Source organism: Clostridium sediminicola (genome assembly GCF_050402865.1).
Classification (GTDB): domain Bacteria; phylum Bacillota; class Clostridia; order Clostridiales; family Clostridiaceae; genus Clostridium_AF; species Clostridium_AF sediminicola.
In genome coordinates this window covers 57,672-115,342 of the sequence record NZ_BAABMF010000014.1, presented here as the reverse complement: position 1 = coordinate 115,342, position 57,671 = coordinate 57,672, and the positions used below count along the sequence as shown (strand labels likewise).

48 protein-coding genes (2 of these 48 cut by a window edge) are annotated in these 57,671 nt (G+C 30.2%); 13 read left to right on the top strand and 35 right to left on the bottom strand.

Going from position 1 to position 57,671, the window contains the following annotated elements; genetic code table 11:
• The 14 genes from ACQ3F0_RS19410 to ACQ3F0_RS19345 form a co-directional block, all read right to left on the bottom strand.
• Positions 1–952, bottom strand: partial view of an L-fucose/L-arabinose isomerase family protein gene (locus tag ACQ3F0_RS19410; protein WP_428867284.1) — the 5' portion only. 464 nt of this gene lie to the left of the window's left edge; the window shows 952 of its 1,416 coding nt (coding positions 1–952); it begins with the start codon at positions 950–952; its stop codon lies beyond the left edge, outside the window.
• A gap of 59 nt (positions 953–1,011) precedes the next feature.
• Positions 1,012–1,845: an SDR family NAD(P)-dependent oxidoreductase gene (locus tag ACQ3F0_RS19405; protein ID WP_428867282.1), complete on the bottom strand. Its 834-nt coding sequence runs from the start codon at positions 1,843–1,845 to the stop codon at positions 1,012–1,014.
• A gap of 311 nt (positions 1,846–2,156) precedes the next feature.
• A complete protein-coding gene (locus tag ACQ3F0_RS19400) occupies positions 2,157–3,071 on the bottom strand; it encodes a creatininase family protein (RefSeq protein ID WP_428867280.1) in 915 nt (304 codons plus the stop codon).
• A gap of 28 nt (positions 3,072–3,099) precedes the next feature.
• Entirely contained in the window at positions 3,100–4,164 is a 1,065-nt protein-coding gene (locus ACQ3F0_RS19395; protein WP_428867278.1) for an Ldh family oxidoreductase, read from the bottom strand.
• Positions 4,165–4,222: 58 nt separating this feature from the next.
• A complete protein-coding gene (locus tag ACQ3F0_RS19390; protein WP_428867277.1) occupies positions 4,223–5,269 on the bottom strand; it encodes a LacI family DNA-binding transcriptional regulator in 1,047 nt (348 codons plus the stop codon).
• 525 nt (positions 5,270–5,794) lie between these two features.
• Positions 5,795–6,829, bottom strand: a complete 1,035-nt coding sequence (locus tag ACQ3F0_RS19385; protein WP_428867275.1) for a LacI family DNA-binding transcriptional regulator — start codon at positions 6,827–6,829, stop codon at positions 5,795–5,797.
• A gap of 237 nt (positions 6,830–7,066) precedes the next feature.
• On the bottom strand, positions 7,067–8,113 hold the full coding sequence (locus tag ACQ3F0_RS19380) for a uroporphyrinogen decarboxylase family protein (RefSeq protein WP_428867273.1): 1,047 nt from the start codon (positions 8,111–8,113) through the stop codon (positions 7,067–7,069).
• Positions 8,114–8,236: 123 nt separating this feature from the next.
• A complete protein-coding gene (locus tag ACQ3F0_RS19375; protein ID WP_428867272.1) occupies positions 8,237–8,362 on the bottom strand; it encodes a hypothetical protein in 126 nt (41 codons plus the stop codon).
• A gap of 133 nt (positions 8,363–8,495) precedes the next feature.
• Positions 8,496–9,785: a TRAP transporter large permease gene (locus tag ACQ3F0_RS19370; RefSeq protein ID WP_428867270.1), complete on the bottom strand. Its 1,290-nt coding sequence runs from the start codon at positions 9,783–9,785 to the stop codon at positions 8,496–8,498.
• Between the two features lie 3 nt (positions 9,786–9,788).
• Positions 9,789–10,361, bottom strand: a complete 573-nt coding sequence (locus ACQ3F0_RS19365; protein WP_428867268.1) for a TRAP transporter small permease — start codon at positions 10,359–10,361, stop codon at positions 9,789–9,791.
• A 128-nt stretch (positions 10,362–10,489) separates the two neighbouring features.
• The gene (locus tag ACQ3F0_RS19360; RefSeq protein WP_428867267.1) at positions 10,490–11,542 is read right to left on the bottom strand and encodes a DctP family TRAP transporter solute-binding subunit; all 1,053 of its coding nucleotides are present in this window, start codon (positions 11,540–11,542) and stop codon (positions 10,490–10,492) included.
• 323 nt (positions 11,543–11,865) lie between these two features.
• A complete protein-coding gene (locus ACQ3F0_RS19355; protein ID WP_428867266.1) occupies positions 11,866–12,636 on the bottom strand; it encodes an HpcH/HpaI aldolase family protein in 771 nt (256 codons plus the stop codon).
• A gap of 64 nt (positions 12,637–12,700) precedes the next feature.
• A complete protein-coding gene (locus ACQ3F0_RS19350; protein ID WP_428867264.1) occupies positions 12,701–13,741 on the bottom strand; it encodes a zinc-dependent alcohol dehydrogenase in 1,041 nt (346 codons plus the stop codon).
• 449 nt (positions 13,742–14,190) lie between these two features.
• Positions 14,191–15,105: a creatininase family protein gene (locus tag ACQ3F0_RS19345; protein ID WP_428867262.1), complete on the bottom strand. Its 915-nt coding sequence runs from the start codon at positions 15,103–15,105 to the stop codon at positions 14,191–14,193.
• Between the two features lie 443 nt (positions 15,106–15,548).
• Here ACQ3F0_RS19345 and ACQ3F0_RS19340 point away from each other — a divergent pair, with 443 nt between their 5' ends.
• Both ACQ3F0_RS19340 and ACQ3F0_RS19335 read left to right on the top strand, forming a co-directional pair.
• Positions 15,549–16,322 carry an MBL fold metallo-hydrolase gene (locus tag ACQ3F0_RS19340; protein WP_428867260.1) on the top strand — a complete coding sequence of 258 codons (774 nt, stop codon included), beginning with the start codon at positions 15,549–15,551 and terminating at the stop codon, positions 16,320–16,322.
• 342 nt (positions 16,323–16,664) lie between these two features.
• The gene (locus ACQ3F0_RS19335) at positions 16,665–18,092 is read left to right on the top strand and encodes a sigma-54 interaction domain-containing protein (RefSeq protein WP_428867258.1); all 1,428 of its coding nucleotides are present in this window, start codon (positions 16,665–16,667) and stop codon (positions 18,090–18,092) included.
• A gap of 40 nt (positions 18,093–18,132) precedes the next feature.
• Here ACQ3F0_RS19335 and ACQ3F0_RS19330 read toward each other — a convergent pair whose 3' ends face one another.
• From ACQ3F0_RS19330 to ACQ3F0_RS19310, 5 genes are all read right to left on the bottom strand, one after another.
• Positions 18,133–19,320, bottom strand: coding sequence for a uroporphyrinogen decarboxylase family protein (locus ACQ3F0_RS19330; protein ID WP_428867256.1), 1,188 nt, complete (start codon positions 19,318–19,320; stop codon positions 18,133–18,135).
• A gap of 317 nt (positions 19,321–19,637) precedes the next feature.
• Positions 19,638–20,501 (bottom strand): 5-deoxy-glucuronate isomerase, encoded by an 864-nt coding sequence (locus ACQ3F0_RS19325; RefSeq protein WP_428867255.1) that lies wholly within the window; start codon positions 20,499–20,501, stop codon positions 19,638–19,640.
• Between the two features lie 54 nt (positions 20,502–20,555).
• Complete coding sequence (locus ACQ3F0_RS19320) at positions 20,556–21,500, bottom strand: hydroxyacid dehydrogenase (RefSeq protein WP_428867254.1); 945 nt, start codon at positions 21,498–21,500, stop codon at positions 20,556–20,558.
• A 490-nt stretch (positions 21,501–21,990) separates the two neighbouring features.
• Entirely contained in the window at positions 21,991–23,373 is a 1,383-nt protein-coding gene (gltA, locus tag ACQ3F0_RS19315) for an NADPH-dependent glutamate synthase (protein WP_428867252.1), read from the bottom strand.
• On the bottom strand, positions 23,373–24,263 hold the full coding sequence (locus ACQ3F0_RS19310) for a sulfide/dihydroorotate dehydrogenase-like FAD/NAD-binding protein (protein WP_428867250.1): 891 nt from the start codon (positions 24,261–24,263) through the stop codon (positions 23,373–23,375). The genes gltA and ACQ3F0_RS19310 overlap by 1 nt, the downstream gene beginning before the upstream one ends.
• A gap of 604 nt (positions 24,264–24,867) precedes the next feature.
• Here ACQ3F0_RS19310 and ACQ3F0_RS19305 point away from each other — a divergent pair.
• The 5 genes from ACQ3F0_RS19305 (at position 24,868) to pelG (ending at position 32,656) form a co-directional block, all read left to right on the top strand.
• Positions 24,868–27,060 carry an NAD-dependent epimerase/dehydratase family protein gene (locus ACQ3F0_RS19305; RefSeq protein ID WP_428867249.1) on the top strand — a complete coding sequence of 731 codons (2,193 nt, stop codon included), beginning with the start codon at positions 24,868–24,870 and terminating at the stop codon, positions 27,058–27,060.
• Positions 27,053–27,964, top strand: a complete 912-nt coding sequence (locus tag ACQ3F0_RS19300; RefSeq protein WP_428867247.1) for a hypothetical protein — start codon at positions 27,053–27,055, stop codon at positions 27,962–27,964. Before ACQ3F0_RS19305 ends, ACQ3F0_RS19300 begins: the two co-directional genes overlap by 8 nt.
• The gene (locus tag ACQ3F0_RS19295) at positions 27,964–29,769 is read left to right on the top strand and encodes a DUF2194 domain-containing protein (RefSeq protein ID WP_428867245.1); all 1,806 of its coding nucleotides are present in this window, start codon (positions 27,964–27,966) and stop codon (positions 29,767–29,769) included. The genes ACQ3F0_RS19300 and ACQ3F0_RS19295 overlap by 1 nt, the downstream gene beginning before the upstream one ends.
• A 69-nt stretch (positions 29,770–29,838) precedes the next feature.
• Complete coding sequence (pelF, locus tag ACQ3F0_RS19290) at positions 29,839–31,281, top strand: GT4 family glycosyltransferase PelF (protein WP_428867243.1); 1,443 nt, start codon at positions 29,839–29,841, stop codon at positions 31,279–31,281.
• On the top strand, positions 31,262–32,656 hold the full coding sequence (gene pelG / locus ACQ3F0_RS19285) for an exopolysaccharide Pel transporter PelG (protein WP_428867241.1): 1,395 nt from the start codon (positions 31,262–31,264) through the stop codon (positions 32,654–32,656). Before pelF ends, pelG begins: the two co-directional genes overlap by 20 nt.
• 33 nt (positions 32,657–32,689) lie before the next feature.
• On the opposite strand, the gene ACQ3F0_RS19280 is transcribed toward pelG, so the two are convergent.
• From ACQ3F0_RS19280 to ACQ3F0_RS19270, 3 genes are all read right to left on the bottom strand, one after another.
• The gene (locus tag ACQ3F0_RS19280; RefSeq protein WP_428867239.1) at positions 32,690–33,748 is read right to left on the bottom strand and encodes a Leu/Phe/Val dehydrogenase; all 1,059 of its coding nucleotides are present in this window, start codon (positions 33,746–33,748) and stop codon (positions 32,690–32,692) included.
• A gap of 293 nt (positions 33,749–34,041) precedes the next feature.
• A complete protein-coding gene (locus ACQ3F0_RS19275) occupies positions 34,042–35,748 on the bottom strand; it encodes a sigma 54-interacting transcriptional regulator (RefSeq protein WP_428867237.1) in 1,707 nt (568 codons plus the stop codon).
• Positions 35,749–36,079: 331 nt separating this feature from the next.
• Positions 36,080–36,772, bottom strand: a complete 693-nt coding sequence (locus tag ACQ3F0_RS19270) for a PrsW family intramembrane metalloprotease (RefSeq protein WP_428867235.1) — start codon at positions 36,770–36,772, stop codon at positions 36,080–36,082.
• Between the two features lie 603 nt (positions 36,773–37,375).
• Here ACQ3F0_RS19270 and adhE point away from each other — a divergent pair.
• From adhE to ACQ3F0_RS19255, 3 genes are all read left to right on the top strand, one after another.
• The gene (adhE, locus tag ACQ3F0_RS19265; protein ID WP_428867233.1) at positions 37,376–40,000 is read left to right on the top strand and encodes a bifunctional acetaldehyde-CoA/alcohol dehydrogenase; all 2,625 of its coding nucleotides are present in this window, start codon (positions 37,376–37,378) and stop codon (positions 39,998–40,000) included.
• 213 nt (positions 40,001–40,213) lie between these two features.
• Entirely contained in the window at positions 40,214–40,744 is a 531-nt protein-coding gene (locus ACQ3F0_RS19260; RefSeq protein ID WP_428867231.1) for a hypothetical protein, read from the top strand.
• Positions 40,745–40,774: 30 nt separating this feature from the next.
• On the top strand, positions 40,775–41,098 hold the full coding sequence (locus tag ACQ3F0_RS19255; RefSeq protein ID WP_428867230.1) for a DUF6440 family protein: 324 nt from the start codon (positions 40,775–40,777) through the stop codon (positions 41,096–41,098).
• Between the two features lie 50 nt (positions 41,099–41,148).
• On the opposite strand, the gene ACQ3F0_RS19250 is transcribed toward ACQ3F0_RS19255, so the two are convergent.
• The 13 genes from ACQ3F0_RS19250 to galU form a co-directional block, all read right to left on the bottom strand.
• Positions 41,149–42,183: a Gfo/Idh/MocA family protein gene (locus tag ACQ3F0_RS19250; RefSeq protein WP_428867228.1), complete on the bottom strand. Its 1,035-nt coding sequence runs from the start codon at positions 42,181–42,183 to the stop codon at positions 41,149–41,151.
• A 15-nt stretch (positions 42,184–42,198) separates the two neighbouring features.
• Positions 42,199–43,128, bottom strand: a complete 930-nt coding sequence (locus tag ACQ3F0_RS19245; protein WP_428867226.1) for a sugar phosphate isomerase/epimerase family protein — start codon at positions 43,126–43,128, stop codon at positions 42,199–42,201.
• A gap of 40 nt (positions 43,129–43,168) precedes the next feature.
• Positions 43,169–44,143 (bottom strand): ABC transporter permease, encoded by a 975-nt coding sequence (locus ACQ3F0_RS19240; RefSeq protein ID WP_428867224.1) that lies wholly within the window; start codon positions 44,141–44,143, stop codon positions 43,169–43,171.
• Positions 44,140–45,636: a sugar ABC transporter ATP-binding protein gene (locus tag ACQ3F0_RS19235; RefSeq protein ID WP_428867220.1), complete on the bottom strand. Its 1,497-nt coding sequence runs from the start codon at positions 45,634–45,636 to the stop codon at positions 44,140–44,142. Before ACQ3F0_RS19235 ends, ACQ3F0_RS19240 begins: the two co-directional genes overlap by 4 nt.
• 137 nt (positions 45,637–45,773) lie before the next feature.
• Positions 45,774–46,838 (bottom strand): substrate-binding domain-containing protein, encoded by a 1,065-nt coding sequence (locus ACQ3F0_RS19230; protein ID WP_428867218.1) that lies wholly within the window; start codon positions 46,836–46,838, stop codon positions 45,774–45,776.
• 63 nt (positions 46,839–46,901) lie between these two features.
• Positions 46,902–47,894 (bottom strand): LacI family DNA-binding transcriptional regulator, encoded by a 993-nt coding sequence (locus ACQ3F0_RS19225; protein ID WP_428867216.1) that lies wholly within the window; start codon positions 47,892–47,894, stop codon positions 46,902–46,904.
• 269 nt (positions 47,895–48,163) lie between these two features.
• The gene (locus ACQ3F0_RS19220; RefSeq protein ID WP_487250446.1) at positions 48,164–48,697 is read right to left on the bottom strand and encodes a permease; all 534 of its coding nucleotides are present in this window, start codon (positions 48,695–48,697) and stop codon (positions 48,164–48,166) included.
• Positions 48,698–48,700: 3 nt separating this feature from the next.
• Complete coding sequence (locus ACQ3F0_RS19215) at positions 48,701–49,177, bottom strand: permease (protein ID WP_428867213.1); 477 nt, start codon at positions 49,175–49,177, stop codon at positions 48,701–48,703.
• A 145-nt stretch (positions 49,178–49,322) separates the two neighbouring features.
• The gene (locus tag ACQ3F0_RS19210; protein WP_428867211.1) at positions 49,323–50,027 is read right to left on the bottom strand and encodes an MgtC/SapB family protein; all 705 of its coding nucleotides are present in this window, start codon (positions 50,025–50,027) and stop codon (positions 49,323–49,325) included.
• A gap of 28 nt (positions 50,028–50,055) precedes the next feature.
• The gene (locus ACQ3F0_RS19205) at positions 50,056–51,120 is read right to left on the bottom strand and encodes an ABC transporter ATP-binding protein (protein ID WP_428867209.1); all 1,065 of its coding nucleotides are present in this window, start codon (positions 51,118–51,120) and stop codon (positions 50,056–50,058) included.
• Between the two features lie 12 nt (positions 51,121–51,132).
• Positions 51,133–52,821, bottom strand: a complete 1,689-nt coding sequence (locus ACQ3F0_RS19200) for an ABC transporter permease (protein ID WP_428867208.1) — start codon at positions 52,819–52,821, stop codon at positions 51,133–51,135.
• A 123-nt stretch (positions 52,822–52,944) separates the two neighbouring features.
• Positions 52,945–54,045, bottom strand: a complete 1,101-nt coding sequence (locus tag ACQ3F0_RS19195; RefSeq protein ID WP_428867207.1) for an ABC transporter substrate-binding protein — start codon at positions 54,043–54,045, stop codon at positions 52,945–52,947.
• Between the two features lie 145 nt (positions 54,046–54,190).
• The gene (gene galU, locus ACQ3F0_RS19190; protein ID WP_428867205.1) at positions 54,191–55,054 is read right to left on the bottom strand and encodes a UTP--glucose-1-phosphate uridylyltransferase GalU; all 864 of its coding nucleotides are present in this window, start codon (positions 55,052–55,054) and stop codon (positions 54,191–54,193) included.
• A gap of 398 nt (positions 55,055–55,452) precedes the next feature.
• Here galU and ACQ3F0_RS19185 point away from each other — a divergent pair, with 398 nt between their 5' ends.
• From ACQ3F0_RS19185 to ACQ3F0_RS19175, 3 genes are all read left to right on the top strand, one after another.
• Positions 55,453–56,052 (top strand): acetate uptake transporter, encoded by a 600-nt coding sequence (locus ACQ3F0_RS19185; protein WP_428867204.1) that lies wholly within the window; start codon positions 55,453–55,455, stop codon positions 56,050–56,052.
• A 113-nt stretch (positions 56,053–56,165) separates the two neighbouring features.
• Positions 56,166–57,005, top strand: coding sequence for a mechanosensitive ion channel family protein (locus ACQ3F0_RS19180; protein ID WP_428867202.1), 840 nt, complete (start codon positions 56,166–56,168; stop codon positions 57,003–57,005).
• A gap of 130 nt (positions 57,006–57,135) precedes the next feature.
• Positions 57,136–57,671, top strand: partial view of an NAD(P)H-dependent oxidoreductase gene (locus ACQ3F0_RS19175; RefSeq protein WP_428867201.1) — the 5' portion only. The gene runs 22 nt beyond the window's last position; the window shows 536 of its 558 coding nt (coding positions 1–536); it begins with the start codon at positions 57,136–57,138; its stop codon lies off the right edge, out of view.

Here is a 57,671-nt window from a genome sequence, read left to right as displayed (position 1 = left end):
TTGTTGCTGCATCTCCAGAAATAATCTTTAACATTTCCATAGTTAATGCTGCATCTGCATCTGCTTCACAAGACATTGCTATTGGTTTCTTTGGACCTTCTCCATCATATGAATAAGGTAAGAATGCTGCTGATAAACATTGAGGAACATAATTATTTGTTAAATCAGGCATACATTTTACTGATAAGAAGCTTAAATTTCTTTGCTCAATAATATCTTTTGTTGCAAGATAACATCTAACTTGATATTTAAGTTTATCAGAAGTTAATTTTTCATTGTAAGAAACCTTACTTACACTCTCAACGAGCCACTTAGTCATTTTTTCAACTCTATCTTCATCTATCATATCAGCTTGTCTTATAATTTCTAATTGATCTATATGATCTGTATCTATTCCAAATTTAGCCTTCCACTGCATAGGATCATGAACTCCAGTATCTATACCAAGAGAACGGCCACCAAACATTCCAAAAATCTCGCCTTTAAGTTTACTAGCAACTTGTGCTGCTTGTAGATAAGGCATCATTTTTTCTTCAAATACTTTATCACCAAAGTCAGCTCTAATTCTAATATGTGGTTTACCGATTTGACTTAGAGTACCACCTATTCCTAATAATCCAACTGTACCATGAGTTCCTGGGTCACAATTAGTAACTAGAACAGTTGGTAAATCCAAAGCAATAACACTTCTAACTACCATATTTGGCCAAGACCAACAAGGATTGTAAGCTATATAAGATTCAACACCTGCTTTTTTAAGCATATCTACTTGCTCATCTATGTCTTGTATAGTACATGCAACCTTCTCCCCATAAACTAAATCTATTGGAAGACTACTAAAATACTCTATTCCATCAAAATACTTTGGTTCTGCATATCTCTTGAAAAAGTTATTATATTCATGATCTCTTGGATCTCCAAAAGTAATTAATCCTACTCTAGGTTTACTCATAATACTTTGCCTCCTAAAATTTTATATATTAAAATTAATAGTTATTAATCAGTATTTTCTTATTTTTTAGCTTCTAATAAAATTTCATAATCTTCCTCTGTTACAGTTTTATAACCTGGTACTGGGAATGCTTGGAACCCTCTTCCTCCATCATTATAAATTGACTGACCAAATATAAAATCACTATCTTCGCATGCAAGGAATACTGCTAGTCTTCCACATTCTTTAGTACTTCCAATTCTTCCAATTGGTGTTCTAGATATGATTGTATCCATTAGTTCTTTATTAGATCCTACCCTTCTCATCAAATCAGTTTCTATAGGACCTGGAGCCATAGCATTTACCTTTATACCATGTTGTGCTAATGCTACTGCTTGTACTTTTGTTAATTGTTGTATTCCACCTTTACTTGCCGTATAAACCATTTGTGAATCAAGAGCCAAATGAGCATTCACTGATGACATATTTATTATAGCTCCACCTTCCCCTTGCTTAACCATTTGTCTAGCAGCCTTTTGTCCACCAAAGAACATACCTCTTAAATTTACATCCATAATTCTGTCATATTGTTCTGGAGTGATATCTAAGTAGTGTGTTTTATTTGGATCATTAATTCCAGCATTAGCAACATATATATCTACTCTTCCATATTTTTCCACAGTTTTTGCAATAATATTATCAAGATCTTCTAATTTTGCTACATCACATTGAACAAACATAGCATCTCCACCTAAATCTTGCAGCGTCTTTAATCCTTCTTTGCCTGTTTCAGCATTACGACCTCCAATAACAACCTTAGCGCCTTCTTTTATATATTCTATTGCAATCCCAAGACCAATTCCTTTAGTACCGCCTGTTATTACTGCAACTTTTTCTTTCAATTTCATCTTCATCACTCCTCCGAGTTTATTTTGTATATTTTAAAATAGCGTTAATAGCAAAATAATTAATTCATAATTAAAATAAATTGTGAAACAAATCAGTGACAAGTGATAAATTACAAGTGACAAGATAATGATGATTTTCTTTCAGAAAATCTTTAACTAAGCCTATATAATCTTCGATGATGGAATAAAGATCTTTTGTTTAATTAAAAGCTTTCGTTTACGAAAGGTATCCACAACTCGTCACTTATCACTTGTAACTTGTCACTATAAATTGCGAACTTGTTCGCAATTTATAGTTATTCCATCCTAAAACAAATTTATTTTAATAATTGTCCTTTATCATCATGATCTTTATCATATACGATATTCTCACTACCAGCATAGCCCATTGGGTTTCTGAATCCTAATGGATTAATTCCACATGGGTACTTTGCTCTAATTTCTTTAATTAATTCACAGTAATGACCAACAGTAGCAGAAACTAATAATTCTCCTTTGTCAGCTGAAGCATTTGTAGGATCTCCGATAACACCAGTTTCCAAATCATCTTTCTCTGGTAAACCGAAAGTTCCTTCAAAGTGATACATAGTACCTGGAGTTGTTCCTTGTCCTGGAGCAAGTTTCCATTTAGCATCGATTAATGGAGTACCCCCACCTGCAACTGCTAAATCCATGTTAACCCACTCAGGGTATAAGCATAATGCTAATGAAGTTTCTGCTTCATCTGCATGCCACATATAATCTTTAAGAACTGTTTTGTCATCTCTTAAGAAATCATACCAAGTTGAAGAAATAGTGAATAATCCTTCAATTCCCAATTTATGTGTAGCAACAATCATTGAAGAAACTTGACCATGAGCTGAAATAATAAGGAACTTATTATATCCTGCTACAGCTGCACCTCTAATGATATCTTCAAGTAATGCTATATGAGTTTCATATTTTAGAGGAATTGTTCCTTGCATACCCCAGTGATGATGAGGATGTGAACCGTACATTGGGCAAGGCAAAAGCATTGCACCTGATTCTTTTGCTACTCTTTCTGCAATACCTATTGCATTGAAAGTATCTGACCCACATGGGCAATGTGGTCCGTGTTGCTCAATAGCTCCGATTGGTAAAATCGCTACGTCACATACATTTTTAGCATAAGCTACATTCACTGGTGCTGAATTCTGATGAAACCATATTGAATCTCTGTTTTCTAACTTGAAATTAGTTTGTACTTTCATTATTTAACTACCTCCTGAAATTTTTTTATTATATTAAAGTCAAAGGACTTTTTACATTCATTCTCTTAGCTAATTCTTTTAACTCTTCATATGTTTTCATTGGTACTGGAATACCTTTTTCCATTCTTTCTACAGTTTTTAAATATTCAATTTCTCCTGGAAGATACATTTCCATGCCTTCTTTCCACATTGGAGTACTCTTTAAGTTTTTATAGTATTCATTCATTCTTTCTTTCAATTCTTCTTTTCCCATAATAGCTTCAACATTTATTGCTATCATAAAGTGACCTGTTAAACTTGGATCATCTGGGGCAGCATACATACTCTTTAATTCATGTCCAAATGTTCCGCCTGTTATTAATCCAGATAAAATATCTACTGCATAAGCAAGTCCTAAACCTTTATATCCTCCCATTGGAAGTAAAAATCCTTCAAAAGCTTTTTTAGGATCATCTGTTGGTCTACCATCTTTATCAGTAGCCCAATCCGTTGGAATTTTTTCACCTTTCTTTATTGCAAGAGTTAGCTTTCCACCAGCAACAACAGAGTGTGAAAGATCTAGACAGAATGGAAAGTCTCCATAACTAGGAATTGCAATTGAGTATGGGTTGTTACCAATAACTGGTTTACTAGCACCTGGAGCAACTATTAAGGGTATTACATTTGTCATAGCTATACCTATCATGCCTTCTTCAGCAGCCATTCTTGTATATAATGAAGCTGCACCAAAATGGTTACTTCTAATAGCTCCAACAGCTCCTATATTATGAGTTTTGGCTAGTTCAATAGCTCTTTTCATTGCATCTCTTGCTACGATGAAACCTGCACCATCATCACCATCTAACACTTCTAAACCTAAACTTCCTTTTCTTGCTTTAATATCAGGTTTTGGATTAACAGCTTTTTTATAGAGTCTTTCAAAATAAGCAGGTACTCTAATTACTCCATGTGAATCTACACCCATTAAATTTGTCTTAACTAATGCTTGTGCATGAAATTTTGCATCTTCTTCACTCATATCTGCTTTCATAAATAATTCTGTTATAAAAGTTTCTAAAACCTCTGGTCTCATTGTTACAGTGTTTTCTGACATAAAATTCACTCCCTCTTTATATTTATTCTTGAATATATTTTAAAATAAATTTCATTTTTTAGACTGATTTTCTTTCTATCAACTTACCATGTATTAATTTTAAAGTTGGTTCTACATATATGTTTTCTAACCTCTTTTCCAGTAATTCTACAGTTGCATTTACCATTTTTTCAATAGGTTGACGATAAGTTGTTAACTTATAACTTGGATATTCAGCAGCAGGAATATCATCAAAACCAACTATTGCAACATCATGAGGTACATTGTAATCTAATTCATACCTAATCATGTCCATTGCTCCTATTGCCATATTGTCATTTGCACAAAATATACAATCTGGTATTGTTTCTGATTTCATAAGTCTCATTGCAGCTTCTCTTCCTGCTTTATATGAATAATCACCATACTCTAAAATCAAATTATTAATTCCTCTTTCATTGAGGCGATCTTTAAAGCCTTTAAGTCTATCAATATTTGTAGATGCATTCCCATTTCCTGAAATATAAGCGAATTTTTTGCGACCATTATCTAATAAATAATTTGCAATTTCTCTTCCCGCCTCTACATTGTCACAACAAACAGCTGAAGCAAATGCTCCTGGAACATATCTATTAAATAAAACAATAGGTATCTCATTTTGAAGACATTCATCAACTACGTCAGAAGTTACAGAAGCTGAAGTAACAATCAATCCATCAACTCTATATTGATATAAGCTAGTGAGAATATCATCTATTCCATTATTTATGCTTATATTAAATAAAAGTACTTGCTTGCCCATTTGTTGGAGCTTATTTGTAAAGTTTTTTAATATATTTGAATAAAAGGGACTACTTGAATTAGCCATAACAATTCCAATAATATTAGTTTTGCTAGAAATTAAACTTCTAGCGATGGCATTTGGCTTGTACCCAATTTCCTTTGCAACTTTCAAAATTTTCTCTCGCGTTTCTGGTGAAACTTTTGATGTTGAGCTAAACACTCTTGATACTGTAGATTGCGATACACCAGCTATTTTTGCAACGTCTAGTGCATTTATTTTTTTCATAGTTATTTTAGTGTTAATAATTTCGTTTTCTTTTTTTATTTTATCTATAATACCCATCCCCTTGCATACGTATTCATATAAATGTAAAAAAATATGTTTAAAGGCTGGAATACTCATCTTTATAGATATAATATATACTAGTAGTTTAAAATAATGATTATTTTTAATTCTACTAAAACATTAAGTTTTCTTGCATACGTATGCATGTTTTATATAATATACCCTTAGTCAATGATACATAATTATATTATTCCGTTTCTTCTAAAATTAACAGTTTATGTATACGTATCCATCTCATCTGTATTCTGAATTAATTTTATAAACATCTCATAAACAAATTAAAGTCAAATACTATTGCATACGTATTCATAAATTTCTTGTTTTTATTATAGTTCAATAATATAGTAATGTCAATAGCTATTGTAGTTTAATTTTCTGAATATTTGGATTAAAAATTATTTTCCTAAAGATGTAATTTTTAATAGATATACCATTAAAGAGGTGTCTCAAAATAATTTTAACATTATTTAAAACACCTCTTTCCCTTATCATTTCACTCATAATTTTAAATGCATTTATACTCTATTTCTTCTCACTAGAATTACGTATAACAAGTTCACCTTGAAAAAGCTTAGTAACTGATTCTAAATTTGAATCTGATAGTTTATTTTCTAATAATTGAATCAATGCATCCACCATTTTCTCTATTGGTTGACGTATCGTAGTTAAAGAATATGATGGCCAAGCCGCCATATAAATATCATCAAATCCAACAATTGAAACATATTCTGGTATTTTTACACCTTCATTAAATCTTAGATAGTCCATAACTCCTAAAGCCATTAAATCATTTGCACAAAAAATAGCATCCGGAATATCGCCTTTTTCTAATATACTTTTTATCGCTTCTTTTCCACTTTCATAAGTGTAGTCTCCAAATTCAATAATATAATTCTGGATCCCTAATTCCTTCAACCTATCAATGAATCCTTTTTTTCTATCTAAATTTGTAGAACTATTTTCTGTCCCTGTAATATATGCAATATTTTTAAATCCCTTGTCTTGAACAAGATAATTTACTACATCTCTTACAGCTGTCACATTATCACAACATACCGCACTTACTCTCGCCCCTGGAACAAGCCTATTAAATAAAACAACTGGTATATTATTTTTCGTACATTCAGTAGCTAATTCCGTAGAAATAGATGCATGAGTTATTATTATACCATCAACTTGATACTGAAGAACACTAGATAAAACGCTGTCAACTTCTTCATTATGTTTTACATTAAACACCAATATCTGCTTACCAATTTCTCGCAATCTCTGCGTAATACTCGTCAATATATATGCATAAAAAGGACTCTCAACATCACCCATAACTATGCCTATTATATTTGTTTTATTTGATATCAAGCTTCTCGCAATAGCATTTGGTTTGTAACCCAATTCTTTAGCTACTTCTAAAACTTTCTTCCGTGTTTCTTCTTTTAAATTACTGTCTTTATAAAATGCCCTTGATACTGTTGACTGTGATACACCTGCTGCCTTTGCTACATCAACTGAAGTGGTTCTTTTATTTATTAATACTTGTTCCTTATTAACTTTATCCATATTTTAACCTTCCACCTATGCTTAAACAATATATGAATATTATTTTCAATTTTCATCACTACTTTTTCTAAATATATTATAGAATGGCTAAACAACAAAAGCAAGATAAATTAAAAATATAAGGAGAATTCAAAGTTAGAAAAATAGCACTGAAAATGATTTTGTTAAGTATAAAAAGTCTTTAAACAAAAAAGCCCTCCATTTCGGAGAGCTTTAATTCAATTAAACTTTTATAAACTATTTGATTTTGTAATCATCAGCTGCTTTAAACATAGCTTTTAAGTTTGGAATAGGTACTTGGTTTATTGAACCACCGGCAGCTAGTACGCATTTGTTGTTTCCACCAAATGACTTAAGTACCTCAGTACATCTTTCATAAGTTTCTTCTGGAGTAATATCTTGTAATTCAAGTGGACTTAATCCACCTAAAAGCGTTACTTTATTCCCAGTCAATTCCAAAGCATCTTGTGGTTGTATCTCTGGTAAATATTGCCAAGCAGCAAATCCAGCATCAGCTATAGCACCTGCTACGTGACGAGCTGTTGAATCATTGTGTAACCACCATTGAGTGTTAGGAAATTCTTTAAATATTTGTTCATATCTAGGTAAAATGAACTCTCTATAAGTAGGTTCACTAAGGAATGCAGAAAGGTCATCTGCTATTAATATGTGATGTAAAGAACCTAGTATCTTTTCTTGAGCTCTAATAAATCTTATTGTAGTTTCTACAACTGCATCTAATATTTTATTAACTATTTCTGGCTCTACAAGTACATCTGCACAGAAATCACTAATTCCTCTAAGATTTGCACCTGTTGTGAAAGGTCCCATTATAGGATGTGGATTAACTCTGTATCCTTCCGGGCAGTTATCCACCATATATTGTAGCGTTTCAAGAGCTTGCTTCATATAGTTATCTCCATATGGATCTCCAGGTTCTAACCAATCTAATTCTTCTACCTCTTCTGCCTCTGCTATACGAGGATTAGGATGAACTGATATAAATCCATTGTCATCAAATTGAACTATTCCACCAAGTCCACTGGCTTCTGCAACAGAACCCATATCTGGAAGTACATTTCCGATTCCATCCACTTTTTCTAATGCTTCAATTTGGCATTGAAGTGTCACTTCTGGATTATGGAAATAATCATCTAAATTAACTCCTGTAACTGCTTGGAAGAACGGGAATGTGTAAAAGTTAAATACTGCATGTCCGTCGGATTTTTCTCCGGCGATACTTTGTTTTAAACGTCTAAAATTTCTTTCTCTTAAAGTTGACATAAATGTACCATCCTCTTTCTAATTTGCTAATACTAGCATTCTTATAGTTTTTTATTATAAAGTATACGATTTATCTATATATAAACTTTATAAATTATATATTTTTTGTCATGATATTGTTGATTATTTTTCAGTAATAACATCAGTAATAACAACAATAGTTGAATTTTTATAATCTTTAATACCAAAACATCTATGAATTAACAGTGTACAGCATTGGATAATTCTATTTAGAAAATCTAAAATCATGAATTCAACTCAATGGAAAATTAATCACTGATAACTTTCAATTTTATAGTTATACATACTTAAATTTAATTATACAAGTCCAAAACAGTATTTTTCAATACTATTTGGACTTGCATAAATTTTAGAATTTTAATTAAACTGGAATACCAAGTAATTTTGGAAGTGTTAATGATATAGCTGGTATATAAGTAACCATTAGTAGCACTATTATCATAACTGCAATCCACGGTAATATTGCTTTAGCAAGTACATCAAATTTTATACCACTAATTTGGCACGCCATAAACAAATTTGCTCCTAAAGGCGGAGTAATAAATCCTATGGCCAAGTTTAGAACCATTATAAGACCAAAGTGTACTGGATTTACGCCCAATGCCACAACTATTGGCAATAAAATTGGTACCAAAATAATAATTGCTGCATTTGTTTCCATAAAAGTACCAACTACAAGTAGTAATGCATTTATTAAAAGTAATACTATTATTTTATTTGAAGTTACTGCCAATATTGCATTTGCAATTTGAACAGGAACTTGCGTTATTGTAAGAATACGTCCAAAACCAGAAGATATTCCTATAATAACTATAACTGCTGCACATAATAAACAAGAGTTAAAACCTATAAACGGTAAATCCTTAAATTTAACTTCTTTGTATATAAATACGCTAACTATAATACCATAAACACAAGCAACTGCTGCGGCTTCAGTTGGAGTAAATACTCCTCCATAAATACCACCTAATATAATAACTGGAACCATAAGTGCTGGTATTGCATCCCTAAAAATTGCTACAACTTCTTTTGCAGTATATTTATGGTCATCACCTTTCCAACCATTTTTAACTGACATAATTACTGTATAAGTTATCAAACCTAAACCAACTAATAATCCTGGACCAATTCCTGCTGTAAACATACCTGTAACAGATACATTAGCTGCAATAGCATAAACAACCATACAAATACTTGGCGGAATAAGAGTTCCAACTGTTCCAGCCGTTGCACATAGTGCACCAGCAAATGGCTTGTCATAACCTTTTTTCACCATAGCAGGTATCATAACAACACCGATAGCTGCAACTGTAGCAGAGCCTGTTCCTGAAATAGCTGCAAAGAATAAACATGTTACTATAGAAACTACTCCTAAGCCACCAGTCATACGACCAAAAAATACTCCTGATACATCAATTAATCTCTTAGAAATTCCACCTCTACCCATAATGTCTCCTGCAAAAGCAAATAGAGGTACAGCCATTAATGGGAAAGAGTTAAGTCCTTGTATCATTGTTTGTGTAAAAGCTTCCACACTTATTGGATTTACACCGTAGATTGTAACTATAGATGCTAACCCTAAAGATACAGCTATAGGTACTGATAATAATAAAAATAATACGAAACTTCCAAATAGTAATGCAATAGTCATAATTTAGTCCTCCTCTTTATTTCCGGAGTCTTTTATCGCAAAGCATATATCATTTGCTCCAGTATAGACTCCAGTATGATTTTCAAAGCGTTCTAGTGATTCAGAAAAGTTTTTGATTTTCCACACTATTCCTTGAATAAGTCGAACTATCATTAAAACAAAACCTACTGCCGCTGCACCATACATAAAGTTCATTGAAATATCTAAAGTTGTTGCTCTATCATTAAATTCAACAACTGATTGACAAATTTTTACCGCAGATATAAATATTATTCCCGTAAATGCCAAGAACAAGAAATCTACTATGATCATTATGATTTTTTGAACTTTTTCTTGAAATTTGCCTACTATAAATGTAACTTTTATATGTCTATGATTTCTTGTAGTATAAGAAATACTAAAATACATTAACCAAACAAACATAAATCTAGAAACTTCTTCTGCCCATGAAAATCCAGCACTAAATCCAAATCTTAATATTACCTGTAAAGTAATTAAAATTGTCATGATATAAAATAATGTAGCCATCATAATTGGTTCAAAATTTATATCAAGCCAAGAAAATACTTTCTTCATCCCAATGTCAACCCCTTGTTTTTTTCTAAGTTAGATAAGCAAAATACTTAAATGGCAACATCTAAAAGTAAATTTTAGATGTTACCGATTTAATTATTTATTACTCTATCTCTACTTTAATATTGCTATTATTGTCTTTCGGCTTCTATTTCACTCATTACCATGTCAAATGTTTCTTGACCACATTTTCCAACGATTTCTTCTTTTACTGCTTCATTCATAGCTTTACCCATTTTTTGTCTTTCTTCAACAGGAACTTCGTTGATTTCAACACCAAATTCAGGAAGTTTAGCTAAAGTATCTTCTTCTTGCTTAGCCATTATTTCTCTTTCTAAATCAATAGCAACTTTTGCTTCACCTTCTACAAGTGCTCTATCTTCAGCAGATAAACTATCCATGAACTTTGTATTTCCATACCATAAGTAGTTAGTGTAGATGTGTCTAGTTAAAGACCAGTATTTTTGTGCTTCATAGAATTTTGCTGAAACAAAACTTGTAGTAGCACATTCTTGACCATCGATCAAGTTTTGTTGTAATGAAGTAAATACTTCTGCCCAAGATAAGTTTGTTAAAGAAACACCAACAGACTCCCAAGCTTTAATTTGTATAGGATTATATCCTCTAATTTTTAAACCTTTAACATCATCAGCAGTTAATATAGGTTTTTTACTGTTTGAGAAGTTTCTGAAACCAATTTCCATGTATCCTAAACCAGTAGCACCCATTGCTTCTAATGGTTTCATTAACTCTTTACCAGCTTTTCCATCTAATACTCTATGAGCATGAGCTGCATCATCGAACATATAGAAAGAATCCCAAACTGCAAATTCTGGAATAGTTGAAGTGAATAGAGTAGTTGCACCTAAACTCATTTCAATGTCTCCACGTCTTACTTGCTCAAGCATATCCATTGCTTTACCTAATTGAGATGATGGGAAAATTGTTACTTCAATTCTTCCTTCTGATTTTTCTTCAACCGCTTTTTCGAACTCTAACAATGCTTTGTGTGCTGGATGATCAGTACTACTTTCATGACCGATACGTATTTCAATTTTTTCTGCTTTCTTTTCACCATCACCGCTAGCTTTGTCGTTTCCTTTGCTACCACCACAAGCTGTCATAGATACTGCCATAGCACCTACAAGTAAAGTAGTAACTAACAATTTGATAGATTTTTTCATGATTAAAAACCCCCTTGTTTTTTATGTTAAATTTGAATTTAACCATTGTTGTGAAATTCTGTTACTTTTCAGCAATAAAATTTGAGTGTGTTTTGTAAATGATTACAAAAAGTTACTACAAATATCTTTCAAAAAATTACCTCTAATTACTGAATTCTATATCCTTTTTTTAAGAAATTTCGTATTATAAATATAGTATTAGCTCTTTTTGTTTTTTCAATCAGTTCTACTATATTTTAAATAGCTTGTCTTCCAATTTTTAATTAAATAACTCAAATTATTAATTTACTTATGGAAGACAAGTTATTGAAACTTTCTTTTACTTATTTATTACCTTTAATTGCGTTTAGTACTCCTCTTGCTCCTGCACCAATAAATCCAGTATCTGAACCTACAAGAAGATATTGTACTCCTCTGTCTATAAAACTTTGAGCATTAGCTGGTGATGAGACAGTACCAACAGCTTTACCAGCAGCTTTAACTTTTTTGATAATAGTATCAACAGCTTCTAGTACTTGTGGATGATTTCCTTGTCCAATAAGTCCCATTGATTGAGATAAATCCATAGGTCCTATGAAAATAACATCTATTTCTTCAATCTTAAGAATTTCATCAAGATTGTTCATACATTCAACAGTTTCACAATGAGAAACAACTAAAGTGTTTTCATTTGACTCTTTAATAAACTCCATTTTATCAAATAATCCAAATGAAGCTGCTCTAGTAGTTGGTGAAAAACCTCTTTTTCCTAATGGCGCATATTTTGTGCTATCTACTACAGCTGTAGCTTGTTCAAAAGTATCAACGTTAGGTACTTGTACTCCAAGAGCACCCGCATCTAGTGCTTGTAGTATTTCAACAGCTCTATTTTCTCTAACTCTTACTATTGGTACTATACCAGCAGCATCGGCTCCTCTAATTACACCTTGCATATGAGTTCTACTCATACCTACATGTTCATTGTCTAATACGAAGAAATCAAATCCAACTAATCCTAAAATTTCAACAGCTGCAGGATCATTTAATTTTGCAAATGTACCAATTGCACACTCACCATTTTTAATCATTTTTTTTAATTTATTTTCACGCATCATAATAGAATGCCTCCAATACTTTTGATTTTAATCTTTTTAAATTATAAATTTACTAATCTACATCTTATGGATGCAATAGCATTTTAAGTCTCATTTCTTTTCTTTCTTTAATGATTTTAAGAGCATCTCCAAAATCTTCTAATTTGTGATGGTGTGTTATCAATGGTTTAGCTTTAATTGTTCCATTACCCATCATAGCTAAAGTAGGTCTGAATGTATTTCTTGATGCTAATACACCAATAACATCACAATCCTTAAGGATAATGTCATTAATTCTTGTTTCAAAAGAATAATTCCAGTATAAGCTTAATAATACTATTCTTCCGCCTGGTTTTAATGAAAGAAGAGACTCATCAACTGTCGATGAACTACCTGAACTTTCGATTACAACGTCAACGCCTTTTCCATCAGTTACAGATTTAACCCACTCAGAAATACTTCCATCATGATAGTTAAATACATCATCTGCACCTAACTCTTTTGCTATCTCAAGTTTTTCATTCCAACTTCCAACTACTAATACTCTTGACGCACCTGCAGCTTTACTACATTGAGCTGCCATTAAACCTATTGGACCATCACCAATACATAAAACAGTTTCTCCAAATGTAACTCTACCTCTTTTTACTCCATAGTAAGAAGTGGCAGTTGGCTCTATTAAAGCAGCTTCATCATAACTTAAGTTTTCTGGAATTTTATATGCATGTCTAGATGGAATGTTTATGTATTCTGCATAAGCACCATCTTTATTTCTGTATGAACCAGTTACTACTCTGTTTGGACATAAGTTGAATTTACCTTCTCTACAGTAATCACATTTTCCACATCCAAGACTAACGTCCCCTACTACTCTGTCACCAACTTCAAATCCAATTACATCTTTACCAACTTTTACAACTTCTCCACTCCACTCATGTCCTGGAATAAGTGGGAAAGTAGTAAATCCATTCTTTTGGTGAGGCATTTCCCCTTCAAGTAATTCAAGGTCTGAACCACAAATACCCACTGCTTTAACTCTTGCAAGTATTTCATCATCTTTTATTTCTGGTGTTGGAACTTCGTCATAAGAGAACTTATTAGGTTCCAAAAATCTCATAGCTTTCATTATTGTTTCCTCCATAAATATATTGTTATTTTTATATATAGAACGAAGCTAGCTTCTTAACCCTCTATATACTAATTTCTTTTTACGATAAATATATTAGCAATAACTGTGCCAATTTTTGTTTTTCTAGACTTAATCCTTCCAAACTAAGATAGTTTAATATTTAACAATGTTTTACTTGCATTCTACTCTACTTTTATTTTAATTTTTCACACTTTTGCGATGTAAGTTTACATCGTTTTTATGTATCAATGCATATACTCCTGCTATAAATAGAATTTGCAACAAAATATTTCAAGTTAAACCTTATCATTTACTTCTTTAATTAAAAACATGAACTTAATAACCATTAAGTTCATGTTAGCATTGTATCTTTATATAAAAATATACCCACAACACATAGAGACATTGTAGGTATATTTAAGGTATATACTGAGTATATTATTATACTATTTTAATAACTGACCTTTTTGATCGTGATCTTTGTCATATACGATATTTTCAGAACCAGCATAACCCATTGGGTTTCTGAATCCTAATGGATTAATTCCACATGGATATTTTGCTCTAATTTCTTTAATCAATTCACAGTAATGACCAACAGTAGCAGAAACTAATAGTTCTCCTTTTTCAGCTGTAGCATTTGTAGGATCTCCGATAACACCAGTTGCTAAATCATCTTTTTCTGGTAATCCGAAAGTTCCTTCGAAGTGATACATAGTACCTGGAGCTGTTCCTTGACCTGGAGCAAGTTTCCATTTAGCATCTATTAATGGAGTACCGCCACCTGCAACTGCTAAATCAAAGTTAACCCACTCTGGGTATAAGCATAATGCTAATGAAGTTTCAGCTTCATCTGCATGCCACATATAATCTTTAAGAACAGTTTTGTTATCTCTTAAGAAGTCATACCAAGTTGAAGAAATAGTGAATAATCCTTCAATTCCTAATTTATGAGTAGCAACGATCATTGAAGAAACTTGACCATGAGCAGAAAGAATAAGGAATTTGTTATATCCAGCAACTGCAGCTCCTCTTATAATATCTTCAAGTAAAGCTATATGAGTCTCATATTTTAGAGGAATTGTTCCTTGCATACCCCAGTGATGATGAGGATGTGAACCATACATTGGGCAAGGTAAAAGCATAGCACCTGATTCTCTAGCTACTCTTTCAGCAATACCAATTGCATTAAAAGTATCTGATCCACATGGGCAATGTGGTCCATGTTGTTCAATAGCTCCAATTGGTAAGATTGCTACGTCACACACATTTTTAGCATATGCTACGTTTACAGGAGCTGAGTTTTCTTGAAACCATATAGAGTCTCTGTTTTCTAATTTAAATTCAGTTTGTACTTTCATTATTTAGTTACCTCCTAAAATTTTAAAAATCTATGTTGTGAGTCAATTGATTTTCACTCAAACATTATATCACTTAAATACATAAGCAATTACTATGCCAAAACTTCAAACCTTTAATATTGTTTTTTTATAGCATTTTCTCTTAAAAAAAACATTTGAACACCTTTTTTTTATGTTTCTTTGCATCAATTTTATGCACACTTGCATCAACTTCATAAACTAAATTGCATTCTTAACTGATTGAAGTTTAAATCCTTATTATTGTTCTCACATATAAATAATATCATACTATTAATGCTAGAATTAATATTTTTTTACTATCTATATATTTTTGTAATATTTATACCTTTTTTTTATTTTTAGTTGATATTAAAGTTTTCCACTTTTATAATAAAAAGAAACAACTTAGACTAAAGACTAATTTATAGAAGGGATATGATTAAATGAATTTAGCATTGGATATAGCAACTACTAATGTTAAGAATGGCGAAATCGCAATCTTTTGGTTGGGTCAAGCTGGTTTCTTACTAAAAGATAGCAATGATACTACTGTAGTTATCGATCCATATTTATCAGATTGTGGTGAAAGAATGAAAGGTTTTAAGTGTCTTTCTCCTAAACTTATCACTCCAAGCGAGTTAAAACCTGATATTTATATTACAACTCACAATCATTTTGATCACTTTGATTACGATACAATACCAATAGTATCTTCTAATCATCAAACTCGCTTTATGGGACCCAAAACATGTGTGGATTTATTTTTAGAAATGGGTATAAAAAAAGAAAAAGTAGTTTTATTAGAAAAAAGAAATCCAATTACATATAAAAACATAACAATACAAGCTGTTTTCGCTGATCACGGAACTTTAGCTCCAGATACAATTGGTGTCCTATTAACCGTAAATGGTGTGAAAATTTATATTGCCGGCGACACTGCTTATCGTCCCGATAAAATTCAAGATGCAATAGATTTTAAACCTGACATCGTAATTTTATCTATTAACGGCAAATTCGGTAATTTGAATTGTGAAGAGGGTGCAAAATATGCAAAACTAACTGGAGCAAAACTGGCCATTCCTTGTCACTTTTGGACATTCAAAGAGCACGGCGGAGATGTACTATCATTTACTGCTGAAATGGAAAAACACGCACCAGATTGCAAAGAAAACTTTATGTATCAAGGAGAAAAGTTAATATATTCTAATGTAAAATAATAACTTAATATTGTTTTACATTTACTAAATCAGAGTAAAACTATACCATCTATTTCTCGGTATAGTTTTCTTTCATGTTTCGCTTTTTTTAGACAAACTTTGCTTGTTTGTCTGTTGTAATAATGCCTTGATTAACTTGACTTTTCAATCATATAATTGCATAATATAGCTATATTAAAGTTTAATAGCTTTTATATAAATTACTGAGATTTCACAAATAACGACATAATTTTCAAATTTAAAATACATTATATGCTTTTAAAAACTTTAGAATCATAATATTTTGTTAATTTTTTTTGAAATTTGGTATGTTAAATATAAAATTTACAAGAAGAAAATGAGGTGATTTTTCTGAAGAATTCTTTAGAAAAAACTAATTTAAAGTTTAATTTACCAGCTGAAATTGTTCAATTTTTTGAATCATCTTATGATGGTGTATTTATTACCGACGGAGAAGGATTAGTTTTGTATACGAACTATGCTAACGAAAAAATCTCTGGTTATACTAAAGATGATGTAATAGGTAAAAATATTGAAAATTTAGCAAAAGAGCAATGGTTTTCACATTCTGTAACTTTAGAAGTTTTAATCTCAAAAAAACGCGAAACTGTTCTTTGCACTAATTACAAAACAAATAAACAAGTAATTGTAACAGGTAATCCTATTTTTTCTAATAACGGTGAAATAAAATATGTTTTCAATAACATAAGAGACGTAACCGATTTGATTACACAAAAGAAATTACTTGAAGAAAAAGAAAAATTTATAGATCATCAAAATCACGAATTAGAACATTTGAGATCACTTCAATTTAAGATGAAAAAGAAATTCGTTATAAATAGTGATAAAATGAAAAAAGCCTTCCAATTAGCTCAACACGTTGCAAAGTTTGATTCTACAGTTCTTATTCTCGGTGAATCAGGTGCTGGTAAAGAAGGTATCGCAGAAACAATTGTAAAATCCAGCAACCGTAGGAATAATCCTTTTATCAAAATTAATTGTGGTGCTATTCCTGAGAATCTTTTAGAATCAGAGTTATTCGGTTATGAAAAAGGAGCATTTACAGGAGCTAACCCAAAAGGTAAAATGGGGAAATTTGAAATTGCACAAACTGGAACCATATTTCTTGATGAAGTAGCAGAGCTTCCATTAAATCTTCAAGTTAAACTTTTACGCGCTCTTCAAGAAAGAGAAATAGTTCGTGTTGGTGGCTCAGACTCCATTAAACTTGATGTAAGAATAATCGCCGCTACAAATAAATCGATTACCGATATGATAGATTCTAACACTTTTAGAGAAGATTTATATTATCGCTTAAACGTAGTTTCAATAACCGTACCACCTTTAAGAGAACGTGTAGAAGACATAGAACCTTTAGTAAATCATTTTCTACAAAGGTTCAACAACAAATACGATTTAACTAAATCTATTTCAAATGAAGTTATCGAAATATTACGCAAATACGATTGGCCAGGTAACGTAAGGGAACTCGAAAATATTACAGAAAGTCTTATAATACTTTCACAAAATCAAATTATAACCAAAGAGGACCTTCCTGCAAAGTTGACAAATAATACAAAGAAAACAAATTCTATTGTTGAAATAAAGGAAATCATACCATTAAAAGAAGCAGAAAGCTCACTTGAAAAGAAATTAATAAAAAAGGCTATGGCGAAATACGGCAGCACAAGAAAAGCAGCTGAAGCTCTACAAGTTGATCAATCAACCATAGTTAGAAAGATAAAAAAATTCAATATTGATTTAACTTAAAAAGTGCATTGGGATCAATGCACTTTTATTTTAGTTTCATTTATTTTCTTTTTTGCTCATAAAATTTTACACCTTTTTCATAAAAAGCTTCATATAGAGCAATTATGTTTTCTAAAGGTATATTTTCTTGAAGGTTATGAATTGATGACATTATAAGGCCACCTCTGTGCGCCATATCGTTAATTCTTTTCTCAACCTCTTCTTTTATTTCTTCCGGAGTTGCTGTGGCAAGTATAGTTTGACTATCACAAGAACCTCCCCAAAAACAAATCTTTTCTCCATATTGCTCTGCCAACCACTTTGTATCATCAATACCATCAGCCGAAACTTGAATAGGATTCCAAGCATCAAATCCAACATCAATCATATCAGGTAAGAATGATCTAATAGCTCCATCACAATGAAACACAATTTTTATATGTGGCGCTTTAGATTTTATAAAGTCAACAACTTTCTTTTGTAAAGGTTTTATAAGTTCTCTATAAGTATCTAAATTCATAAGTGGTGCAAACTGAGTTCCTAAATGATCTCCCATCACAGCAACTTGAATACACTCCCCACATTGTTCGAGTATTTTTCCCCACTGTCCAATATGGTAATCAACAATTTTATTCATTACATAAGTACAAAATTCAGGTTCTATTAATAATTTAACAAAAAATTCTTCATAACCTATCATTTGTTGAGCAGGTACAAAAACCCCACCATATAAAGGACCACCGCACACGATAGCATATTCAGTATTCTCATAAATATCTCTAACTTTTTCCGATAACCCCTCAATATTCTTATCACTATCCGGGTCTGGCCAAGGATAATTTTGCAGTTCTTTCAAACTAAGCTCTTTTAATGGCGGATCTATCGGTTCATAATATAATCCATCTGCAGGACATTTCCATTTTATACCCCACTCATCAATAAACCATACAGAACCGTCTTCATCACTGTTCGGCTTTAATTCATTTTCATTTGGTCCCGTTATATAAACAGGATAACAATCAGCATGAAATTTTTTTCTTACCCATTCATCAACCTCAACGGATTGGGATAATGTTGAAGATAACTTTATCAGCTCACCTTCTCGCCCAAAATAATTTTGTAGTTTTTTGTAAGCATTTTTATGCATTGTAGTAAGATTAGATATTCCACCTATATCTATAGGCACTCTATCTGTCTCTTGGTGATTTAAAGCTCTTATAACTCTTTCTCGCGAAGTTAACTTTTCCATAATTTACTCTCCTACATTTCATCATTTCAAAACAAACTCTACATAGCCTTTCTTTATTCATTTATAAAATGGTGAATTTTAACTCTTTTAGCGATTTGTAAATCAACGGAAAAAGCCATTTATCTTTCATCAAGAAAATCTCTAAATAAATATTATATCTCCAATTGTTATTAGCAAACAATAATTTACAAACCATAAAAATACTTCAAAAGTGATAGGCTATTCTTTTAACATAGAAAATAACGATACTATATAAAATAAAAGAATATACAAAAGAAAATCAGCAATTGATTTTCTTTTGTATTCTTACATTTAATTTATTTAAATGGTCTTAAAGTTTCTACGTCTTCTAACCATTTGAATCTTTCATCATGATTTAATTTATAAACCTTATCGTCTCCAGCTAATCCCCATAATAAGTATTCAGTACATCCTGGAACAGCCATAGAAGTATGATATCCAAATGGTAAAGCTATTGCAGTTTCATCATCGCTGATTTTGTTGAACTCATCCCATGCTCCACCTTCATCTCCTTCTAAACCGTATGAATGTTGGATAGCATATTTACCATGTGGTCCTTTAACTCTCATTGAGAATATTTCATCTAATGGGTATTCTTTTGCATCATCTAAGTCATGCTTATGAGCAGGGAATCCAATCCAACCACCTGGAATTGATACTGATTCACCAACTAATAATTTTTTAGTGATGTGATCCATGTTTTTTCCATATGGTCCAAAGATCCATCTGTATTTTCTTCTCCAAGTAAAGTGACCTGGATCTCCTTCTTCAACATCTTTTGGTAAACTTTGGAACGGAGCATTTCCTTCTTCACATGCAGTAGTGAAAACTCTAGCTTCTAATTCAGTTCCAGCAGTCATTACTAATTTACTGTTTGGAGGAAGGTATAAAGTAGTTGGAAGCTCAGTGTAGATATCTTTACGCTTACCAGTAACTCCGTCTAATACTTTTTCACCATTCCAATATACGTCAGCTGTATATTCTCCAGCTTGTAAAATTATTGCGATTTCTTCGCCAACAACTTCATGCTCTAATGTTTGACCTGCATTAAGAAGAATTCTATCTAACCCTAAAAATTTACAATCAGAATTCTCTTTAGTTATAACTCTCTCATATCCATTTTCATTTTTAAATCTAAAAACTTCAGTGTACTTTCCCATTATTTTTCCTCCTAAAATTACCTTTAATTTTAAATTTTATCTTAAATATTTATTTTAATATTTAACTTCATACTTTGGCTCTTTACCATTTAATACATCTAGAATTCCTTGAGCAGAATGAGTTGCCATTGCAATTAATGCCTCAGCTGTTAAAGCAGCATTATGCGGAGATACTATCATGTTATCTAATTGGAATAAAGGATTATCACTAGTAGCAGGCTCTTGATCAAATACATCAAAAGCAGCCCCTTTGATTGAATTGTTCTTTAAAGCTTCATATAAAGCTTCCTCATTAACGATTCCACCTCTAGAAACATTAATTAAATATGCACTTTCTTTCATCATATCTAATTTTTCTTTTCCAATCATTCCTCTTGTATCTTCTGTTAAAGGAATATGTAAACTTACCATATCAGACTTTTTAAAGATTTCATCTATATCACTTACCAATGTAACACCAATCTCATTAGCAACTGATTCACTAACATATGGATCATATCCTAAAATATTCACATCTAATGCTTGTAATTTTTTAATTACAAGTTTAGAAATTTTTCCCAAACCAATCATACCAATAGTTTTACCTTTTATCTCCATTAAAACAATTCTATTTCTTGATGCCCAATCTCCAGCTCTAGTAGACTTGTCCATAACTAAAAGATTTTTAGATAATGCTAACATAAACGTAAATGCATGCTCTGCTACTGAATTAGGATTAGATTCTGGAGCATTTACAACCTTCACACCACACTCTGCCGCTACTTTTCTGTCAATATTATCAACACCAATACCATGCTTTCCAACAACTTTTAAACTTGGTATACTTTTAATAATGTTTTCAGTTATTTTTGCAGACCTTATAAGAATCCCCTCACAACCTGCAGCTTCCTTTATTATTGTAGCTTCATCAGTTGCTGATCCTACAATTACTTCTGCTTCACTTTGAAGTAATTTCATACCATCTTCATGTATAGGTTCAGTGACAAATACTTTTTTCATAGTTTAACTCCTCACTAATTTTTATATTTTATTTTAAATAATCTTATGAATACTATTAGCAAATTTTGTGCCAACCAATATATTCTTTTTATTTTTTGTTCAAATATTGTTCTATTAATATTTAAATTTGTAAATTCCTCTAAATGACTCACTTTATTAAAAATAATATTTAAATTTAATTGTTACAGTTTATCTTAATTTTAATAAAAAAACTCCATATGTGATGCATATTTTCATCACATATATGTAATTTTACATATCTCAGTTAGCATTTACATATACAATTCTTTAATATTAATAATCCTGTACTTCACTACTTGATTTGAGCAATTTTCATGCCACCTTATTTAGTTATCAGTTAACAATTCAAAGTTGTTATCAAAAGTATTTTAAAACATAGCTCAATAAAAAAAGATGCCTCAAAAACTATTGAGGTCATCTTTTTTATAATTTAAAAATATAAAAGTTATGATTATATTCATTGTAATATTTATTTACTCAAATCTTCATGAATAGATTTAGCTGCAGCTTTTCCAGCTCCCATTGCTAAGATAACAGTCGCAGCACCACTCACTACATCTCCACCAGCATATACTTTATTCTTTGCTGTTCTTCCTGTTTCTTCATCTGCGCAAACACATTTCCATTTATTAAAATCAAGTCCATCTGTAGTTGAACATATCAACGGATTTGGTGATGTTCCTAGTGCCATTATTACAGTATCAACTTCCATGATAAATTCTGATCCCTCTATAGGTTTCGGCCTTCTTCTTCCAGAATCATCTGGTTCTCCAAGTTCCATTTTTACACATTTCATTCCTGAAACCCATCCATCTTCATCAGCTAATATTTCTAATGGATTTGTTAATAAATCCATTATTACTCCTTCTTCTTTTGCATGATGTACTTCTTCAACTCTTGCTGGTAACTCTTCTTCTGATCTTCTATAAACTATATGTGATTCCGCACCTAATCTTAATGCAGTTCTTACAGAATCCATAGCTACATTTCCACCACCTATAACAGCAACTTTTTTACCAATTTTAACTGGTGTTGGGTAATCATCTCTATTAGCTTTCATTAAGTTAACTCTTGTTAATATTTCATTAGATGAGAAAACTCCATTAGCATTTTCTCCAGGTATACCCATGAATTTAGGAAGACCAGCACCTGAACCTATAAATACTGCATCAAACCCTTCTTCTTCAATCAATTCATCTATAGTAGTAGTTCTTCCAATTATTACATTTGTCTCAATTTTAACGCCAAGCTTTTTGATATTTTCAATTTCTGTTTTAACTACAGTATCTTTTGGTAACCTAAATTCAGGAATCCCATAAACTAATACTCCACCTGCTTCATGTAATGCTTCGAATATCGTTACATCATAACCCATTTTAGCTAAATCCCCTGCACATGTTAATCCAGCAGGTCCACTACCTATAATTGCTATTTTCTTACCATTTTTCTCTACTGTTTCAGCAAGTTCTATATTATTTTCTCTAGACCAATCTCCAACAAATCTTTCTAATTTTCCAATTGCAACTGCTTCCCCTTTAATACCAAGAACACATTTTTCTTCACATTGCGTTTCTTGTGGACATACTCTTCCACAAACTGCTGGAAGGGAACTGTATTTAGCAATTACTTTTGCCGCTGCTTCAAACTCTCTATTTTTAACATGTTGGATGAATCCCGGTATATCTATACTAACAGGACAGCCTTTAACACATAATGGTTTTTTACAATTTAAACATCTAGACGCTTCTATTACTGCTTCTTCTTCATTATAACCATAACAAACCTCATCAAAGTTTTTATTTCTAATATCAGATGCTTGTTCTCTAACTGGTACTTTTTTCATTCTATCCATTAGTGGTCACCTCCGCATCCACATCCACCATGATGGTGTGTGTCACCTTCTTCTTCTTTTAACTGTGCTTTTCCTTCTTCAGTTTTATACATTCTTTGCCTTCTCATTGCTTCATCAAAATCTACTAGGTGTCCATCAAATTCTGGACCATCTACACATGCAAATTTAACTTCATCTCCAACAGTTACTCTACATGCTCCACACATTCCTGTTCCGTCAACCATAATTGGATTCAAGCTTACTGTTGTAGGAATGTTGTACGCTTTAGTAGTAAGTGCTGCAAATTTCATCATTATCATAGGACCAATCGCTACTACATGGTCATATTTCTTACCTTTATTGTCAACTAAATCTTTAAATAAATCTGTAACTAACCCATGAAATCCATAAGAACCATCATCTGTTGCAACAAAAACTTCTCCAGCAACCTTGTCCATTTCTTCCTCTAAAATTAAATTAGTTTTTGATTTTGCACCAATAATTACATCTACATCAATTCCATTCTTGCCAAACCACTTAACTTGAGGATATACAGGTGCCGTTCCAACTCCTCCAGCTATAAACAAGAATTTTTTATTTTTTAATTCTTCAATATTTTCATCAATAAACTCAGATGGTTGACCAAGAGGTCCAACAAAATCTCTGAAGTAATCTCCAACTTCAAATTTTGTCATTTCTAAAGTTGATTTTCCGATTTTTTGAAACACAATTGTAACTGATCCTTTTTCAGCATCATAATCACAAATAGTTAATGGAATTCTCTCACCTTTTTCATCAGTCTTTACGATAATAAATTGACCTGGTTTCGCTGATTTCGCAACCCTTGGCGCCTCAATTTCTAATAAATATATTTCTGGTGCCAAAACTTCTTTCTTCAGAATCTTATACATACTGTTCCTCTCCTTCTCTAACTCAACAATTTTTAGATAAACATTAATTTATCTAAAGTTAATTCAATCCCTTTTCTTAATACCTCTTCCCACCTATTAAAATATCAGTGGATGTATAATTATACATTTGAATTAATTTACTAACACTTTAAACTTGATTTTAACATAAAATTTAACCTATTCCAAGCAGCTTTGATGAATTAATATTAATAATAAAAATACTGTATAAACTCTCCATTCTTTTAGTAAAATTTCACAATATCTTGTTACAAATTTCTATTTTTTATTTGATATTAAACTCTTTATTTGATACTATTTTATTAAGTATTGTTAAATAACATTAATTTCCCCAAAGTTTTCGCATATATAATCCTTTTGGTGCATAATCTTGTATTTTTCTCTTTTTATAGTATCTTTGAATAACTTGAGTGAAATATTTAAATTATGCACTTTTGCTAAACATATTATTTTCTAGAGATTCTACCGTGAAATTTAATTTATACATGTACCAAAATCTCGGGTACTAATGAGTTATGGTACATGTATAAATTAATTATTGAACTAAGATATCTATAATATACACTAAATTTTTAAAGGAGGACTTATGAAAGTTCTAATAACAGGAGGATGTGGCTTTATAGGATCACATTTAGCAGAAAGATTCTCTAAAGAAGGCCACAAGATATACATAATAGACAATTTATCAACTGGCACCTTGGATAATCTCAAAATTAAATATAAGTTTTATAAAGAATCTGTTGAAAGCCAACATTGTAATGAAATTTTTAAAACTCATAAATTTGATTTAGTTATCCACCTAGCAGCTCATGCAGATATCATAGACTCTATAAATAACCCATATGAAAATTCTAAAACAAATTTATTGGGTTTAACAAATATACTAAATCTTTCTGCTGAATACAAAGTTAAAAAGTTTATTTTTGCTTCTTCAGCCAGTGTCTATGCAGAAACTGATAATTTACCTTTTAAAGAAAATAACCCTAAAAATCCATCTTCGCCATATGCAATGAGTAAATTTATAGGTGAGTATTATTGTAGAAAATGGAAAGAATTATATAATCTTGATACTTTATCTTTAAGATTATCAACTGTCTACGGACCTAGACAATCTCTTTCTTGCGAGGGTAGTTATATAAGTCAATTAATAAAAAGTAATTTCAATAAAGAATCTTTAACGATTCCAGGTTCTGAATCTAAAAAAAGTGATTATATATATGTTACCGATGCTTGTATGGCAATTTATATGGCAGCACTATCTAATGAAACAGGAGTTATGAATGTTTCTAGCAATACAGATTTATCATTAAAAGAAGTATGCGATAATATTTCTAATTTAGGTCATACATCACAAGTAACATATCAGGAGACTCCTAATAAAGAAATTCATCATTCTCGAGTTGATAATTCATTACTTAAAAGTAAGTTGAGATTTAATATAAAATATACCTTTGAAGAAGGCATACATAAAACTTTTGAATATTATAAAGAGTTATTTATAAAAAACAAAGAAGCTTCTTCAAAAAAAATCAAAAATAAGAAGAAAAAATTCAAAGTTAACAAAGAGTATCTTCCTTTAATAGAGAACTGTTTAATCTTCATGGTACTACTAGCTCTAAACATTAAAATACCTAGCATTTTCAAAAATGCTCTTAATTCATATTTAGATTATAATTTCCTATATATAGTTATAATTGCTGTCATTTATGGTACTACACAAGGAATTTTGTCTGTAATTTTTTCCGTTATCCTATACTTAGTTAATTTCTTTATATTAGGTGGTAGCATTGTAGCTCTGATGTATGATTCAAAACATCTGATCCACATATCCTTTTACATAATTCTCGGAGGTCTTACTGGGTATTTTATCAGTAAGAATGAAAAAAAATTATACTCTAAAGAATTAGAACTAGATAACGTCAACGAAAAATATAATTTTTTAAAAGCTCTTTATAAAGATACTCTTTATGTTAAAGAAGAACTTGAAAGTCAAATAATAAATTCTAAAGATAGCTTTACAAAACTATTCGATATTACTCAAAAACTCGAAACTTTAAAAGCTGAAGAAATATTTGAATCTTCAATAGATGTTATTGAAAAGCTTCTTTATACTAATATGGTATCCATATATATATTAGATCAAAAAGAAACTTACCTTCGATTAAAAGTTAAAAGTATGAATATTAAATACTCATTACCTGTTTCTCAAAGTGTTGCAAGTAATAAAATTTTAAAATCTATTATAAATGAAAAAAAACTATACATCAATAGAAATTTAGATAAAAATCAGCCTATAATGTCTTATCCTCTAGTTCAAGATGGAAAGGTTTATGCAATTATATCTATCTATGACTTTAAATTTGAAAATTTAACTTTGTATTATGAAAATTTATTTGTAACAGTAGTTAACCTTATTAGTAATTCACTAAAAAGAGCTTATGAATATGAAAAAGTATTATTGCCAGAAAAATATATTTATGGTACTGAAATATTAACTCCAGAAAATTTTAAAGAAGCATACCATACTGCAAAATCTAGAAAAGAAAAATATAATATTAACTATGTGATTTTGAAAATCACATCAAGAGATACTATGGAAAGTTTCTATAAAAACACAAAGACAGTTTTCAGAGTTACAGATAAAATCGGCTTAGATTATAAAGGAAATTTAATTGCAATACTCCATAACATTTCAGAATCAAATGCTTATTTGGTAATCAATAGATTGAAAGAAAAAGGATATTTATCTAAGATAGTAAAGGAGTCAAAAAATGAATAATCCATCATTCTTAACTATTTTGTTATTTCCATATATAATTTCTGTATTGATTATGTTAGTTTTATTAATACTAAAAAGAACACCTGAAACATCCTATAATTTTTTTGTATCACTTTTCATTCCAATAATAGGTACACTATATGTTATTTTTTCCAGACTATTTTCCATTCTTTCAAGAGACTCAGAAACTATTCTAGAAAGTTATGAAAAGTATATAAAAGGCAACGTTTATAAATGGAAAAGGAAAAAACCTTCTACAGAAAATGAAATTAATTTGGTTCCAATGGAAGATGCGCTAATAGTAAACGAAAATAAAATCAAAAGATCTCTAGTCATAAATATTTTAAAGAAGGACCCTACTAAACATATAGATGTGATAAAAAAAGCATTAGAAGATGAAGATACAGAAACAACTCATTATGCTGCAACTGCAATTTTACAAATAAAAAATAGTTTTAATATTATGATTCAAGAGTATTCAGTAAAGTATGAATCTGATAAGGAAAATCTAAACATTACTATCCCTTACTATAATATTTTAAAAAAATACGTTGATAGCGGTTTATTAGATGAACAAAATGTTTTCAAATATAGGGTATTAATATCAGAATTGCTTACGTCTATCCTGAATCGTTATACAAAGTATGATAAATATTATATTGATAAAATTGATAACGAGTTAGAATTAAATAATTTTTATATTGCAGAGAAATATTGTGAAGATTTTTTTAATAATTACCCCAATACTGAAAAACCTTATTTGATGTACTTAAAAACATATTTTAAATTAGGTGATAAAAAAACTTTTAATAAATATTTAAAAGCCTTAATGGATTCTCCAATACAACTTTCTAATGAAGGGTTAAATATTGTTAGATTTTGGACTAGAGAGGAAAAAAAATAATGAAAAAAAATATTGCTTTGATAATTATATGTTTACTTTTTGCTGCTGCAGTTATTCAATTTACAAGATCTGATATTTTATTTAATTTGTTTCGCAATACAAACCAGTTTATAACTGAAATAGACTCAGAAAAAATTGAAATACCTGAAGGTTTTGAAAAACAAAAATATCTACTTATTTATGACACCAACGATTTGAGTAGTGTACCCACTAAAGATAATATTGGAAAAATGTTAGATTATTATAAAATAGATACTGATATTGTTGAAATAGCTGAGTTAGATAATATAAACTTCAATAAATACGAGAATATCATAACTACCTTTGAATATTTTGAAAGCTCTCCTAAATTTCCTTTATTATTTGATTACGTTAAGAATGGCGGTAGATGGTTATTAGCAATACGACCTGTAGAAACTGATTTTTTGCTAAAACATGAAAATATTTTAGGAATTGAAAATACAAACTATTTAGTTGATACTCCTGGTATTAATTTACTTGATAATATACTATTAAACTCTAAAGGTACACAAATAAAAGAGGATTTTATAGAGAATTCATCACTAAATGTGACACTAACAGAAAGTGCTAATCTTCATGCAAAATCTATTGATGGAACTCCCTTGTTATGGGACATAGATTATGGTAATGGAAAAATTGTATTTTTTAACGGTACTATGTTAACAGAAAAAATAAATAGAGGGCTTATCACTGGTTCACTATCATTTTTAAATGATGATTTCATTTATCCAATTATTAATACTGAAGTTAATTTTATCGATGATTTTCCAGCTCCAGTGCCTGAAGGGTTTAGCCCCTCTATAAAAGAAGAGTATAATATAACAACAAAAGATTTCTATAGAGAAGTTTGGTGGCCTGACATTCAAAAATTTGGTTTTAATTATGATTTGAAATACACAGGTTTAATTATTCAGAATTATAGCAATAAAGTAACTCCACCTTTTAATGATATTGATTCCAAAAAAGGTAAAGAAAGTTTAGCTATCTATGGGAAAGAGCTTCTCGAACTAGGTGGTGAATTAGGAATCCATGGCTATAACCATCAAAGCTTAGCACCTGAAGGTTATATAAAAGAAGATTTAGGATACAACCCATGGGCATCAGAAGATGATATGGTTTTAGCAATAAAAGAAGTTACTTCATTTGCTCACTCTGTATTTAGTAAATATAATTTATCAGTTTATGTACCACCTTCAAATGTTTTAAGTCCTATGGGTAGAAATGCATTGATTAAAGCAATGCCTAATTTAAAGATGATAGCTGGTGTTTATATTCAAGAAGCTTCCGGAGATGCTTATGAACAAGAATTTGAATTAAAAGATGGTATAATAGAGTTTCCTAGATTAACATCTGGCTATCATTATGATGAAGAGTATTTATGGAGTACTATCAACGGAGTTTCTAGCCTAGGAGTTTTTTCTCATTTCATTCACCCTGATGATATATTAGACATAGAAAGAGCATCTGGCAAAACATGGAAGATGTTGTCTGAAGAGTTTAATTCTATCTTAGCACTACCTCACAAACGATATCCATGGCTTAATAATTGCACAGGTTCTGAGGCTGTTTACGAGACAAAAAAATTCATCGAATTCCAGCCTTATATAAAAAAATCTGAGAATGAAATATCTATAGTAATTGATAATTTTAGAGAAAATATAAGTTTTATATTTACTACCCAAAAGAAAATAACTAAACAAAAAGGGTGTGAAGTAAAAAAATTATACGAAAATACTTATCTAATTAAAGCAAAAGGGTCCAAATTTACTCTTTCTTTAAAATAGTTATTTATATTGAGTTTAATATACTTAAAACAAAAATTTAATACAGACAATCTATAAGTAGGTGAAATTATGAAAATATGTATAATTGCCGAAGGAAGTTACCCTTTTATAACTGGAGGTGTATCTTCATGGATACAGACTTTAATAACAAACATGGAAGAACACCAGTTTATAATATATGCAATAGCCGCAGAAGAAAAATTTAAAGGAAATTATAAATATGAATTGCCACCAAATGTTATTGAAGTAAAAGAACTTTTCCTTGAAAGCTATATAAAGAAAAAAGGTTCATTTGGCAAGCATTATAATTTGGGTAAGAATTCTAATTCATCAATTGAATCTTTAATAACTGGAGATGATTTTGATTGGTCCTCATTAATAAAACTTATCCATAAAGGTAAAATCAAAAGTATTGATGATTTCTTTGTAAGTAAAGATTTCTTCAACATTGTAAAAAATGCATACAGATCAAAATATAATCTTCTTCCATTTAATGAATTCTTTTGGATGGTTCATTCTATGCTAATGCCTTTATTTTATTTAGTTCGAGAAGATTTACCTAAAGCTGATATTTATCACAGTGTTGCTACAGGTTACGCTGGTATTATTGGATCCATGGGTAAAATCATATACAATAAACCATTTTTACTAACTGAACATGGAATTTATACTCGAGAAAGAGAAGAAGAAATAATAAAATCTAATTGGGTAAAAGGCTATTTCAAAGATATGTGGATAAGATTTTTCTATAATCTATCAAGATGTGCTTACAATGAATCTACAAAGGTAACTACGATTCATAGCAAAAACAAAGAGATTGAAATAGATTTAGGTTGTGATAAAGATAAAATTTCTGTTATACCAAACGCAGTAAATGCTGATGCTTTTAATAATATAAATAAAAAATCTTTAAAGGATCCAAATATTAATATAGGGGCTATACTTCGCATCGTTCCTATTAAAGATATCAAAACAATGATTCAAAGTTTTACCATTGTAAAAAATGAAATACCAAATGCAAAATTTTTTTTAATGGGCCCAACTGACGAGGATGAAGACTATTATGATGAATGTGTAAAATTCATTAATATGGTAGGACTAAAAGACATTACTTTTACAGGAAGAGTAAATGTTAAAGACTACATTGGGAAAATGGATATCACCGTGTTAAGTAGTATTAGTGAAGGACAGCCACTTGTAATCTTAGAAAGTTTAGCATGTAAAATACCATGTGTAGCTACAGATGTTGGTAGTTGTAGAGAACTTTTATATGGTAATGAAGAATATGATACTTTAGGTAAATGTGGTTTCATAACTCCTGTAATGAATTATCAAAAATTAGCTGAAGCAATTATAAAACTTTCTGAAAACCCTGATTTAAGGAAACAAATGGGCGAAATAGGATATAAAAGAGTTACAAGTTTTTATAAAAAAGAAGATTTAATAAGTAGCTATAAAAAAGTTTACTATGATATTGAAAGGACGAATTTCTATGGCAGGAATAGGATTTGAATTAAAAAAACTATTTAAAGACAGAGGTTTTTTAGTAAATTTAAGAGGATATCTTTATTCATTCATTGTAACTTTAGGTCCTTTTTTAATATGTACACTAATGATAACTTCCATGCAATTAATTATGGAATATAAAAAAGTTTCTTATTTAAATTATCAATTATTCCTTGCATCTGTAATTTACTCTTTTATATTCTCTCAAATTGCTACAAGTGGCTTTTCCATGGTTATAACTAGATATGTGTCTGATAAACTTTACAATAAAGAATTTGATAAAATACTCCCATCATTCTATGGGGTTATTTCTTTAAGTCTTGTATTTGCATCTATACCTGCTATAATATTTTTTATAATGTCTCCACTAAGCATTTCGCTTAAGTTTATTACTTATACGCTATATATGCAGTTAACAATCATGTGGATGCAGGCAGTATATTTAACAGCTTTAAAAGATTATATAAAAATAGTTAAAGGATTTTTATATGGTTTGATTTTAGCTGTGATTTCTGCGCTAGTTTTAGTAAATTTCATTAAACTAGGAACTGTAATTTCATATCTTACTGCTATAAATATCGGAGTTTTTATCATAATCTCAACTTTAATGGGTTATATAAAAAGCTTTTTTAGACAAACTCATACTTCAGCTTCCATAGCCAAAGCAAATTATTTTGAATTCTTATCTTATTTTAATAAATACAAAATACTATTCTTTATAAACTTATTTTATACAGTATCTTTATATGTACATAATTTCTTGTTTTGGTTAAGTCCTATTGGTCATACAGTAGCAGATACGTATATTTATGCACCAATTTATGATGTACCAACTTTTTATGCATTCTTTACAGCTATGCCTGCAATGGTGATTTTTATAGTATCTATAGAAACATCATTTTATGAAAAATATAGAGATTACTATTCTAATATTACAGAGGGTGGTAATCTCACCGAAATAGAAAATTCACAAAAAGATATGCTCTATATACTGTGGCATGAAATAAAAAATATGATGAACCTTCAATTTTTAATATCCTTTATTTTGATTTTTATTGGATTACTACTTTTACCTAAAGTTGGTTTAACTAAAGATTCTTTAAATATTTTTATTATCTTATCTCTTGGAGCTTATGCTAATATCTTCACTCTTATCTTTATGTTAATAATGTTATATTTTGAGGATAAAATAGGTACTTTGATAGTATCGAGTTGTTTTTTGATTTCAAATATTTTATTTACTTCACTAACAATTCATTTAGGCGAAAACTATTATGGACTTGGATTTTTCTTTGCAACAGTCCTATCGCTTTCAATCAGTATTATTATTCTAAACAATTTTTTAAAAGATATTGATTATAGAACCTTTTGTGGGCAATAAAAATAAAATGCGGACCAATCTCCGCATTTTGTTTTATCTTAAATATATTGAATTTACATTCTTAATAGCTTCAATCCTTTTTTCTGCAAGTCTATCTGCAGCTTTATATGTTGGTATATTTTCTTCTTTTGCTATTTCAATTACTTTTGTAACATTATCATAAACTTTAGCAGCCTTTTTTAAAGCTCTTTCACGATTATATCCATTTATTTCTTCATAAACGTTTATTACACCACCAGCATTGATTATGAAATCCGGAATATATAAAATTCCTTTTTCCCCTAGCATATCTCCATGTTTTTCTTCTGCTAAAACATTATTTGCAGCACCTCCAACAATTTTACATTTTAATTTCTCAATAGTAAAATCATTAATAACTGCTCCCATAGCACAAGGTGCATAAATATCACACTCAACAGAATATATTTCATCAGGTTCAACTGCTTTTGCACCAAAATCTTTAACTACTTTTTCAATATTACTTTTTTTAATATCAGTAACAACTAATCTAGCTCCATCCTCATAAAGGTACTTGCACAATGTATAACCAACAGCACCAAGTCCTTGTACAGCAATAACTTTTCCAGTCAGATCTTCGGTTCCATAAACACTTTTACAACCTGCAAGAATTCCTTTATATACCCCGAAAGCAGTTACTGGGGACGGATTTCCACTTTTGCCTCTAAGACCAACAACAGCATCTGTTTCTTCATGAATATATTCCATATCGTCTGTTGTTGTATTCATATCTTCAGCTGTTATATATCTACCATTTAAACCTTCCACATACCTTCCAAAAGTCCTAAAAAATTCTTCACTTTTAATTTTATCAGGATCTCCTATGATTACTGTTTTACCACCTCCAAGATTTAATCCTGCAGCAGCATTTTTGTACGTCATTCCCCTTGATAATCTTAAAACATCAAGAATTGCATCTTCTTCACACTTATAATCCCAAATTCTTGTTCCACCAAGTGCTGGTCCTAACGTTGTATCGTGAATTCCAATTATTGCTTTTAATCCTGTTTTTTTATCTTGGCAAAATACTAATTGCTCATAATCATATTTCTCTAAATAATCAAAAATTTTCAATTTGACTCCCCCTTAAATTTTTAGGTTTGTAAACTTTAGTAAAATTTTGATACAAGTATAAATTAAGCTTAATAAAAATAGATTTCCTTTTATTTTCATAATACATAAAAGCAATAATTATGCCATATTAACAATATGTTAATATGGCTATATTTTTAACTATACTACATTATTTTATTATTTTTTTAGCAATAATTTGCATGCAAAATATTGCAAATAACATATATATCATGCAATATTTTGCATTTACTAGTTCATCTCTTATTTATCTTAATAATGTTTTTATAATTCGATTACAATTTATATTTTTCTACCTTGTAGTATAAATTTCTAAGTGATATTTTCAGCTCTAATGCCGTTTTTGTTTTGTTACCATTATTCTTTTTTAACAAAGATTCAATATATCTTTTCTCAGCATCTTCAATTATTTCTTTTAATGAATCACCTTGAAGTGTATCCAATAGGTTTGTACTCTGATGATCATTTTCTCTATGTACATTAATATGTCGTACATGTTCAGGATAAATTATTTCATCGCTACTATTCATATTTATCATTGCTCTACCAATAACATTCTCTAACTCTCGAACATTACCAACCCATTCGTAATTAATTAAAATCTTTCTAGCCGCTAAAGAAATCCCCTTAACTTTTCTACCATATTCATCATTTAGCTTTTTTATAATTCCAAGGGATAATTCAAAAATATCTTCCTTTCTATCTTTCAGTGAAGGCAAATATATAGGAAAAACATTTAATCTATAGTACAAATCTTCTCTGAATTGCCCTTTTTCAACAAGTTCTTCCAAGATTTTATTAGTAGCACTAATTATTCTTACGTTAATAGGAACTGTAATATTACTACCTATTCTTCTTACTTCTTTTTCCTGTAATACTCTCAATATTTTAGCTTGAGTTTTTAAAGAAATATCTCCAACTTCATCAAGGAAAATGGTCCCTCCATTTGCTTGTTCAAAAAGTCCTTTTCTTCCTCCCTTTTTTGCTCCTGTAAATGCACCTTCTTCATAACCAAAAAGTTCACTTTCTAATAAATCTTCATGAAGTGCTGAACAGTTCACCCTCACAAACTGACCATATACTCTATTAGATGCATTATGTATAGCATGAGCAAAAAGTTCCTTTCCTGTTCCACTAGCTCCATTGAGAAATATACTAGCAGGCGTCTTTGCAGCATTTTTAGCTTTTTCAATAGCTGCTAGTAATTTTTGATTTTTGCCAATAATATCTTCAAAGGTATACTTAGCTTCAAGATCAAAAATTTTCTTTTTTGCTTGTTTTAATTCCTTTATTAACCTATTTATTTCTGTTTTATCGTGAGCAACAGCTACGCTCCCCCTTAATTTATTACCTATAAAAATTGGAGCACAATCAACTACAACTTCTCTCTTTTGCGATCCTACATAAACTACTTCACCTTCTAATGCTTTTTGGGTTTTTAGAACCTTCATGTGTACACTTTCTGATTTAACAAGATCAATAGTAGCTGGTTTACCTATTGTTTCTTCTTCAGTAACTCCAGTCATTTTTGTATAAGCTGGATTTATATACACACAAATACCTTTCTCATCAACCACATTAATTGCATCATACGTGTTATATAAAATCGATTCAAATAGCTCGTGAATCTCCTGAAGAGAATTTATTTTTGACGATAGCTCATTAACTTCAGTGACATCTCTAAAAACTGCATATGCTCCTGTTACTTTACCACATTCATTAAATAATGGTTTACGTGAAGTAATAACTTTTACATCATTAAAATCTTGTTCTTCATTAATTTCTTCTATTTCAGATTCCATAACATAATAAAGCCTAGTATTTGGAACTATTGCTTCAATAAAAGCTCCTTTACACAATTTTTTCTCTACTTTGAGAATTCTTTCTGCCTTATTATTTAAATACACAATTTTTCCTTCTCTATTAACAACTATCACAGCATCATAAATCCCATCAAGTATTTCACTTAATATATTATTCACAAATTACCTCCAATAGGTTAAACTAATTTATTATAATGTTAATTTATATCTTTATTTTTTACTTATCACTCTTGAACTATGTAGAAACTTTCTCTAAGATATTATGATTATATATTTAAAAGAATCTTCTTATTAATGCCAAAATAACTAAATTGTCTTGTTCCTCTATGTTAAATTTTATCATACAACATAGTTAAATAAAATCAATTTCAAAATTCATAATGAGTAAAGAATAAAAAGCATGAAAAAATCCTTCCCACCTAAATCCTAGTTAACTGAGAAGAACTTTATAATATACTATATTCAAAGAATGAAATATTGTTAATCATTTCTATATTTTAGAGGCTCTGTTTTTAGAGTCTCTATAGTACTCATTTAACTTTCTTAAATTTATTATCCATAGATATATTACAAAAGGAATAAAAACCAAAAACATATATCCATTTCCAAGCATAAGAATAAAATCGAAAATTCCATGTAAGACCAACGGAACTGTTAATGCTTTTCTATAATAAGCTTTACAAAGATTAGGATAAATACAAAACTTTGCTAATGACAAGTAATATCCCATCGTAATTGCAAATAGCATATGTGCTGGTACAGAAAATATTCCTCTTGATATTCCAACATAAGGATTAGTAGCAAATCTAAAAACCACATAAATTACATTTTCAGCTGTGGCAAAACCAAGAGATGCAAATACTGCATAAATTATTCCATCCAATTTTTCATCAAATGCAGGATTTTTATAAGCCAATCTCATTACTACTTCTCTTTTAATAAATTCCTCAGTAAATCCCGCCACAATAAAAGCTGTAAAAGCCACTCTCAAAACACCTATAAAAATATTAAAGTATGATAAAACACCCTCAATTGCAGCAGTAGGAATTACGGATAGTGCACCAAATAAAAATACCTTTCCTAAAAGTTTCACAGGTTCTCTATCAAATCTATCCGTTAGATATGCTGCCAAAGCTAATGCAATACCTGGAAATATCGCTATTACAAATAATCTTAAGTACATATAATTCACCTCTTCATCCAAATTGTTCAAGTTAAAATTCAACTCCATTATATCATATTATTCTCTTAACCTTTAAAAATACTACATATACTAATACATAATATATCGTTAGTGCATACTCATTTATGATATATAATTTATTTTAAATACAAAAGCAATTTAGCTCAAATCACTTTTTTGCGGTTAAATCATACTTTATTTTTAATTCTAATGTTATTTTTTTGTCAATCTGTATTGTAAACAGTTACATTCAAATCTATTTTTTACCTTTTAAACGCTTCTATTTTCCATGTTAGGCAAAATAGAAAAAAAACTAGAAAGTTTCATTCTTTACATAACACCCAAGTGATCCCCCCATCTGAAACTGCATCAAATCAGCATTTATCAACGTATTAACATATGATTATCAAGAATTATATATTAGCAAACCCTAAAATCCATAAATATATTTGATTTTTTTTCTTATAATGTATTGACAAATTTTTAACATAGTTTTATAATTATAATTGTTAAATGATTAACAAACAATTTGAATGAAATAAATCAATTTTGATAATAATATGTTTATGAGTTAGAAACAAAAATATTCTAAGGAGTGATTTTATGAAAGTTACAAATGTGGAAGAACTAAAAATTAGAATGGATCAAATTAAAGAGGCTCAAAAAGAATTCTCAACTTATTCTCAAGAAAAGGTTGATGAAATCTTTAGACAAGCTGCTATGGCTGCAAATAATGCCAGAATCAAATTAGCTAAAATAGCCGTAAAAGAAACAGGTATGGGTATTCTTGAAGATAAAGTTATAAAGAACCACTTTGCTTCAGAATATATCTATAATCAATATAAAGATTCAAAAACATGTGGAGTTATAGAGAAAGATAAAGCATTTGGAATTCAAAAAGTAGCAGAACCTATAGGCGTAGTTGCAGCTATAATACCAACAACAAATCCTACTTCTACTGCTATATTCAAAGCATTAATATCTTTAAAAACTAGAAATGCTATTATCTTCTCTCCTCACCCTAGAGCAACTAATTGTACTATTGAAGCCGCTAAAGTTATTTTAGAAGCCGCTGTAAATGCTGGTGCTCCTAAGAATATAATTGGTTGGATAGATAAACCATCTGTTGAACTTTCAAACATCGTAATGCAAGAATCTGATATTATTTTAGCAACTGGTGGTCCTGGGATGGTAAAAGCAGCATATTCTTCTGGTAAACCTGCAATAGGTGTTGGAGCTGGTAATACACCAGCAATCATAGATGAAACTGCTCATATCAAAATGGCAGTTAACTCAGTACTCATGTCAAAAACATTTGATAATGGAGTAATCTGTGCTTCTGAACAATCAGTACTAGTTATGGATAGCATTTATGAAGAAGTTAAAAAAGAATTTTTGGAAAGAGGCGCTTATATTTTAAAGAAAGATGAAGCAGATAAAGTAAGAAAAGTAATTGTTATAGATGGAAAATTAAATGCAAATATAGTTGGTCAATCAGCATTTAAAATTGCTGAAATGGCAGGTGTAAAAGTTCCAGAAACTGCAAAAGTTTTAATCGGAGAAGTAAAATCAGTTGAACTGGAGGAACCATTCTCACATGAAAAACTCTCTCCTGTTTTAGCAATGTATAAAGTTTCAACTTTTGATGAAGCATTAAAGAAAGCTGCTAGACTTGTTGAATTAGGCGGATTTGGGCATACTTCTTCACTATACACTGATCAATTGAAGTGTGGAGATAGAATTGCAAAATTCGGCGCAACTATGAAAACAGGAAGAACAATTATCAATATGCCATCTTCTCAAGGTGCTATCGGAGATTTATATAACTTTAAACTAGCTCCTTCATTAACTCTCGGTTGTGGTTCATGGGGTGGAAACTCAGTTTCTGAAAATGTTGGTGTTAAACACCTTCTTAATATAAAAAGTGTTGCTGAGAGGAGAGAAAACATGCTTTGGTTTAGAGTTCCAGAAAAAGTTTATTTCAAATTTGGTTGTCTTCCTGTAGCTCTTAAAGAATTAAAAGATATGGGTAAGAAAAAAGCATTTATTGTTACAGATAAAGTTCTTTACGACCTTGGCTATGTAGACATGGTTACTAAAGTGCTCGAAGAAGTTGATATAGATTTTAAAGTATTCTTTGATGTACAGCCTGACCCTACGTTAGCAACAGCTAAAAAAGGTGCAGACGAAATGGCTATATTCAAACCAGATACGATAATTGCATTAGGCGGCGGTTCACCAATGGATGCTGCAAAAATTATGTGGGTTATGTATGAACACCCAGAAGTGAGATTTGAAGATTTAGCAATGAGATTCATGGATATTAGAAAAAGAGTTTACAAATTCCCTACTTTAGGTGAAAAAGCTACTATGGTTGCAATTCCGACATCAGCTGGTACTGGTTCTGAAGTTACTCCATTTGCTGTAATTACAGATGAAAAAACGGGAACAAAATATCCTTTAGCTGATTATGAATTAACTCCTGATATGGCTATTATTGATGCAGAACTTATGATGAATATGCCAAAAGGTTTAACTTCAGCTTCAGGTATCGATGCATTAACTCATGCAATTGAAGCCTATGTTTCAGTATTAGCATCTGAGTATACTAACGGTATGGCTCTTGAAGCAATTAGATTGATATTTAAATACCTTCCTGAAGCATATGAAAATGGAACTAATAGTATAAAAGCAAGAGAAAAAATGGCACATGCTTCAACAATGGCTGGTATGGCCTTTGCAAATGCTTTCTTAGGAGTTTGTCATTCAATGGCACACAAACTAGGAGCTGAACACCACGTACCTCATGGAGTTGCAAATGCTTTATTAATAAATGAAGTTATTAAATTCAATGCAGTAGATAATCCTAGAAAACAAGCTGCATTTCCTCAATATAAATATCCAAATGCTAAATGGCGATATGCTAAAATTGCAGATTACTTAAATCTTGGTGGAAATAACGATGATGAGAAAATAGATTTATTAATTAAAGCTATTGATGAATTAAAAACTAAAGTAGATATCCCTGCAACAATAAAAGCATTTGGAGTATCTGAAGAAAAGTTCTATTCAACTTTAGATAAAATGAGTGAAAATGCTTTTGATGATCAATGTACAGGTGCTAACCCAAGATACCCGTTAATAAGTGAAATTAAGCAAATGTATATTAATGTTTTTGATAAAAAAGTAGTTAAAGAAGAAACTAAGAACACTGTGCAAAAAAAATAATCTATCAGCTAACTACTATTACTAGAAATAAATCAATAAACCTATAAAAAAACAAGAAGGATAGTTCTCCTTCTTGTTTTTTTAGGTAATTTTAACATTTTTGTAACTTTTTCCATTTACGCTTGTTATGCAAGTAATAAGGCTATAAAATAATATTAATTACAATTTTTTTACATAAATTAATTTTGATGCATTAATTAGGGAGGATTTAAAATGACTTGGAAAACAAGAAAGAGACTATCAAAACTAATTATTCTATTAATATTTTTTTCTTTTACTAGCTACCACTTTGGTGGAAAAATTTACAACAAAACCATTCATGAACCAATATGCAAAAGAACAGTAACTAATGCTGGTATTCTTTCTATCGTAAGATCAATCGAATATACTATTCCTGAAACAAAAAACGAAAAACCTTATACTGTAGTTATTGGTTATGATAAGTCCGGGAATGAAATAGCTGTATGGCTAGATTTTAAAAATAACTATTTTAAACCTACGATATACCATAAAACTAATTTAGATAAAAATATCTCTAGAAATGAGGCAATTTCAATTGTAATGGATAATGGATTATTAGCCCACATACCAGATATAAGTGTTGCATATATTGAAAAAAGTACTAGCTATCTAAAAAAAGGACTTTATTGGAGTATGTTTGATAACAATGGAAAACTAGTATATGTAAATATGTCTAATGGAACCTATTTGTTATCTGATTATAAAAGAAAATCTATACATTAAATTTTAATAATTTTTGAAGGAGATGAAATTATGTTTAGAAAAAAGAAAAAAAGAAGATTTTCTGCTATTTACCCAGATGGCAAAAGTAGTAGTTGCAAAATTATCTTGGATAAAGAAACAGGTGTTAATTATCTATTTGTAAATGATGGCGTTTGTGCTGGCTTATCAGTTTTAGTGGACAAAGATAATAAGCCAATAATTACAAAAATCCAAAATAATAATGACAATACTGTCGTTAATACAGATGAACTAATAGATATCAAACCAATAGTCACATCTATTAAAACTCAGCATCATGTAGATAATGAATCTACAATTACAACTTCTGAGGATGAAAATACTTCTGAAACTTAGTAGACCACATTCCCCAATTGGGAATGCGGCCTAAATATACTCTCAACAAATTACACTTTAACATTTTTTCTCAATTTTGTCGATTTAATTGCTGCTTCAATAACTCTTAATGCTTTTATTCCGTCTTCCCCTGTAACAGCAGGTTTTCTGCCTTCCACGATACTCTCAATAAATTCATCAATTACTCCTGTTGACGTTTGATTATCGTTAGTTTGTATTTTTTCAATTTGATATTTTATTATTTCACTACCAAATTTATTTATAACTATTTGGTTTTCATAATCACCATAAATTCTAACTTCGCCCTTTTCGCAATATATTATAGTACTATTATCTTCTTCACCATAGTAAGTCCAACTAAAAGATGCAGTACCTAGTACACCATTTTTTGTTTTAATTAAACATATCATATTGTCACTTACACCAATATGATTCCCTTTATCGTCAGTTTTATGAAGATTTCCTTCCATAGCGCTAACTTCAGAAATATCATCCTCTAATAAAAATCTAATCAAATCAACTTTATGAATTCCCAAATCTCCTGCTACACCTAAAACAGATCTTTTTTTATTAAAAAACCATGTTTTTTTACTTTTATCTGAACCCCAATACTCTGGACCCTTATGACCAAAAGATGTTTTAAATGTTATAACCTTTCCTAGTTCTCCACTTTTCAAAATTTCTTTTACTTTTCTATGAGCTTTTGTTAGTCTTTGATTATGATCTAGCATCAATATCCCTTTAGATTTACTTTCTGCATCTAAAATAATTTGAGCATTTTCAACACTTATGGCCATAGGTTTCTCGCAAAGAACACTTTTATTATTCAAAAGTGCAGTAGATGTAATTATGTGATGCATCTCATTGGTGGAACAATCACTTATTGCATCAATGGAATCATCGTTAATAATATCCATGTAACTTCCGACAACTTTACATCCATATTTTGAAGCTAAAGTCTCTGCTCTATTTAAATTCAAATCAAATACAGCAACTATTTCAGCATTAGGATTATTAAAATATTCTGGTGCATGCCTAACTCTTGCTATAGAACCGCATCCTATTATACCGACTCTTATAGTCATAGTTCACCTCCAATTTCATTTAATAAATTTTTCTAAGTAATTTTTACTAAATAAAATACCTTCTTTACATTTTTTTATGCTATCTTCATATTCCGGATCCTCATGTTCTATACTAATTACTCCGTCATACCCAATTTCTCTAATTGTATCAAAAAACTCATCCCACTTAATTTCTCCTTTACCAGGAATTTTTGCATCAACCCAACCAATATCAAATCCATTTTTCTTTCCAAGTTGCTTACCAAATATACTATACTGATGTTTGTTTTTAAAATTTACTTTTCCATCTTTAGCATGAATGTGGAATATTCTATCTTTATAATCTTTTAGAGCTTTTAAATAATCAATTCCCAGCCACATGAGATGCGACGGATCATAATTTAAACCAAAGTTTTCTGTAGGAAAAATCCTAAACATCTCATCCCAAAGTTCAGGAGAATAAGATATTGTGCCTGCCAATCCATCCACACTCCAACCTGGCATTGGGCAGTTTTCAATCATGATTTTTATTTTCTTTTTCTCTGAATATTCCAATATATCAGAAAAAACTTCTTTAAATTCTCTAAAATTTTCTTCTATACTTAACTCTCTGTTTCTACCCACAAAAGTTCCTACTAATTCGACATTTAATAATACTGCTGCATCAATAACTTTTTTTAAATGCTCAATATATCCCTTTCTTAAATTTAAATCTTCATGTAAGTTATTATCATAATATGCTAAAGAGGATATTGAAATATTCTTTTGGTCAAGATATCGCAAAATATTCTCTGCATGATAGTTATCAAGCTTAACAACATCTATGTCACTTGCAGAATAATCTCTTGTATTCATTTGTGGCCAACAAGAAACTTCCACACAATCAAAACCTACTTCACTTGCCCAATTCATCTTTTCTTCAAAAGATATATTCTCTAAAGCTCCTGTTAAAAACCCAAGTTTCAAAATCAACCGCCCCCTGCATTATTTTTATAACTTTTAATTCTTATTTTTCCTTCTTACTCTGGAATAAAACAGCAAGTATAATAATAATACCTTTTACTAATCCAGTTAAGAATGGTGGGATTTTCGCTGCAATCAAAATACCTTCAATCATTTGCAACATTATTGCGCCCAAAAAAGTACCTGCTATCTTACCACGACCTCCACTCATAGCTGTACCACCGATAGCTACCGCTGCAATTGCATCCAATTCAAAAGACATACCTGCATTTGGCGCTGTTATCGATGTTAAGCGTGAAGAAAGTAAAAATGCAGAAATACCTGTTAATAATCCTGTAATAGAAAAACAAAGTATTTTTATATTATCAATATTTATCCCAGTCAATTTTGCTGCCTTTTCATTTGAACCAACTGCATAAACATATTTTCCAAATTTAGTTTTGTCCATTATAATTGCAAACATTATTGTAATAGCTATAAAAATAATTGCAAGATTAGGAATTCCTAAAATATTGCCTACTGCAATCATTCGAAAATCTTGATACATCTCACTGCTTACATTAAAGGGTCCACCTTGTCCTAGCTGAACTATTATAGAACGATAAGCACTCATAGTTGCTAATGTTACAATAAAAGCAGCTATCTTACCTTTTGTTACCAACAATCCATTAACTGCTCCTAAAATTGTACCGAACACCATGCAAAATATCAGCATGATTAGTATACTTTCAGTACTATTTAAAACAACCACTCCTACTCCTGCAACCAATGCACAAGTAGATCCAACCGAGAGATCAATCTGTCCCGAAATAATGACTAATGTCATTCCCAAAGCTATTGTTCCTTTAATAGTTGACTGAAGCATCAATGTCGATAAATTAGAGTAAGTTAAAAAATTTTTATTAATAATTGTCGCTATTATTACAAGTACCGCAAAAGAAAATATATAAGTATATTCAGAATAAAACTTTTTGAATTTTAATCCAATATTTGATTTCAATGAATTTTGTGTACTCATCTCAATACCTCCATATTTGAGCCAGTTGCATAGAACATTACTTTTACTTCTGTCAATTCTTCTCGCGTCAACTCAGCATTAACTCTCCCTTTGTACATAACAAGACACCTATCTGCAATTTTATAAATTTCGGGGAATTCTGCACTAAATACTATAATACTCTTTCCTTTTATAGCTAGCTCATTGATTATTTTATAAATTTCAAATTTTGCTCCAACATCAATTCCTTGTGTTGGATTATCTAGAATATATACATCAGAATCTAAATCAAGCCATCTAGCAATAATTATTTTTTGCTGGTTTCCACCGCTTAGCGATGTAATATAGTCTTCTGGATTCGAAACTTTAATAGCAGTAATTTTTTGATTTCGAACAAAGCGCTGTTTTTCTTGAGATTTTTTAATTAATAAACTCTTATGCTTATTAACAAAATGAGCCATAGATAAATTATCTAGAATACTCATATCCTTTATAATACCTCTTTCTTTTCTATTCCTAGGTATCATACTTATACCTTCTTGCATAACTTTTTTTATACTTTTAAGGTTTAGAATTTTGTTGTTTAACATCACTTTCCCATTTGTAACTTGTCTTGCTCCAAATAATGCTTCAGCCAATTCTCCTCTTCCATCACCATGTAGTCCTGTAATAGCTACTACTTCACCTTTTTTCACTTCAAAATTAACATTTGCGAAAGCATTATCACAACTTAAATTTTCTACTTTGAAAACTACCTCTCCAGTAACCTTTTCTTTTTCAACTGAAAAATCTACTATACTTCGTCCAACGAGAAGCTCTGTAGCCTTCTTTTCATCAATATCAGAAAACTTTCCTGTATCAATAAATTTACCATCTCTAAGCACGGTATATCTATCGCATATTTCAAATAATTCAGGCATTTTATGAGATATATAAATAATACTTACTCCTTGTTCCTTAAGGTTTCTCATAATTTGAAACAGGTTATCAATTTCTTTATTTGTTAAAGCTGTAGTTGGCTCATCCATAATTATTAGTTTTGATTGAAATAAAAGTGCCTTTGAAATCTCAACTAATTGCTTCCTTGAAGTATCCAAATTTTCTACTTTCTCTATTGGATCAATATCAACATGCATTCTCTCAAAAATTTCTTCTGCTTTTTTTATCATAATCTTTTTATCTAAAAAACCATATTTATTCTTAATTTCTTCACATAAAAAAAGGTTTTCATAAACTTTCAAATCATTTACTACATTTAATTCTTGATGAATAAATCTTATGCCCAAAGCATTAGATTTGCTTGTTGTCAATTGTTCTTGTTTTTTACCATCAAAATATATCTCTCCAGATGTTGGCGGAAAAGTTCCACCCAAAATATTCATTAGTGTTGATTTACCTGCACCATTCTCCCCCATCAGTCCATGTATTTCTGATTTATCAACTCTAAGTGAAACATTGTCCAAAGCTTTTACTGAACCAAAAATGTGTACAATGTTATTCATCTCTAGAAACATTTTTCCATATCCTCTCTTTATCTTAATAAAACTGATATAAATAGGTAAATTACTGCGTAGATTTATCTATCAGTAAACTTTAAACTGGCTACTAATAAATAAACTAACGCAGCGTTTTATCAATATATAATTTTTAATTAGATTCCACTTTCATAACGAATCTTATATATTTCAGAGTTTCTAAATTCTTCTTCATTGCTTAGATCAATTTCTAAAGTGTCAATTAGTTTTAATCCAGATAATTCTTCTCCATTTAATATTTTTGCACCATATTCCACAGCATCTCTAACCATTGTAGGTGAGAACAAGTATGTTACCTGATCAAGATTGTAGTCATCTTTATAAGATTTAAAAGTATCTAAATTTTCACGTCTTCCACCAACACCTGTTAATAATCTAATATCTAGTTTTGCTGATCCATTGTAGTTGATAATAGCATCTAATACGCCTAGAACAACCTCATCATCATGAGTAAATACTGCTTTTATTTTCTCAATATCTTCAACACTGCTTGTGTTTAAAAAAGTTTCCATTTGTTCTTGAGCTTTTGCACGTTGCCAGTCAGTACTAAATTGTTGAACTATTTTTATATTTTTATCTGCTGTTTCGCTAAAACCATCTGACCGTTGTTGAGGTACAGTAGAATTGTCCCCTTTAAATTCAAGAATATTGACTTCACCTTTCCCTAAATCATCTGCAAAATAATTGTTTAAATACTTACCAGTTTCTTGCCCAATAGTTACATTATCTCCCATAACTTCTAATGTCGGTTTAAATCCGTTAATTAAACGGTCATAAATTACTAGTGAAATACCTGCATCCATAACCTTTTGTGCTCCTGATCTAAGTTCATCTCCATTGTGTGGCCATAAAACAATGCAATCTACTTTTTCATTTATCAAAGTATCCAATTGATTATTTTGCTCAGAAGATTCTGCTGAAGTTAGAAATTTGTACTCAAATCCATATTCTTTAGCAAATTCTTTAGTAGCTGCTTCAGCATGCTTTATACTTTCTCCTAAAAAACCATGAGTAGCATTTGGCATAACAACTCCTAAAACTTTAGTTTCTTCAGCTTTTTCTTCTTTGCCTTCTTCAGTTGTTTTTTCACTTGAAGTGTTAGTAGTAGGTTCATTTGATGAACATCCTGCTAATGTAAAGACCATCATTGCAGTTAAAAATAAAGCTAATAATTTTTTCATACTATCCCTCCATAAAATGTATTATTTTTAAACTTTGAACCACTAGGGCACAAAAAAATAATCTTACTTCATAGTTGACTCTCTAATGATTAGCTCAAAATCCATAACTATATTATCTATTTGTGTATCTTTATTTTTTATTTTATCAATGAGCATTTTACATGATTCACAGCCAATCCGATACATCGGTTGCGCAATAGTTGTAATTGAGGGGTTCATCATTGTAGCAAATTGAATATTGTCAAATCCTACAATTGCTATATCCTCTGGAACAGATAAACTCGCCTCTTTTATAGATTTAAGAGCCCCTATAGCTAGTACATCTGAAACTAAAAAAACTGCATCAGGCTTTTCCTCCAAAGAAAGTAACTGTTTCATACCTCTTTGCCCAGATTCAAAATCAAGTTCACCATTGATTACATATTCGTCCTTATATTCTATCCCTGCTTCCTTAATTGCTTTTTCATACCCTTCCTGCCTTAATCTTGCATAAAGAAATCTTTTATCAGAATTTATTATAGCTATTCTCTTTTTTCCAATTGACAATAAATGCTTTACTGCTTTATAACCCGCATTAAAATTATCAATTGTAACATATGGAATATCCAATTCTTTGGTATATTCACAGCATTGAACAATTGGATATTTACTTCCTACCTCTTTCAATATACCAATATCTAAAGTTGGATCCATTGATATTAATCCATCTGCAAGCTTCTGTTTTAACAGATTAATATAAATTTTTTCTCTATCTAAATCAGAATCCGTCTGACAAAGTAACACACTATAGCCGAATTTCCTTGCTATATCTTCAATTCCATGAACTATTTTTGTGTAAAAAGGATTTGATATACTAGGCATTAATGCCAAAATCATTCTACTTTCTGATCTCCGTAAATTTCTACCTAACATATTGGGTTCATAATTTAACTTCTTAATGACAGATTCTACTTTAATTCTTGTTTTAACTGCTACAACATTGCTTTTATTTAATACCCTAGAAACAGTTGCTACTGAAACACCTGCTTCTCGTGCAACTTCTTCAATATTAGCCATATTAAAACTCCTTTCATCAGCTGTTAAATGTAACGGATTACATTTTTGTCGAATTTTTTTATCTTATAAATCACCCTAAATCAACCTCTGTAATGGATTACATGTTTAATTATAGAATATTTTTACATTTTAGTCAATAAATTTATTTTGTTTTTTCTAATTATTTTGTAATCCATTACAAAATCTGTTACAAACATTAAGAAATGTGTTCTTCTCCAAATTAAAAAGAATACTACAACTTTGCGTTATAATATTCTTCAAGTTACTGTTTAAATATCCAATGAGTTTTTATATACTTCCTCAACCTTTTCCTTTGGAATAATAATTTGAAGTAAATAAGCTATTATAATTATTCCAGGTATGTCAATTAATAATCTTGTAATTGCAAATTTTGCTCCTAAAGAAGACATTTCGAAAAGAAACATAGGAATTTTAGTAGTAGACCATGCTCCTATAAAAATTAATAAATTACTAAATTTCACTCCTTTTTTCATAAACACTGCTGCTATAGGAAAAGCTCCATATAAAGGTCCTGCTGCTGCTGAACCAATAACAAATGCTAATATAATTCCCTTTACCCCAGAATCTTCACCCATGTATTTCATCATAACTTCTCTAGGAACCCATACATCTAAAAGACCTAATAATATAAAAATTGGGGGAATAATTAATGCCATTTGCTTAAAACTCCCTATAGAAGTTCTTATTGCCTTATTTCCAATTTCAAAATTAAAAAATGTTATAATTGCTGTAATTAAGATCATTATCATAAAGAAACTATATCTTCTCAAAATATTCTTCATCATTTATACCACCCTTCCAATAATATAAGCTACTAAAAATGAAAACATAAAAGCAAAAACATTTCTTGAAATTGCAACCTTCTTACCAAAGTACTTCATCTCAATTGGTAAAGTTATAATTCCAACCATCATAAGTGTTGAAATAAATGCTGCAATTTGTGTATATCCTGCTCCATTTTTTAAAAGCAAAGCAGATGTTGGAAAAGCTATGAATCCTGGGATTAGAGTTATTGATCCAACTATTGCAGATAATAAAACTCCAAAAACCCCCGAGTTATTTCCTATTATTTTTGAAATAACATTAGGATTCAAAAGTGCTAACATAATTCCAACTAAAGTAATTACCCCTAGTAGTTCTGGTAATAACTTAGAAAAAGCTTTCCAAGCCTTTTTTAAAGATTTCTTAGTCTTACTCTTATCTTTGTAATAAGAAATACTTAACAAAACTATAGTAATAATATACAAAATATAATCTCCCATAATAATTTCCCCCTTTTTAATTGAGCACATTAGTCTCTGTATTCATTGATTATACTATGATTACAACACAAAAAGTAATTTAGTCGAACTTACTTTTTGTGGTTTAACCCTACTATAATTTAATAAATAAAAGGTCAAGCCACTTTTACAGTAACTTAACCTTATATATCCCATCAATTTTTACGAGATTTTGAATTATATTTGAATCTTTTATTGCCCTTGGTATAAGTATTGTATACAAACTCTTCTTATATTCCTGCTCTTCATTTTTTTCTTCATCATCTAAAAGAAATTCAATCTTTTTTATTTTTATATTATATTTTTCAAAATATGCTTCTGAATTAGCAATAAAGCTTTTATCAAAATAATGTATTTCTAATTTAACTATTTTCCCTTTGCCCAGTAACTTCGTTTCAACTCTTTTGAGAGATACAAGAACTATAAACACTCCCAATGTTGCAACCACACTTAAAAAATAATATCCTAATCCAACTGCTAGTCCTACACATGCAACAGCCCATAAACTTGCTGCTGTCGTTAATCCTTTTACCGAGCCTTTATCTCTTATTATGGTTCCTGCTCCTAAAAATCCCACACCTGTTATCACTTGCGCTCCAAGCCTTCCCATATCAGCTTTTAAGACGCCAGCTAACTCTGGATTTTGTAATACTTTATTCATAGTAACTTCCACATCATAAAGCTGTATCATTGATACTACCGCTGCTCCAACACACACTAAAATATGAGTTCTAAATCCTGCAGGTCTATTTTTAAATTCTCTTTCATAACCCACAATTCCTCCGATTAATACTGCAAGTGTTAGTCTGATTATTACTTCATAGTATAGCAATTAATTCCCCCTTTTTACTTAAATAATCCTATGGTAAAATGTGTAAAGATTCATTGTCTAATCCAATATTCATAATCTCTCCAATCTGATATACCCTCTTACCAAACGGATTTGCTTGACCTATATTGATACTTTTACCTTTCCAATTAACTTCATATTCATGATTTTCACCCATAAACCTACTTTTAGTAACTGAAGTTTTAAAATCATCCTTTCCAATAATGATACTCTCAGGCCGAATAACTATTCTAACTTGTTTTCCAATATCGTACTCTTTATTTGATATTACTTCATATACTACATTATCAATACTAACTTTATAAAGATTATTGTATTTTTCTTTTATTATACCATCAATTATATTTGCTTTACCAATAAAACCTGCAACAAATTCATTTGCTGGTTTTTGATAAATATCTTTTGGAGTTCCTACCTGTTGAATAATTCCATCTTTCATAATAACTACTTTATCAGAAAGTCCCATGGCCTCTGATTGATCATGTGTAACATATAAAGATGTTATCCCTACATGCTGCTGAATTTTTCTGATTTCATCACGCATGTGTATTCTTAATTTTGCATCTAAATTTGAAAGAGGTTCATCAAACAAAAGAACACCTGGTTCCATAACAAGAGCTCTAGCTAAAGATACCCTTTGTTGTTGCCCTCCAGACATTTGAGACGGTACTCTATCGAAAAAATCTTCCATTTTCATTAATTTCAAAATTTTTTCAACTCTTTTTTTCACTTCACCTTTTGATAGTTTTTGAAGTTTAAGCCCATATGCTATATTATCATAAACATTCATATGTGGAAACAGTGCATAATTTTGAAATACTAAAGCTGTATCTCTTTTATCAGGGGTTAAATTTGCAACATCATCATCTCCAATGAATATTTCCCCCTTTGTTAATGTTTCAAAACCTGCTACCATTCTTAGAATTGTTGTCTTTCCACAACCAGAAGGTCCAAGTAATGTTACAAACTCACCTGGTTTTATATCCAAGTTCACATTATCAACTGCTAATACTTGTGTGTTTTTATTAGTTACAAATATTTTTGTCATATTTTTAATCAAAATACCTTTGCTCATAGAGAATTCCTCCTACAATTCTAACTTATCATTATTTATTCCTATTTTTGATAATAGAAAATTCATAAATGCAATCACTGATCCAACTATAATTATTAATATAGTTGAATATACACTTGCAACGCCTATTTTCCCTTGATCTATCTGACTCATAATAGTAACCGTCAAAAGATTGTATCTAGCTGATACAAGGAAAATTATTGTACTCACCAAAGTCATACTTCTAGCAAATGCATATACTAATCCACTAAAAAATGCAGGCTTTATCATTGGAAGAGTAATTGAAGTAAAAACTTTTTTACTTGAAGCACCAAGTACATTTGCTGCTTCCTCAATCGATGGATCTATTTGATGCAAAGATGCCATTCCTGAACGAATTCCAACAGGCATAGATCTCATAATAAATGCAATTATCAAAATCACAGCTGTACCTGTCAAAACCAAAGGCTTTTTATTATAACTTAATACGTAACCCAAACCAACTACAGTCCCTGGAATTGCAATAGAAATCATTGTTGTAATATCCAAGTAATTTCTACCTACAAATTGCTTTCTCACTACTAAGAAAGCAATAATCATTGATAATATTCCAGTAATGGGAGTAGCTATCAAAGCTAACATAGTTGTATCAAGTACAGGTTTAATTCCTAAATTTATTACATACTTAAAGTGGTCAAGAGTTAAAGAATAATTTACTCCCCATAATTTAATAAAAGAACCTATTGGAACTAATATATACATCATTCCTACAAAAATACTTATTAATATAACTGTTAAATGAATAGGTCTAACTATCTTAGGATCATCAATAAGTACCCTTTGACGAGATACTTTGCCTGTTACTGTAACATATGATTTTTTGCCAATATAAAATCTTTGAAGTAAAAATGCAGATATTGAAATTAGTAAAAGAATTATTGCCAGTGCGGTTGCTCCACTCATATCTAGACTACCTATTCCTTGCATATATATCTGCACTGCCATTGTAGTATAATTCCCACCAATAACCATAGGATTACCAAAATCTGCAACTGATTGTATAAATACCAACAACGCAGAATTTGCTATTCCAGGAATCATAAGTGGAAATGTAACTGTTCTGAAAACTTGCCATCTAGATGCCCCTAAATCTCTAGATGCCTCTTCTACTGAAGGATCAATTTGATGTAATAGTCCAACTAGCATTAAATATGCAACTGGAAAAAAAGTTAGAACTTGTACTAAAACGAGACCTTTAAATCCATAGATTTCTGCATTTTTCATTCCAAATAACCCTTTAGTAATAAGACCAACTCTACCAAATAGTAATATAGCTGACAATCCTATTAGAAAAGGCGGAGATATTATTGGCAATATTGCTATAGCATTTAATATACGCTTATTTGCCATATTTACATAAGCTGCTGCATATGCGAATATAAATCCAATAACAGTTGAAATTAGACTGACTGTTATACCAAGCTTTAATGTATTAAATATAATATCTTTATTATATGAAAGTCTGAATATTTCGCTATAATGGTGTATAGATAGTGCATCTTCATAAAAAAAACTCTTTTTCAGTATATTCACCAATGGAAAAACAATAAACATAGTTACTACTGTAAGTACTGCAATGATTGTAGCAAATAGAATAGGGTCATTAATAACCTTTTTCATATTATCAAATTGGGATTTAATTCTTAACTTATTGGTTTTCATTTAAACCCTCCCAAATAAAAATTTATTTTATTCTCTATTTCATTTAATCTTTGCTTTTTTAAAACAATTCTGTTTTTCAATAAAAGTGTCCACTCAGGGACACTTTTATCAATTTCTAGTATTTTATTCTGTTGGAGGAGTTGTTTTTGTTAGTTCCATAAATTTTTCTAGGAATGTATCTCTATTATCTCCTGCCCAAACAAAATCATAATCAATCAATTTTGTTCCTTTTAATGTCATTGCTTGCTCAGGTGGATTTGCATCTGGATTAGTTAAAAATTGGAACGAACCAACTGTTTTGCCTAATTCTTGTCCTTCTTTACTTAAACACCAATCTACAAACATTTTTGCTGCTTCTTGGTCTGGACCATCTTTTATAATTGCTACCGCACCGATTTCATAACCTGTTCCCTCTTCTGCTGCTGTAAATATCAAATCCTTGTACCCTTCTTCTTGATATTTAATTGCATCATGAAGAAAACCTAAAGCTATAGGTGCTTCTCCCATACCAACCATTCTACCTGGTGCGCTACCTGATTTAGTATATTGTCTCACTTGCTCATTAAATTTTTGTAAGTATTCAAAGCCTTTTTCTTCGCCTTTTAGTTGTAAAATAGTAGCTAAGAAATTATATGCTGTAGAAGATGATCCTGGATGAGCTATAACTATATTCCCTTTAAATTCTGGTTTTAAAAGGTCATCCCAAGTTTTTGGTAACTCAAGGCCATTATCTTCTAACCACTTTTTATTTCCTTCAATACCAAGGTATCCTGAATATATCCCTGTCCACGCTCCATCAGGATCCTTAAATTTATTAGGGATTTTTTCTGCTACAGGCGATTTATAGTTTTCCAAAAGGCCTTCATTTTTAGCTGCGATAAATGTCAACGCTCCACCTCCATACCAAACGGAAGCTGATGGATTGTCTTTTTCCGCTTGTATTCTAGCATATATTTCTCCGCCACTCATTCTAACCATTTCAGTTTTTACACCTGTTGCTTTTTCAAATTCTTTCATTGCAAGCATTGCATGATCTTCCATTAATCCCGCATAAACAGTTAACTTCAAGTCTTTCTTCTCAATTTCCTTCGAACTTTCAGATGCTTTTGAATTATTAGTAGTATTTGTCTCTGAAGTAGTTGTCGTTTTGCTATTACCACAACCTGTTAATAGCATACTGAAAACCATAGTAAAAATTATTAAAATAGACAATGATTTTTTCATATACTTTCCCCCTAAAAAATATTATTGTTAATATTTACCAATTATATCTTAATTATATACGAAAATCACGTATATGTCCATGCCGAAACCTTACCTGTTCTTTTTAATTTATACAGCAAAAAAGAGACCTTTCTTGGTCTCTTCTTTATCTATAAAGTGTTTTTAAATATTCTTGGAACGGTTCTCTCAAATCATCTCTTTTTAAAGCGAATTCTACAGTTGCTTGAAGAAATCCTAATTTATCACCAACATCATATCTTCTTCCTTCAAAAGTATAAGCATACATAGCTTCTTGAGATATCAATGATAAAAGAGCATCTGTCAATTGAATTTCTCCACCTTTACCAGGTCTTGTATTTTCCAAAATCTCAAATATCTTTGGAGTTATTATGTATCTACCTAAAATCGCTATATTCGATGGTGCTTCTTCCATTGAAGGTTTTTCTACCAAGTCTTTAACTTTATATACTCTATCTTCAATATGAGTTCCTTTAACTATGCCATATTTAGATACATCCGATTTCGGAACCTCCTGTACACCTAATATACTAGTTTTATACTCATTAAAACAATCAATCATTTGCTTTAAGCAAGGAACTTCACTATCTACAACATCATCACCTAATAAAACGGCAAATGGTTCATTTCCTACAAAAGCTCTAGCACAAGCTATTGCATGACCAAGTCCCTTAGGTTCTTTTTGCCTTATGTAATGAATATCTACCATATTAGTTATTTCTCTTACCATATTTAACATTTCATCTTTATTTTTACTTTCTAATTGAAGCTCTAATTCTACAGATTTATCAAAATGATCCTCAATAGCTCTTTTATTTCTTCCTGTTATTATTAATATTTCTTCGATTCCTGAAGCCACTGCTTCTTCAATAATATATTGAATTGTTGGCTTATCAACTATTGGTAGCATTTCTTTAGGTTGTGCTTTCGTTGCAGGTAGAAATCTAGTTCCCAAACCAGCTGCTGGAATTATGGCTTTTCTTACTTTCATAGTACCACTCCTTTTGGTGCATAGCACCTCCATTGTTTTATTTAACTTATATACCATATTTATATTCAATAACTATTATTATATCATAATGATTTTGAATATTTTGTTGTTTTATGTAAAATTTTTTTAAATTATGAGTCTACACATACCACTAAAATTTAAATAGTTTAATTAGTAATCTTCCTATCTTTCAATAGATTTTATTTAAATAAAATCTGTAATGCAGTCGATTAGGTAAATTTCTTACTAATACATCATATTTTGTCTTATTTTATTATCTGATATTTCACATTTTTTAAACATATTAAAATTTCATTGACTACATTAATTAAACTTTGTTATACTTAGTCTGGTATTATTCACTTGAATAATGATAGGAATTTTTGGAGGGTTTATTTATGAATGAAAGAAAACTTATTGTTGCTGATCCAACTCCATTAGGATTATTTGGACTTGCTATGGTTACTTTAGTTGCATCTTCTCAAAAACTTGGTTTAACAACAGGTGTCTCTTTAGTTATTCCATGGGCAATATTTCTAGGTGCATCAGCTCAATTGTATGCATGTATTCAAGATGCTAAGAAAAACAATATTTTTGGTGCTACTGCATTTGGAGCTTATGCTTTTTTCTGGTATGCCGTTGCATCTACATGGATGATTCAATCTGGTGTGTTTGGTGAAAAACTTGCAGAAACTGCTGATATTCATCAATTGGGTTTCGCATTTGTAGGATATCTTATATTTACAATTTATATGACTATAGGTGCAATGGAAACACACAAAGTTTTGTTCTTAATTTTCTTAAGCATTGATTTCTTATTTATTGGACTTTCTTTAAGCACATTAGATATAGCTCCTCATCTAGGACATACTATAGCTGCTTATTCTGAATTTATTTGTTCAATGTTAGCATTCTATGGTTCAGCTGCTTCAGTTTTAAATACTCATTTCGGAAAAGTATTTTTACCTGTTGGAAAACCATTCGGAATATTTAAGTAATATTTAATTAATCACCTTCTTAAATGGAGGTGATTTTTTATTGACCTTCTATACATTTTCAACTATAATTATAGGAATATATTTAAATAGTTGTATTCAGGAGGAAACCATCATTGAAAGGATTTTTAACAAATTACCTTTTACTAATATCAAATTCAACATTGTTTACAAGATTTATAATAACTCTATCAATTATTTTTCTAGGTAACATTATAATAAAAATTTCTAATACCTATTTTGACAAATCAAAAATGAAGCCATCAAAAATAATGAAAATTAAAAGAAGATATTCATTATTTATTCGTATTATAGTAGCAATCTTCCTAGCTCCTGTTTGGCTTTATAATTCAAAAGAACTCCTTACCTTCTTAGGTTTATTTTCAGCAGGTATGGCATTTGCTTTTAGAGATATAGTAGCTAACTTTCTTGGATGGTCAATTATCAATTCTCATAAAATTTATCAGGTTGGTGATAGAATTAAAATTGGAAACAACATAGGTGATGTGTTGAAGATTGATTGGTTTCATACAACTATAGTTGAAGTAAAAAAAGAGAATGGCTATTACGGACAAAGCACTGGGAGATATATATTAATTCCTAATATTAAAATTCTTACTGAAGAAGTTGTTAATGAAAATAACTCTTTTCCTTATACTTGGAATGAGATAACTTTTAAAATCCCTTTGGATTCTAATTGGAAAAAAGAAAAGAATGTAATACTCCAAGCTGCCGATATAACATTAGGAGACTATACTTCAAAAATAAAATCTGCTTTAGAGCATGCTTCAAAAGAATACCCTATATACTATAAAAATATTGGCCACACAATTTATACTTCTTTTGAAGAAGACAAAATCATTTTGAAACTTAGATTCATGTGTAAATCGAAAAATTTCAGAAACATTGAGCATTCAATTGTAGAATACTATCTTGAGAATAAAACTAATTTATAGTTGCTAAATTTTTGTAATGAAATTGCCATAAAAATGTCCTATAATAATATTATCAGGTTTTTTTGAAAATTCATATTCTTTAAATATTATAAGTTTTCGTAATCTTTATCTATACATTTGGAGGTTTAATATGAAAATTTTATTAGTATGTGACAGTGAATACAAGGACAAGCTTTACGAGAAATTTAAGCAATCTTATTTAACTGCCGCTAAAGGTATTGGTCATGAAGTGAATATTATTGAAATAAAAAAAGATGATTACAAGTACTGTACTGGATGTTTTAGTTGTTGGGTAAAAACACCTGGAGAATGTATAACAAAAGATAAAAGCAGATATTTTAACGAAATAAATATAAAATCTGAATTAGTAATTTACTTAACGCCTATAGTTTATGGCTGCTATAGTGCTAATATTAAAAGTCAGCTTGATAAAAATATCCCAACTATACTTCCATTCTTCAAAAAAATCAATAATGAAACTCATCATAATACAAGGTATAGTAAATATCCTAATCTGATATTTGTTGGTTTTAGCAATGATATTACAGAAAAAGAAATGAATACTTTTTACAATCTTACAAAACGAAACAGTATTAACTTTCATAGTAAATCTACTCATACATATATTGTAAATGATAAAAAAAGCTTTACAGAAATTAATAATGA

What these genes read in the sequence shown, in the direction of transcription:
- ACQ3F0_RS19405 (WP_428867282.1), bottom strand. Translation starts at nt 1,845, where the DNA reads ATGAAGATGAAATTGAAAGAAAAAGTTGCAGTAATAACAGGCGGTACT.
- ACQ3F0_RS19400 (WP_428867280.1), bottom strand. Translation starts at nt 3,071, where the DNA reads ATGAAAGTACAAACTAATTTCAAGTTAGAAAACAGAGATTCAATATGG.
- ACQ3F0_RS19395 (WP_428867278.1), bottom strand. Translation starts at nt 4,164, where the DNA reads ATGTCAGAAAACACTGTAACAATGAGACCAGAGGTTTTAGAAACTTTT.
- ACQ3F0_RS19390 (WP_428867277.1), bottom strand. Translation starts at nt 5,269, where the DNA reads ATGGGTATTATAGATAAAATAAAAAAAGAAAACGAAATTATTAACACT.
- ACQ3F0_RS19385 (WP_428867275.1), bottom strand. Translation starts at nt 6,829, where the DNA reads ATGGATAAAGTTAATAAGGAACAAGTATTAATAAATAAAAGAACCACT.
- ACQ3F0_RS19380 (WP_428867273.1), bottom strand. Translation starts at nt 8,113, where the DNA reads ATGTCAACTTTAAGAGAAAGAAATTTTAGACGTTTAAAACAAAGTATC.
- ACQ3F0_RS19375 (WP_428867272.1), bottom strand. Translation starts at nt 8,362, where the DNA reads ATGATTTTAGATTTTCTAAATAGAATTATCCAATGCTGTACACTGTTA.
- ACQ3F0_RS19370 (WP_428867270.1), bottom strand. Translation starts at nt 9,785, where the DNA reads ATGACTATTGCATTACTATTTGGAAGTTTCGTATTATTTTTATTATTA.
- ACQ3F0_RS19365 (WP_428867268.1), bottom strand. Translation starts at nt 10,361, where the DNA reads ATGAAGAAAGTATTTTCTTGGCTTGATATAAATTTTGAACCAATTATG.
- ACQ3F0_RS19360 (WP_428867267.1), bottom strand. Translation starts at nt 11,542, where the DNA reads ATGAAAAAATCTATCAAATTGTTAGTTACTACTTTACTTGTAGGTGCT.
- ACQ3F0_RS19355 (WP_428867266.1), bottom strand. Translation starts at nt 12,636, where the DNA reads ATGATGCGTGAAAATAAATTAAAAAAAATGATTAAAAATGGTGAGTGT.
- ACQ3F0_RS19350 (WP_428867264.1), bottom strand. Translation starts at nt 13,741, where the DNA reads ATGAAAGCTATGAGATTTTTGGAACCTAATAAGTTCTCTTATGACGAA.
- ACQ3F0_RS19345 (WP_428867262.1), bottom strand. Translation starts at nt 15,105, where the DNA reads ATGAAAGTACAAACTGAATTTAAATTAGAAAACAGAGACTCTATATGG.
- ACQ3F0_RS19340 (WP_428867260.1), top strand. Translation starts at nt 15,549, where the DNA reads ATGAATTTAGCATTGGATATAGCAACTACTAATGTTAAGAATGGCGAA.
- ACQ3F0_RS19330 (WP_428867256.1), bottom strand. Translation starts at nt 19,320, where the DNA reads ATGGAAAAGTTAACTTCGCGAGAAAGAGTTATAAGAGCTTTAAATCAC.
- ACQ3F0_RS19325 (WP_428867255.1), bottom strand. Translation starts at nt 20,501, where the DNA reads ATGGGAAAGTACACTGAAGTTTTTAGATTTAAAAATGAAAATGGATAT.
- ACQ3F0_RS19320 (WP_428867254.1), bottom strand. Translation starts at nt 21,500, where the DNA reads ATGAAAAAAGTATTTGTCACTGAACCTATACATGAAGATGGTATGAAA.
- gltA (WP_428867252.1), bottom strand. Translation starts at nt 23,373, where the DNA reads ATGGATAGAATGAAAAAAGTACCAGTTAGAGAACAAGCATCTGATATT.
- ACQ3F0_RS19310 (WP_428867250.1), bottom strand. Translation starts at nt 24,263, where the DNA reads ATGTATAAGATTCTGAAGAAAGAAGTTTTGGCACCAGAAATATATTTA.
- ACQ3F0_RS19305 (WP_428867249.1), top strand. Translation starts at nt 24,868, where the DNA reads ATGAAAGTTCTAATAACAGGAGGATGTGGCTTTATAGGATCACATTTA.
- ACQ3F0_RS19300 (WP_428867247.1), top strand. Translation starts at nt 27,053, where the DNA reads ATGAATAATCCATCATTCTTAACTATTTTGTTATTTCCATATATAATT.
- ACQ3F0_RS19295 (WP_428867245.1), top strand. Translation starts at nt 27,964, where the DNA reads ATGAAAAAAAATATTGCTTTGATAATTATATGTTTACTTTTTGCTGCT.
- pelF (WP_428867243.1), top strand. Translation starts at nt 29,839, where the DNA reads ATGAAAATATGTATAATTGCCGAAGGAAGTTACCCTTTTATAACTGGA.
- pelG (WP_428867241.1), top strand. Translation starts at nt 31,262, where the DNA reads ATGGCAGGAATAGGATTTGAATTAAAAAAACTATTTAAAGACAGAGGT.
- ACQ3F0_RS19270 (WP_428867235.1), bottom strand. Translation starts at nt 36,772, where the DNA reads ATGTACTTAAGATTATTTGTAATAGCGATATTTCCAGGTATTGCATTA.
- adhE (WP_428867233.1), top strand. Translation starts at nt 37,376, where the DNA reads ATGAAAGTTACAAATGTGGAAGAACTAAAAATTAGAATGGATCAAATT.
- ACQ3F0_RS19260 (WP_428867231.1), top strand. Translation starts at nt 40,214, where the DNA reads ATGACTTGGAAAACAAGAAAGAGACTATCAAAACTAATTATTCTATTA.
- ACQ3F0_RS19255 (WP_428867230.1), top strand. Translation starts at nt 40,775, where the DNA reads ATGTTTAGAAAAAAGAAAAAAAGAAGATTTTCTGCTATTTACCCAGAT.
- ACQ3F0_RS19250 (WP_428867228.1), bottom strand. Translation starts at nt 42,183, where the DNA reads ATGACTATAAGAGTCGGTATAATAGGATGCGGTTCTATAGCAAGAGTT.
- ACQ3F0_RS19240 (WP_428867224.1), bottom strand. Translation starts at nt 44,143, where the DNA reads ATGAGTACACAAAATTCATTGAAATCAAATATTGGATTAAAATTCAAA.
- ACQ3F0_RS19235 (WP_428867220.1), bottom strand. Translation starts at nt 45,636, where the DNA reads ATGTTTCTAGAGATGAATAACATTGTACACATTTTTGGTTCAGTAAAA.
- ACQ3F0_RS19230 (WP_428867218.1), bottom strand. Translation starts at nt 46,838, where the DNA reads ATGAAAAAATTATTAGCTTTATTTTTAACTGCAATGATGGTCTTTACA.
- ACQ3F0_RS19225 (WP_428867216.1), bottom strand. Translation starts at nt 47,894, where the DNA reads ATGGCTAATATTGAAGAAGTTGCACGAGAAGCAGGTGTTTCAGTAGCA.
- ACQ3F0_RS19220 (WP_487250446.1), bottom strand. Translation starts at nt 48,697, where the DNA reads ATGAAGAATATTTTGAGAAGATATAGTTTCTTTATGATAATGATCTTA.
- ACQ3F0_RS19215 (WP_428867213.1), bottom strand. Translation starts at nt 49,177, where the DNA reads ATGGGAGATTATATTTTGTATATTATTACTATAGTTTTGTTAAGTATT.
- ACQ3F0_RS19205 (WP_428867209.1), bottom strand. Translation starts at nt 51,120, where the DNA reads ATGAGCAAAGGTATTTTGATTAAAAATATGACAAAAATATTTGTAACT.
- ACQ3F0_RS19200 (WP_428867208.1), bottom strand. Translation starts at nt 52,821, where the DNA reads ATGAAAACCAATAAGTTAAGAATTAAATCCCAATTTGATAATATGAAA.
- ACQ3F0_RS19195 (WP_428867207.1), bottom strand. Translation starts at nt 54,045, where the DNA reads ATGAAAAAATCATTGTCTATTTTAATAATTTTTACTATGGTTTTCAGT.
- galU (WP_428867205.1), bottom strand. Translation starts at nt 55,054, where the DNA reads ATGAAAGTAAGAAAAGCCATAATTCCAGCAGCTGGTTTGGGAACTAGA.
- ACQ3F0_RS19185 (WP_428867204.1), top strand. Translation starts at nt 55,453, where the DNA reads ATGAATGAAAGAAAACTTATTGTTGCTGATCCAACTCCATTAGGATTA.